46 protein-coding genes, 1 pseudogene and 1 riboswitch are annotated in these 50784 nt (G+C 65.3%); of the genes and pseudogenes, 26 read left to right on the top strand and 21 right to left on the bottom strand.

From position 1 onward, the window contains the following. Positions 1-179 precede the first annotated feature (179 nt). From btuB to CEK66_RS04395, 3 genes are all read right to left on the bottom strand, one after another. Positions 180-2051, bottom strand: coding sequence for a TonB-dependent vitamin B12 receptor (gene btuB / locus CEK66_RS04405; protein ID WP_152236068.1), 1872 nt, complete (start codon positions 2049-2051; stop codon positions 180-182). A 113-nt stretch (positions 2052-2164) separates the two neighbouring features. Next, a riboswitch (cobalamin riboswitch) is annotated at positions 2165-2383 on the bottom strand. 25 nt (positions 2384-2408) lie between these two features. After that, entirely contained in the window at positions 2409-2837 is a 429-nt protein-coding gene (locus CEK66_RS04400) for a TfoX/Sxy family protein (RefSeq protein ID WP_152236067.1), read from the bottom strand. Further along, complete coding sequence (locus tag CEK66_RS04395) at positions 2834-3316, bottom strand: GAF domain-containing protein (RefSeq protein WP_017912553.1); 483 nt, start codon at positions 3314-3316, stop codon at positions 2834-2836. Before CEK66_RS04395 ends, CEK66_RS04400 begins: the two co-directional genes overlap by 4 nt. Before the next feature lie 116 nt (positions 3317-3432). Between CEK66_RS04395 and bioD the strand changes: the two genes are divergently transcribed. Then, positions 3433-4122 carry a dethiobiotin synthase gene (gene bioD, locus CEK66_RS04390; RefSeq protein WP_152236066.1) on the top strand — a complete coding sequence of 230 codons (690 nt, stop codon included), beginning with the start codon at positions 3433-3435 and terminating at the stop codon, positions 4120-4122. Positions 4123-4543: 421 nt separating this feature from the next. Here the strand turns inward: bioD and CEK66_RS04385 are convergent, their stop codons facing one another. From CEK66_RS04385 to CEK66_RS04375, 3 genes are all read right to left on the bottom strand, one after another. Continuing rightward, positions 4544-4921: a phasin family protein gene (locus CEK66_RS04385; protein WP_152236065.1), complete on the bottom strand. Its 378-nt coding sequence runs from the start codon at positions 4919-4921 to the stop codon at positions 4544-4546. A 291-nt stretch (positions 4922-5212) separates the two neighbouring features. Next, on the bottom strand, positions 5213-5572 hold the full coding sequence (queD, locus tag CEK66_RS04380; RefSeq protein ID WP_017912556.1) for a 6-carboxytetrahydropterin synthase QueD: 360 nt from the start codon (positions 5570-5572) through the stop codon (positions 5213-5215). A gap of 177 nt (positions 5573-5749) precedes the next feature. Continuing rightward, positions 5750-7123 carry a DEAD/DEAH box helicase gene (locus CEK66_RS04375; RefSeq protein WP_043093333.1) on the bottom strand — a complete coding sequence of 458 codons (1374 nt, stop codon included), beginning with the start codon at positions 7121-7123 and terminating at the stop codon, positions 5750-5752. Positions 7124-7468: 345 nt separating this feature from the next. Here CEK66_RS04375 and CEK66_RS04365 point away from each other — a divergent pair, with 345 nt between their 5' ends. Next, positions 7469-8458, top strand: coding sequence for a fumarylacetoacetate hydrolase family protein (locus CEK66_RS04365; protein ID WP_017908490.1), 990 nt, complete (start codon positions 7469-7471; stop codon positions 8456-8458). Positions 8459-8547: 89 nt separating this feature from the next. Continuing rightward, positions 8548-9204: a maleylacetoacetate isomerase gene (gene maiA, locus CEK66_RS04360; protein WP_152182542.1), complete on the top strand. Its 657-nt coding sequence runs from the start codon at positions 8548-8550 to the stop codon at positions 9202-9204. A 394-nt stretch (positions 9205-9598) separates the two neighbouring features. Here the strand turns inward: maiA and CEK66_RS04355 are convergent, their stop codons facing one another. Further along, entirely contained in the window at positions 9599-10738 is a 1140-nt protein-coding gene (locus CEK66_RS04355; RefSeq protein ID WP_017907532.1) for a PilT/PilU family type 4a pilus ATPase, read from the bottom strand. Between the two features lie 99 nt (positions 10739-10837). Between CEK66_RS04355 and CEK66_RS04350 the strand changes: the two genes are divergently transcribed. From CEK66_RS04350 to CEK66_RS04300, 11 genes and pseudogenes are all read left to right on the top strand, one after another. Then, positions 10838-11230, top strand: coding sequence for a DUF4398 domain-containing protein (locus tag CEK66_RS04350; protein ID WP_026144112.1), 393 nt, complete (start codon positions 10838-10840; stop codon positions 11228-11230). 17 nt (positions 11231-11247) lie between these two features. Continuing rightward, on the top strand, positions 11248-12120 hold the full coding sequence (locus CEK66_RS04345; RefSeq protein ID WP_152236069.1) for a hypothetical protein: 873 nt from the start codon (positions 11248-11250) through the stop codon (positions 12118-12120). Between the two features lie 335 nt (positions 12121-12455). Continuing rightward, positions 12456-12674: a YdcH family protein gene (locus CEK66_RS04340; protein WP_010340228.1), complete on the top strand. Its 219-nt coding sequence runs from the start codon at positions 12456-12458 to the stop codon at positions 12672-12674. A 190-nt stretch (positions 12675-12864) separates the two neighbouring features. Then, positions 12865-14235: a pyridoxal-phosphate dependent enzyme gene (locus CEK66_RS04335; RefSeq protein ID WP_148827338.1), complete on the top strand. Its 1371-nt coding sequence runs from the start codon at positions 12865-12867 to the stop codon at positions 14233-14235. An 84-nt stretch (positions 14236-14319) separates the two neighbouring features. Next, entirely contained in the window at positions 14320-15516 is a 1197-nt protein-coding gene (locus CEK66_RS04330; RefSeq protein ID WP_152236064.1) for a cystathionine gamma-synthase, read from the top strand. Between the two features lie 55 nt (positions 15517-15571). Further along, the gene (locus CEK66_RS04325; protein WP_152236063.1) at positions 15572-16387 is read left to right on the top strand and encodes an ABC transporter permease; all 816 of its coding nucleotides are present in this window, start codon (positions 15572-15574) and stop codon (positions 16385-16387) included. Further along, positions 16377-17810 (top strand): ABC transporter ATP-binding protein, encoded by a 1434-nt coding sequence (locus CEK66_RS04320; protein WP_152236062.1) that lies wholly within the window; start codon positions 16377-16379, stop codon positions 17808-17810. Before CEK66_RS04325 ends, CEK66_RS04320 begins: the two co-directional genes overlap by 11 nt. Then, positions 17807-20410 carry a glycosyltransferase gene (locus CEK66_RS04315; protein ID WP_152236061.1) on the top strand — a complete coding sequence of 868 codons (2604 nt, stop codon included), beginning with the start codon at positions 17807-17809 and terminating at the stop codon, positions 20408-20410. Before CEK66_RS04320 ends, CEK66_RS04315 begins: the two co-directional genes overlap by 4 nt. Beyond that, a complete protein-coding gene (locus tag CEK66_RS04310; protein WP_152236060.1) occupies positions 20407-21603 on the top strand; it encodes a glycosyltransferase in 1197 nt (398 codons plus the stop codon). The genes CEK66_RS04315 and CEK66_RS04310 overlap by 4 nt, the downstream gene beginning before the upstream one ends. A gap of 130 nt (positions 21604-21733) precedes the next feature. Continuing rightward, positions 21734-23173 carry a hypothetical protein gene (locus CEK66_RS04305; protein ID WP_152236059.1) on the top strand — a complete coding sequence of 480 codons (1440 nt, stop codon included), beginning with the start codon at positions 21734-21736 and terminating at the stop codon, positions 23171-23173. Positions 23174-23558: 385 nt separating this feature from the next. After that, positions 23559-24503: pseudogene (locus CEK66_RS04300) on the top strand (IS481 family transposase). 236 nt (positions 24504-24739) lie between these two features. Here CEK66_RS04300 and CEK66_RS04295 read toward each other — a convergent pair. The 3 genes from CEK66_RS04295 to CEK66_RS04285 all read right to left on the bottom strand — a co-directional run bounded on the left by CEK66_RS04295 (position 24740) and on the right by CEK66_RS04285 (position 27600). Beyond that, positions 24740-25781, bottom strand: a protein-coding gene (locus CEK66_RS04295) for an IS3 family transposase (RefSeq protein ID WP_255424685.1) whose coding sequence is annotated in 2 segments (ribosomal slippage) — positions 24740-25589 and positions 25588-25781 — 1044 coding nt in all. Because the reading frame shifts where the segments join, the coding sequence is not laid out codon by codon here. A gap of 131 nt (positions 25782-25912) precedes the next feature. Beyond that, on the bottom strand, positions 25913-26854 hold the full coding sequence (locus CEK66_RS04290; RefSeq protein ID WP_152236057.1) for an electron transfer flavoprotein subunit alpha/FixB family protein: 942 nt from the start codon (positions 26852-26854) through the stop codon (positions 25913-25915). Then, the gene (locus tag CEK66_RS04285; RefSeq protein ID WP_152236056.1) at positions 26854-27600 is read right to left on the bottom strand and encodes an electron transfer flavoprotein subunit beta/FixA family protein; all 747 of its coding nucleotides are present in this window, start codon (positions 27598-27600) and stop codon (positions 26854-26856) included. Before CEK66_RS04285 ends, CEK66_RS04290 begins: the two co-directional genes overlap by 1 nt. A 227-nt stretch (positions 27601-27827) precedes the next feature. On the opposite strand from CEK66_RS04285, the gene rfbB reads away from it, so the two are divergent. Genes rfbB through rfbD form a run of 4 tightly spaced genes read left to right on the top strand, consistent with a single transcriptional unit; the run spans position 27828 to position 31294 of the window. After that, positions 27828-28883 (top strand): dTDP-glucose 4,6-dehydratase, encoded by a 1056-nt coding sequence (gene rfbB / locus CEK66_RS04280; RefSeq protein WP_152236055.1) that lies wholly within the window; start codon positions 27828-27830, stop codon positions 28881-28883. Between the two features lie 58 nt (positions 28884-28941). Next, on the top strand, positions 28942-29829 hold the full coding sequence (gene rfbA / locus CEK66_RS04275; RefSeq protein ID WP_152236054.1) for a glucose-1-phosphate thymidylyltransferase RfbA: 888 nt from the start codon (positions 28942-28944) through the stop codon (positions 29827-29829). Beyond that, positions 29826-30383 (top strand): dTDP-4-dehydrorhamnose 3,5-epimerase, encoded by a 558-nt coding sequence (rfbC, locus tag CEK66_RS04270; protein WP_152236053.1) that lies wholly within the window; start codon positions 29826-29828, stop codon positions 30381-30383. The genes rfbA and rfbC overlap by 4 nt, the downstream gene beginning before the upstream one ends. Then, on the top strand, positions 30380-31294 hold the full coding sequence (gene rfbD / locus CEK66_RS04265) for a dTDP-4-dehydrorhamnose reductase (protein ID WP_152236052.1): 915 nt from the start codon (positions 30380-30382) through the stop codon (positions 31292-31294). The genes rfbC and rfbD overlap by 4 nt, the downstream gene beginning before the upstream one ends. 86 nt (positions 31295-31380) lie before the next feature. Here the strand turns inward: rfbD and CEK66_RS04260 are convergent, their stop codons facing one another. Beyond that, positions 31381-32784 carry a mannose-1-phosphate guanylyltransferase/mannose-6-phosphate isomerase gene (locus CEK66_RS04260; RefSeq protein ID WP_152236051.1) on the bottom strand — a complete coding sequence of 468 codons (1404 nt, stop codon included), beginning with the start codon at positions 32782-32784 and terminating at the stop codon, positions 31381-31383. 44 nt (positions 32785-32828) lie between these two features. Next, complete coding sequence (locus CEK66_RS04255) at positions 32829-34175, bottom strand: phosphomannomutase (RefSeq protein ID WP_152236050.1); 1347 nt, start codon at positions 34173-34175, stop codon at positions 32829-32831. 133 nt (positions 34176-34308) lie between these two features. Between CEK66_RS04255 and CEK66_RS04250 the strand changes: the two genes are divergently transcribed. After that, positions 34309-35046 (top strand): CoA transferase subunit A, encoded by a 738-nt coding sequence (locus tag CEK66_RS04250; RefSeq protein ID WP_017907508.1) that lies wholly within the window; start codon positions 34309-34311, stop codon positions 35044-35046. A 1-nt stretch (position 35047) separates the two neighbouring features. After that, positions 35048-35680, top strand: coding sequence for a CoA transferase subunit B (locus CEK66_RS04245; RefSeq protein ID WP_152236049.1), 633 nt, complete (start codon positions 35048-35050; stop codon positions 35678-35680). Positions 35681-35777: 97 nt separating this feature from the next. Here the strand turns inward: CEK66_RS04245 and CEK66_RS04240 are convergent, their stop codons facing one another. Next, positions 35778-37421 carry an electron transfer flavoprotein-ubiquinone oxidoreductase gene (locus CEK66_RS04240; protein WP_152236048.1) on the bottom strand — a complete coding sequence of 548 codons (1644 nt, stop codon included), beginning with the start codon at positions 37419-37421 and terminating at the stop codon, positions 35778-35780. A gap of 113 nt (positions 37422-37534) precedes the next feature. On the opposite strand from CEK66_RS04240, the gene CEK66_RS04235 reads away from it, so the two are divergent. Beyond that, a complete protein-coding gene (locus CEK66_RS04235) occupies positions 37535-38116 on the top strand; it encodes an alpha-ketoglutarate-dependent dioxygenase AlkB (protein ID WP_152236047.1) in 582 nt (193 codons plus the stop codon). Between the two features lie 94 nt (positions 38117-38210). Here CEK66_RS04235 and CEK66_RS04230 read toward each other — a convergent pair whose 3' ends face one another. The 5 genes from CEK66_RS04230 to CEK66_RS04210 all read right to left on the bottom strand — a co-directional run bounded on the left by CEK66_RS04230 (position 38211) and on the right by CEK66_RS04210 (position 42579). After that, positions 38211-38774, bottom strand: a complete 564-nt coding sequence (locus CEK66_RS04230; RefSeq protein WP_152236046.1) for a hypothetical protein — start codon at positions 38772-38774, stop codon at positions 38211-38213. A gap of 193 nt (positions 38775-38967) precedes the next feature. Beyond that, entirely contained in the window at positions 38968-39636 is a 669-nt protein-coding gene (locus CEK66_RS04225) for an ABC-type transport auxiliary lipoprotein family protein (protein ID WP_152236045.1), read from the bottom strand. Then, on the bottom strand, positions 39633-40559 hold the full coding sequence (locus tag CEK66_RS04220; protein WP_043093283.1) for an MlaD family protein: 927 nt from the start codon (positions 40557-40559) through the stop codon (positions 39633-39635). The genes CEK66_RS04225 and CEK66_RS04220 overlap by 4 nt, the downstream gene beginning before the upstream one ends. Before the next feature lie 4 nt (positions 40560-40563). Then, entirely contained in the window at positions 40564-41385 is an 822-nt protein-coding gene (locus CEK66_RS04215; protein ID WP_152236044.1) for an ABC transporter ATP-binding protein, read from the bottom strand. Positions 41386-41466: 81 nt separating this feature from the next. Next, positions 41467-42579 carry an ABC transporter permease gene (locus tag CEK66_RS04210; RefSeq protein WP_010340194.1) on the bottom strand — a complete coding sequence of 371 codons (1113 nt, stop codon included), beginning with the start codon at positions 42577-42579 and terminating at the stop codon, positions 41467-41469. Positions 42580-42679: 100 nt separating this feature from the next. On the opposite strand from CEK66_RS04210, the gene CEK66_RS04205 reads away from it, so the two are divergent. Continuing rightward, positions 42680-43939 carry a threonine/serine exporter family protein gene (locus tag CEK66_RS04205; protein ID WP_043093281.1) on the top strand — a complete coding sequence of 420 codons (1260 nt, stop codon included), beginning with the start codon at positions 42680-42682 and terminating at the stop codon, positions 43937-43939. A gap of 59 nt (positions 43940-43998) precedes the next feature. Here the strand turns inward: CEK66_RS04205 and CEK66_RS04200 are convergent, their stop codons facing one another. The 3 genes from CEK66_RS04200 to CEK66_RS04190 form a co-directional block, all read right to left on the bottom strand. Further along, positions 43999-44460: an H-NS histone family protein gene (locus CEK66_RS04200; protein WP_017907458.1), complete on the bottom strand. Its 462-nt coding sequence runs from the start codon at positions 44458-44460 to the stop codon at positions 43999-44001. Positions 44461-44711: 251 nt separating this feature from the next. After that, positions 44712-46406, bottom strand: coding sequence for a proline--tRNA ligase (locus CEK66_RS04195; RefSeq protein WP_043093279.1), 1695 nt, complete (start codon positions 46404-46406; stop codon positions 44712-44714). Between the two features lie 100 nt (positions 46407-46506). Beyond that, a complete protein-coding gene (locus CEK66_RS04190) occupies positions 46507-46899 on the bottom strand; it encodes a DUF4124 domain-containing protein (RefSeq protein WP_043093277.1) in 393 nt (130 codons plus the stop codon). Positions 46900-46976: 77 nt separating this feature from the next. Between CEK66_RS04190 and pssA the strand changes: the two genes are divergently transcribed. The 4 genes from pssA (at position 46977) to CEK66_RS04170 (ending at position 50495) form a co-directional block, all read left to right on the top strand. Continuing rightward, positions 46977-47753 carry a CDP-diacylglycerol--serine O-phosphatidyltransferase gene (gene pssA / locus CEK66_RS04185; RefSeq protein WP_010340188.1) on the top strand — a complete coding sequence of 259 codons (777 nt, stop codon included), beginning with the start codon at positions 46977-46979 and terminating at the stop codon, positions 47751-47753. Positions 47754-47767: 14 nt separating this feature from the next. After that, positions 47768-48232: an alanine acetyltransferase gene (locus CEK66_RS04180; RefSeq protein ID WP_193312572.1), complete on the top strand. Its 465-nt coding sequence runs from the start codon at positions 47768-47770 to the stop codon at positions 48230-48232. Beyond that, a complete protein-coding gene (gene rimI, locus CEK66_RS04175; RefSeq protein ID WP_017907927.1) occupies positions 48229-48717 on the top strand; it encodes a ribosomal protein S18-alanine N-acetyltransferase in 489 nt (162 codons plus the stop codon). Before CEK66_RS04180 ends, rimI begins: the two co-directional genes overlap by 4 nt. Positions 48718-49340: 623 nt before the next feature. Further along, entirely contained in the window at positions 49341-50495 is a 1155-nt protein-coding gene (locus CEK66_RS04170) for a pectate lyase (RefSeq protein WP_017916640.1), read from the top strand. The last annotated feature ends 289 nt before the right edge of the window (positions 50496-50784 follow it).

The following is a 50784-nucleotide window of genomic DNA, read 5'->3' as shown; positions in this document are numbered from 1 at the left end:
CGCGCTCGTCGCCTGCATGCACAAGTTCCTGCGCTGGCTCAATGCCATCGCGCGCGATCAGGCCCCGTACGCTCCTCCTGTCATCGCAGGTGCATGACAGTTGACTCCTACAAAAAAAGACGCGTGGTTTCCGCACTGTCGTCCCGCGCTACGCCATCGGCGCAGCGCGGGACGCCGGCTCAGCGCGCTGCCGGCGCGTAGCGCAGGGTCAGCGCGTACTCGCGGCCCGGCTGGTTGTACCAGTTCACCGTCTGGTAGTCGCGGTCGAACACGTTGCTGGCCTTGGCCTGCAGCGTCCAGTCCGGGGTGAACGCGTACTCCGCGCGCAGGTCGACGGTGCCGTAGCCCGCCAGGCGCACGCGGTTGGCCGCGTCGTCGAAGCGGTGGCCGCTGCCGAACACGCTGACGCCGAGCTTGACCGGGCCGATGCCGCGGTCTACGTCCAGGCGCGCGGTGTTCTGCGCGCGGCGCGCCAGCCAGTTGTCGCGGTTGCCGCCATCGCTGCGGTTGCGCGGGTCGGTATGGCTCAGCTGCGCCGACAGTTCCCAGCCGGCCAGCAGCGCATAGCCGGTCAGTTCGGCGCCGCGGATGCGCGCCTCGTCCACGTTGACCGGCAGGAAGCTGACCGCGTCGTAGGAGATCAGGTCCTTCACACGGGTCTCGTAGGCGTTGAAGGTCCAGTTCCAGCTGTCGGCGTACTGGGCAATGCCGAGGTTGCCGCTCTTGGAGCGCTCCGGCTTCAACTCCGGGTTGCCGGCGAACGGGTAGTACAGGTCGTTGAAGGTCGGCGCCTTGAAGCCGGTGCCGACGCTGGCGGTGAGCTTGAGGCCATGCGCCAACGCCAGGCCCCAGCCGAGGCTGCCGGTGGTGTGCTCGCCGAACTGTTCGTTGTCGTCGCTGCGCACGCTGGCCTGCACCTGCTGCGCGCCGAAGCGGCCCTGGTACTCGGCGAACACGCCGGTGTTGTCGCGGCTGTCGACGTCGAAGGCGGTGCTGCTGGCAACGTGCTCGCGCTGCCAGTCGCTGCCGACGCTGAGCAGGTGGCCTTCGGCCAGGCTGATGTCGCCCTGCAGCGCGGCGGTGTCGCGGCGGCTGTCGAAGGTGCTGACGAAGCTGCGGGTGCGTGCGCCAGGTGCGCGGTAGTAGCTGTCGGCGTCGTCGACGTTGCGGCCCAGTTGCGCGGCCAGGTGCAGGCGATCGGAGGGCGTCCAGTCGAGCTTGCCGCTGAACACCTGCTGGGTGTTGTCGGCCTCGTTGCCGGCGAACAGCGCGTCGCCGTCGTACTCGTTGCGGCTGTCGATGTTCAGCGCCTGTCCTTCGATGCGCAGCGTGTCGGTCAGCGCGTAGCCGCCGCGCGCGCTCAGCGAGACGTTGCGGTAGCCGTCGCGGTCGGGCTGGTCGACGAAGCAGCCGGCGAACAGCGTGGCCGAGCCGTTGCAGGCATTGATGCCGTCGGTCTTCTGGTAGCCGCCCTGCACGGCCAGCCAGCCGCGCTCGCCGCGGTTGCTGAAGCCGGCGCCGGCCTCGCGCAGGCCGTGGCTGCCGCCGCCCAGGCTCAGGTTCTGCTGGAAGCCCTGGCCGCCGCGGCGGGTGAAGATCTGGATGACGCCGCCGATCGCGTCGGAGCCGTACAGGCTCGAGCGCGGGCCGCGCACGATCTCGATGCGCTCGATCTGGCTCAGCGGCAGGTCCTGGAACGCGGCCAGGCCGGCGCTGGCCGAGCCGATGCGCACGCCGTCCACCAGCACCAGCACGTGGTCCGACTCGCTGCCGCGCAGGTTCAGCGTGGTCAGCTTGCCCAGGCCGCCCTGGTTGGAGAAGCCGATGCCGGCGCGGCCCTGCAGCAGCTGCGCCAGCGAGGTGGCCTGGCTGCGCTCGATCTCGGCACGGTCGATGACCTGCGCCGGCACCACGCTGTCCTCCACCGAAATCTGGGTGCGGGTGGCGGTGACCAGGACCTGGTCGAGGTCGGTGGCGGCATCGGCGGCGTGGGCCAGCGCGGGCAGGGACAGGGCGGACGCGATCGCGACCGAAAGCAGGCGGGACGACATGGGTGGCAACTCCGGCGCGCGGCTGCGCGCTGTGACGGCAAGGGAGTCGCGAACGGAAGGTGCAAGCGGACGGCGCCGGACACGGCGCGGCACGCCGCGACGCCCTCCGCATCGCAACCAGTGAACTGCAAGGCCGGTCTCCGGGCTCGCGATCAGGGAGGCGGACCTCCCGGCTGCGACGCCTTCCCATGCCCAGGGCACAGTGGCGCAGGTCGTCAGCGCGGATCGCTTACCGTTGCGGGGGCAGCGCCGGCCTTGTCGCAAGACGCACCGGCTTCCCGTTTCAACCCGCTGGCCGGAGCCGGTGGGTCACCTTGAAGCGGCGCGATTGTACGCGATCGCCGCTGGCTGCGCGGCTCAGTCGGCGTGAGTGCCGTGGCCGTCGTCGTCGCCGTAGTGGTCGCCCATCGGCGTGTCGTGCGTGTCGTGCGCGTAGGCGCCGTCGGCAGCGTCGTCGTCGCGCGTGTCGTCGCGGTCGAAGTGCGTGGTCGCCACCGGCCCGGCGACCGGCAGGCCGCGCTGCGCCGGCAGCGCCGCCGTCGCGATCTCCAGTTCGCCCAGCAACTGCGCGCGGCGTGCTTCGGACAGTTCCTGCCAGTGGCAGCCGCTGAGCGCGCCTTCCAGCGAATACAGCAGGTTGAGGCTGGGCTTGAAGCCGGCGCGCTTGACCTTGACGAAGGCGCCGACCGCGCCGGCCGCCTCTAGGTCCTGCTGCGTGCGCACGCCGACCTGGCGCAGCCAGGCCGCGCTCTTGGGGCCGATGTTGCGCAGCTTGGTGGTACTCATCGCAGGCTGTCGACGAAGACCTGGGCGATCGCTTCCAGGCCGCGCTGGTCGTCGGCGTCGAAGCGGGCGAGGTCGGGGCTGTCCAGGTCGAACACGCCCACAAGCGCACTGTCGCGCAGCAGCGGCACCACCAGTTCCGACCGCGAGGCCGCATCGCAGGCGATATGCCCGGGGAACGCCTCCACGTCGTCGATGCGCTGGGTCTGGCCGCTGCTGGCGGCCGCGCCGCACACGCCCTTGTGCAGCGGAATGCGCACGCAGGCGGGCAGGCCCTGGAACGGGCCGACCACCAGTTCCTTGCCGTCGTAGAAGTAGAAACCGACCCAGTTCAGCCGCGGCAGCGCGTGATACACCAGCGCGGCCAGGTTGGCGGCATTGGCGATGCGGTCGGGCTCCCCGGCGACCAGGGCACGGGCCTGGTCGAGCAACTGGGCGTACTGTTCCGGCTTGCTGCCGGTGAGCGAAGACGAGGCGAACATCGCGCGAGTCTAGCAGCGCGCTGCGTCCGCCGGCACCGCGGCGGCTGACGCCCGCGACGCACCCGGCTATCCTGCGCGCCGCCGCGCGTCCCGCCGGCCAACCGACAGGGTTTCGCATGGCTGTTCCCGCCTTCTACGTCACCGGCACCGATACCGGCATCGGCAAGACCATCGCCAGCACCGCGCTGCTGCACGCCCTGCGCGCGCGCGGCCAGCGCGCGGTGGGCATGAAGCCGGTGGCCAGCGGCTGCGCGCGCGAGGCCGACGGCTGGCGCAACGAGGACGCGCTGGCGCTGCAGGAGGCGAGCGCGCCGCGGCCGGCCTATGACGATCTCAATCCGTACGCGCTGCCGTTGCCGCTGGCGCCGGAACTGGCCGCCGCCGATGCCGGCGTGCAACTGGAGCTGGCGCCGATCGCGGCCGCGTTCGACCGCCTGCGCGCGCAGGCCGACGTGGTGGTGGTGGAAGGCGTCGGCGGCTGGGCGGCGCCGCTGTCGGCGACGCTGGACCAGGCCGATCTGGCGCGCGCGCTGCGGCTGCCGGTGGTGCTGGTGGTCGGCCTGCGCCTGGGCTGCCTCAACCACGCCCGGCTCAGCGCCGCGGCGATCGCCGCCGATGGCCTGCAGTGCATCGGCTGGATCGGCAACGAGATCGACCCGGCGATGGACCGCATCGACGACAACATGGCGATGCTGCGCGCGCGGTTGCCGATGCCGTGCTGGGGGCGCCTGCCGTACCGGCCGCAACCGCAGGCCGAGCAGTTGGCGGCGGAACTGCAGCCGTGGGCGGGCATGTCGCCCGGCTGAGCAACTGCCGGTGGCACTGCGCTGCCGGCTTTTGTGGGAGGGACTTCAGTCCCGACGCCTGACCGATGCCGCGTCGGGGCTGAAGCCCCTCCCACAAGAGCAGGGCGTCCCGGATCCGCAAGATGGGCTGATCCCGAATGCCGGGTTTCACTCCCGAAGCAAGCGCATGGAGAAGCCCGGTCGAAGAGGCGATCTACCGGCTTCTGGCAAAGCACCGGAGCTGAAGCCTCTCTCATCAGGAAAGACAGGAACGCCAAGACGCACGCGATCAACCAATCCCGAATCCCCACTCCCGAATCCCGCCCATAAAAAAGGCCCGGTAGAGGGAGGGATCTACCGGGCCTTGGGTTGCACGGGGGGAGGGACCCATGCAGACCGAGCGTGCGTCGGGCGGCGAACCGCAGCGACGTCGAAAGCGGTGTTACTTGGTGGCTGGCTTGGCCTTCGGCGCGGCCTGTTCGGTCGCCGCTTCGAACTGGTGCTTGGCGAGCTGGCCGATGGCCTCGGAGGCCTTCAGGCCCAGGCCGAACACTTCCTGGTTGGCCGTGGCCAGCCGCTCGAAGTTGTCGCGAGCGATCTGCAGGCCCTTCGGCCACAGCGCCTGCACGGTGCCCAGATCGCGCGCCTCGGTCAGCTCGCCGAGGAAGCCGGTGGTGGCCGACACGTTCTTCTCGAAGGTCTTCAACTGCACGCCGAACACGCTCTCGGCGCTCTCCAGCGCCAGGCGGTTGGCACGCGCCGCGGCGGCGGCGAACTGCTGGGTGTAGCTGCTGAACTGATCGTTGAATTGAGCGGACATCATGCAACTCCGTTGGAATGCCGACTGCTGTTGCAGTGCAACATACGCTCATTCTGCTGCGATGCAACAAAATTTTCTGAAGCTGCTCAGGATTCGTTCAAACTGCTTTTCTGATCAATTACTTGGCGCAATTCCGCCAGCCCTTGCCGGACGCCTCTGCGGGCCTGGAAAGCGCCAGATGCGCGCAACGACGCAACGTGGGCAGCACGCAAACCCTCAGCCGGCGCGGTGCCGCTCTTACGATTCCCGAATCCCCATTCCCCATTCCCCATTCCCCATTCCCGGCCTTGTTCAACCCGGCCCGCGATAGCGACAGCCGGAGGTGCAGGTTTCGTGCACCACCACTTCGCTCAGCAGCGGCAACACCGGCTTGAGCCGGTCCCAGATCCACACCGCCAGACGCTCGCTGGTGGGATTGTCCAGGCCCTCGATGTCGTTGAGGTAATGGTGGTCGAGCTGGTCGTAGAGCGGGCGGAACGCCGCCTTGATGTCGCCGAAATCCATCACCCAGCCGCTCTCGGCGCCAGGCTCGCCGCTGACGTGCAGCTCGATGCGGAACGAATGCCCGTGCAGGCGCGCGCACTTGTGGCCGGGCGGCACGTTGGGCAGGCGGTGCGCGGCTTCGAGGGTGAAGACTTTGAAGATATCCATGGGGAGCATTGTACGGTCAGGGCTTGAGCGGCATGGCGGGCTGCCGGCGCCGCGCGACGACGACGGCGCCGTCGTGCGGCAGGGTGTCGCGACATGCGCGATGCCGGGTGGAGCGGACAAAAAAGGCCGCCCCGAAGGGCGGCCCGAGTGCGTGCGCAGCGCGTGGCCGCGGACGGATCAGCGCGGCGCGGCGGGGCGGTTGCCGCCGCCGTTGCCGTGGCGGCGGCCCTGGCCCTGGCGGCGGGCGCCGTCGGCGTGGCTGCCGCCGGGCTTCTTGCTGCCTGCGTGCGCATGCGCGTGCGCCGGCGCATCGCCATGGCCGCGACGGGCGTGGCTGCCGCGACGCGGCGGACGCTGGCCGCCCGGACGCTCGTCCGGCGGGTTGTTGTTGCCCCAGCGGATCGGCGTGACCGGCTCGAAGCCCGGCACGTCGCGGATGTCCATCTCGCGCTTGAGCATGCGTGCGATCGCGCGCAGCAGCTTGGCCTCGTCCTGCGCCACCAGCGAAATTGCTTCACCGGTCGAACCGTTGCGGCCGGTGCGGCCGATGCGGTGCACGTAGTCCTCGGCGACCATCGGCAGGTCGTAGTTGATGACCTTGGGCAGCTGGTCGATGTCGATGCCGCGCGCGGCGATGTCGGTCGCCACCAGCACGGTGATGCGGCCGGCCTTGAAGTCGCTCAATGCGCGCAGGCGCTGGCCCTGGCTCTTGTTGCCGTGGATCGCCGCGGTCTTCAACCCGGACTTGTCCAGGAACATGGTCAGCTTGTCGGCGCCGTGCTTGGTGCGGGCGAACACCAGGGTCTGCTTGCGCGAGTCGGCGGCCAGCAGGTGCAGCAGCAGTTCGCGCTTGCGCGCGCCGTCCACCGGATGCACGCGGTGGGTGATGGTGTCGGCCACGGTGTTGCTCGGGGTGGCCTGGATTTCCTGCGGGTCGTGCATGAACTCGCGGGCCAGCTGCTTGATGCCTTCCTCGAAGGTGGCCGAGAACAGCAGGGTCTGCCGGTTCTGCTTGGGCAGCTTGGCGAGGATGCGCTTGATCGACGGCAGGAAGCCCATGTCGAGCATGCGGTCGGCTTCGTCCAGCACCAGGATCTCGATGCCCGACAGGTCCACGCTGCGGCGCTCGAGGTGGTCGAGCAGGCGGCCCGGGCAGGCGATCAGCAGGTCCACGCCGCGGCGCAGCGCGTCGAGCTGGTTGCCCATGCCCACGCCGCCGTAGATGGTGGTACTGGGGATGCGCAGGTACTTGCTGTAGCCGCGCAGGCTGTCGTGGACCTGGGTGGCCAGTTCGCGGGTCGGGGTCAGGATCAGCGCGCGCGGCTTGCGCGGGCCGGGGCCCACCGACTGCGGCGAAGTGCCCAGGTGCTGCAGCAGCGGCAGGCCGAACGCGGCGGTCTTGCCGGTGCCGGTCTGCGCGCCGGCCATCAGGTCATGGCCTTCCAGGGCGACGGGAATGGCCTGCGCCTGGATCGGGGTGGGGGTTTCGTAGCCCTGCTCGGCCAACGCGCGCAGCAGGAAGGGCGCAAGGCCCAGGGATTCGAACGACATGAGAATGCTCCGGATAACGCGCCGACGCCGGGACGGACCCGGCGCGCAGGCGCAAGTAGGTGAGGCTCGGAGCGTTCCCGTGAACCGCGCTGCGAGAGGGTGGATCAACCCGCAGCGCGAGGCTGGGGTTCGTCGGCACCACGAAAGGCGTCGGGCGGGGCGGGCGAGTCGGATCGTTGCGATCCTGGCCTCGCCGGCGATCCCTGAGGGAAACGGACGGCCGCATGCAGACCGGCGCAGTGTACCTGAATTGGCGCGCCGCACAAAATCCGGGTCCGTTTCAGTTGAAACCAAGCCGGCGTCTGGCCGTACAATCGCCGGCTCAGCCCCCAGCACTGGACGGACATGAAGCTAGGTTCCCTGAAGGAAGGCGGTCGCGACGGCACCCTGATCGTCGTGTCCCGCGATCTGACCCGCGCCGTGCGCGCCACCGGCATCGCGCCGACCCTGCAGCGCGCGCTGGAGGACTGGAGCAACCTCGCCCCGCGCCTGAACGCGCTGTCCGAGTCGCTCAACGACGGCAGCGCCGACGGCCAGTTCGACCTGGACATGGCCGCGCTGGCGGCACCGCTGCCGCGCGCCTACGAGTTCCTCGACGGCAGCGCCTACCTGCCGCACGTCGAGCGCGTGCGCCGCGCGCGCGGCGCCGAGGTGCCGGAGAGCTTCTACACCGACCCGCTGATGTACCAGGCGGTCAGCGCCGGCTTCTACGGCCCGCGCGATGCGGTCAAGGTGGTCAGCGAGGACTACGGCATCGACCTGGAAGCCGAGATCGTGGTGGTCACCGACGACGTGCCGATGGCGGTCAGCCCGGCGCAGGCCGCCGCGCACATCCAGCTGATCGGCCTGGTCAACGACGTGTCGTTGCGCAACCTGATTCCGCCGGAACTGGCCAAGGGCTTCGGCTTCGTGCAGTCCAAGCCGCGTTCGGCGCTGTCGCCGGTGTTCGTCACTCCCGACGAACTGGGCGAGGCCTGGCAGGGCAACAAGGTGCACCTGCCGCTGCTGACCCACATCAACGGCGCCTGGTTCGGCGCGCCCGAGGCGGGCGAGGACATGCAGTTCGATTTCGCGCAACTGGTCGCGCACGCGGCCAAGACCCGGCCGCTGGCGGCGGGCGCGGTGGTCGGCTCGGGCACCATCGCCAACCAGGACACCACGCGTGGTGCCTCCTGCTTCGCCGAACAGCGCACCGTGGAAACCCTGCGCGACGGCAAGCCGAGCACGCCGTACATGTCCTTCGGCGACGTGGTGCGGATCGAGATGCTGGACCGTGACGGAGTGAGCATCTTCGGTGCGATCGAGCAGCGCATCGAGCAGGCGCCGCTGCCCTGACCCGGCCGGCGGCGGTGCCGGGGCGACCGGCGGCGCCGCAGCCCGGGTGTCCACCGGTATCGTTGTCGATTGCGCAGACGGAGGCGGGCATGGACGAGGCACTGCAGCTCTACACCTACTGGCGCTCCAGCGCCGCGTACCGGGTGCGCATCGGGCTGGAGCTCAAGCGTCTGGCCTACCAGTCGCTGCCGGTGCACCTGGTGCGCGACGGTGGACAGCAGCACTCGCCGGAATATGCGCGGTTGAACCCGCAGGAACTGGTGCCGACCCTGTGCCACGAGGGCCAGCCGATCCGCCAATCGCTGGCGATCCTGGAGTACCTGGACGAGCGCTGGCCGGAGCCGCCGCTGCTGCCGGACGCGCCGATCGATCGCGCCCGCGTGCGCGGCCTGGCGCAACTGATCGCCTGCGACATCCACCCGCTCAACAACCTGCGCGTGACGCAGTTCTTCGAGAGCGCCTGGAACGTGCCGCAACCCGAGCGCGAAGAGTGGATGCGGCACTGGATGCAGACCGGCTTCGATGCGCTGGAGCAGTTGCTGGCCGAGTCGCCCGACACCGGACGCTTCTGCCACGGCGAGCAGCCGGGCCTGGCCGACTGCTGCCTGGTGCCGCAGCTCTACAACGCGCGCCGCTTCGGCGTGGATCTGCAGGCCTACCCGACCCTGGAGCGGATCGAGCGCGCCTGCCTGGCGCTGCCGGCATTCGACGCGGCGCGCCCGGAACACCAGCCCGACGCGCAGTAAGCTGGGACTATCGTCGCAGGAGCGGCTTCAGCCGCGACCGGGCATCCGCTGCTGCCAGTCGGCCACCGGCCCCTGCCGCGCCGGTGAGCATGAGGATGTGGGAGGGACTTCAGTCCCGACTGCAGTTTTCCGGACACTTCGGCCTTCACGCGTCGCAACGGAAGTCGCTTCCACACGCGCTTGCGGCGCACTCGCTGGGCGCACTGTGGGAGGGACTTCGGTCCCGACGCGCAGTTGCGTGGAAGTGGCGTTTGCCCGCGCAAGGGCGACCCGCGGCGACCGCCGCTGGGCCTACGGTCGGTCGTTGCCGCCGTCGCTGCGGGGCCAGTTCGACCAGGCGGCTGCGAACGCCCGGTCGCGGCTGAAACCGCGCCTACGACAACACGGCGACGCCTCAGACGAAGCCGTGGGTGATCCGCGGCGCGGCGCTGGGGCCGCTGTCGTAGTCGGCGTAGGGATCGTGCTCGCCGCTGCCGCCTTCGGACAGGCGGAACTTCAGGGCCAGGCCGTCGCGCGAGTCGGCCGCGCGCAGCGCTTCCTCCTGCTCGATCTGGCCCTGCTTGACCATGCGGAACAGGCACTGGTCGAAGGTCTCCATGCCTTCCTCCAGCGACTCCTCCATCGCCTGCTTGATCTCGTGGACCTGGCCGCGGCGCAGCAGGTCGCGGATCATCGGCGTGTTGAGCAGCACTTCCGAGGCCGGCCGGCGGCGGCCGCTGCTGTCCTTGACCAGGCGCTGCGAGATCACCGCGCGCAGGTTCAGTGACAGGTTCATCAGCACGTTCTTGTGCGCGCTCTCGGGGAAGAAGTTGAGGATGCGCTCGATGGTCTGGTCGGCGTTGTTGGAGTGCAGGGTGGCCAGGCACAGATGTCCGGTCTCGGCGAAGGCGATGGCCGCCTCCATGGTTTCCGCGTCCAGGATCTCGCCGATCAGGATCACGTCCGGCGCCTCGCGCATCGCGTTCTTCAGTGCGTTGTGGAAGGCGTGGGTGTCCAGGCCGACCTCGCGCTGGTTGACGATGGACATCTTGTGCTTGTGCAGGTACTCGATCGGGTCCTCGATGGTTAGGATGTGCCCGGTGGTGGTGCTGTTGCGGTAGTCGATCATCGACGCCAGCGAGGTGGACTTGCCCGAGCCGGTGGAGCCGACCACCAGGACCAGCCCGCGCGGGGTCATGATCACATCCTTGAGCACCTGCGGCAGGTGCAGCTCCTCGATGCTGGGGATCTTGCTGCGGATCGCGCGGATCACCATGCCGACCTCGCCGCGCTGCTTGAACACGTTGACGCGGAAGCGCCCGGCGTCCTGCAGGGCGATGGCCATGTTCAATTCCAGCTCCCGCTCGAACTGCGGCACCTGGCCCTCGTCCATCAACGAGTAGGCGATCTTCTTGACCATGCCCGGCGGCAGGCCGGTGGCGCCGAGCGGGTACAGCTTGCCTTCGATCTTGATATAGACCGGTGCTCCCGTGGTCAGGAACATGTCCGAGGCGTTCTTTTCGGTCATCAGCTTCAGGAAATAGCCGATATCCATGCGCAATGGTTCCCCAACGATCCGCAATCGCCCGTTGCAAGCGCGCCACAGGCTTCCGACAATGGCCGTGACCGACGTCTCCGTCCACGGCCCCCCTAGATGAAAACTAGCTTCGCACACTTCCGTTGTCAGCAGTATGTGATGGCCTGCGCATTGGCGTTGTTCGCCGCGCCGGCCGCGTTCGCCCAGGTGGCTTCGCCGGAGCTGCTGTCCGCGCAGCAGGCGGTGCAGCGTGCGGTCCAGGCCGATGCCGACCAGTACGCGCCGGACCTGCTGGCCAGCGCCCGACAGGGCCTGGAACAGGCGCAACAGGCCGCGCTCGACCGCCGCCAGCGCAAGACCGCGCCGCAACTGGCCCTGCGTGTGGCCGCCGATGCCGACCTTGCGCGCGCGCGCAGCGAGGAGGCGGTGGCCAATGCGCAACTGAAGCAACGCCAGGCCGAGGTGGCTCAGTTGCAACAGACGCTGGGCACCGGGGAGGGTCGTCCATGAGCCGCGCCCTGCACGGAATGCGCCGCCTGGCCCTGCTGGCGTTGCTGCTGGCGCCGCTGGGCGCGATGGCCGCGGACGACCCGGAACTGGCCGTGCTCAACCAGCGCCTGGTGGCGCTGCAGGCCGATCCGCTGAACGCCGATGTCGCCGCCTACGAGCGCCTGCAGGCGCAGCAGGCGGTGGCCAACTTCGCCAACGCCAAGCGCAAGGAGCGCGACGAAGCGCGCTACCTGGCCGAGCGCCGGGTCGAGATCGCCGAAACCATGGCCCGTGCCGAGATCGCCCGTCGTCAGGTCGACCAGTTGGAGAAGACCCGCAGCGACCTGCTGATCGAGGCCAGCCGCCGCGAGGCCGCGCGGGCCCGGCAGGAGGCCGAGCGACTGCGCGTGCAGGCGCAGATCCAGGCCGAGGAGGCCGAGAGCCTGCGTCAGGCGGCCGAGGCCGAGCAGGCCGCACGGGCAGATGCGGATGCGGCGCTGGCCAGCGTCGCCGGTCAGCAGACCGCCAAGCTCAGCGCCGCCCAGCAGAAGTCGGCCAAGCTGGCGCGCGAGGAGGCCGAACTGGTCGCCGGCACCAAGCTGCCGGCCTCGCGCTTCGAGGGCCGTGGGGAGGTCTTCACCTTCTCCGGCGCGGCCTTCGGCGCCGGCAAGGCGGCGCTGTCGGGCGATGCCGCGAATCAGGCCAAGGCCCTGTCGCAGTACCTGCAGATCAGCAAGGGCAAGGTGCGGGTCGAGGCCTACGACACCGACGCCGGGGTGGCGCAGAAGCGCGCCGATGCCCTGCGCGCGGCCCTGGTCGGCGGCGGCGTCGCCGCCAACCGGGTGCAGGCGGTCGGCAAGAAGGGGCCCTCGACCAAGGCCCGTTCGGCCGAAGTGGTGATCGCGCCCTGAGCCGTGTCGTGCCCCTGCGCGGCGGCGTTTAACGGGGTTTTTCCCTGGGCCTGAGCGCCGAGCAACTGAATGCGACAAAGCGGGCCTGCTTCTCTTGTCCGCGGCGGTGGGGAGGCGTAGGGTCGGTAGTCCAGGCGGCACTCCCGCCGCCTGGTGCCAACGGAGGAGTTCGAGCCGATGACGCAGTGGCACGTACCGCAGTCCGACGCCGCAGGAACCGCGGTTCCAGGCGTTGTGGCGGTGCAGCCGGCGGCTCGCGCGCTTCCGCTCCCAGGCAACGCCCCGTGCCGCAGCGGCCGGGGCGTTCTTGTTTCTAGCTGAAGGAGGCTATTCCTATGTTCGAAGGGCAACCGCAGACCGAAATCGACGCGTTGATCAAGTCCGATCCGGAGTTCAAGCAGCTCTACCAGCGCCACAAGACCTTGGACAAGAAGTGCATGGACGCCGAGCTCGGCGTGCTGCCGATCGACGATGTCACCCTGGCGCAGATGAAGCGCGAAAAGCTCGCCGCCAAGGAAAAGCTGCTGCGCCTTTACGAGCAGAAGCCGCACTGACCGTACTATTCCCTCTTGTCGCGGGCGGTGGCTGGCCTCCTCGTCGGCTTGCCACCGTCCGCGTCATCCCCTCCGAAAGCCGCGACCGCGGCTTTTTTCGTCTCTGCCGCGCGCATTCTCTGACTTTCCCTCCCCGAGCGCGGATAATGCCCGGTCCAGCCGCTGCCGCGGCGCGACGCATTCGGACCCGATGGCCATTCACTCCTCCGTACTCGACCTGATCGGCGACACCCCCATCGTCAAGGCCAGCAAGCTCGACACCGGGGTGTGCGAGCTGTACCTGAAGCTGGAGAGCGCCAATCCCGGCGGCTCGATCAAGGATCGGATCGGCCTGTCGATGATCGAGGCGGCCGAGCGCCGCGGCGATCTCAAGCCCGGCGCGGTGCTGGTCGAGGGCACGGCCGGCAACACCGGCATCGGCCTGGCCCTGGTCGCCCAGCAGAAGGGCTACAAGCTGATCCTGGTGGTGCCGGACAAGATGAGCCGGGAAAAGATCTTCAACCTCAAGGCGATGGGCGCAGAGGTGGTGCTGACCCGCTCGGACGTGGCCAAGGGCCACCCCGAGTACTACCAGGACCTGGCCGCGCGCATCGCCGCCGAGACCCCGGGCGCCTACTTCATCAACCAGTTCGGCAACCCCGACAACCCGGCCGCGCACGAGTTCGGCACCGGCCCGGAGATCCTGCGGCAGATGGACGGCCGGCTGGACGCGATCGTGTTCGGCTGCGGCAGCTCCGGCACCATGACCGGCCTGTCGCGCGCCTTCGCCGCCGCCTCGCCGCACACCGAACTGGTCCTGGCCGACCCGGTCGGCTCGATCCTGACCGAGTACATCGAGCAGGGCACGGTCAGCGAGAAGTCCGGCAGCTGGCTGGTGGAAGGCATCGGCGAGGATTTCCTGCCGGCGATCTCCGATTTCACCCGGGTCAAGAAGGCCTATTCGATCAGCGACGCCGAGAGCTTCCACACCGCGCGGGAACTGCTGGCCAAGGAGGGCATCCTTGGCGGCTCCTCCACCGGCACCCTGCTGGCGGCGGCGCTGAAGTACTGCCGCGCACAGACCGAGCCCAAGCGCGTGCTGGTGTTCGTCTGCGACACCGGCAACAAGTACCTGTCGAAGATGTACAACGACTACTGGATGCTGGACAACGGCTTCCTGGAGCGCCCGCAGCACGGCGACCTGCGCGACCTGATCCTGCGCCCCTACAGCCAGCGCGACACGGTGGTGGTCGGCCCCAAGGATCTGCTGACCACCGCCTATCAGCGCATGAAGCTGTACGACGTGTCGCAGCTGCCGGTGATGGAAGGCGACCAACTGGTCGGCATCGTCGACGAAAGCGATGTCTTGTTGCATGTATACGGCGATGAGGCGCGGTTCCGCGACCCCGTGGCCACGGCCATGGTCAGCAAGCTCGACCGGCTGGACGTCAAATCGCCGATCGAGGCCCTGCTGCCGGTGTTCGACCGTGGCCAGGTCGCCATCGTGATGAACGAGGGCGCCTTCCTCGGCCTGATCACCCGGATCGACCTGCTCAACTATCTGCGCCGCCGGGTGCAGTAATCCCTGCGGCCGGCACGGCCCCGTGCTGCATGGGGCCGTTCAGACCGCACTGCTAGAATCACGCCCCTTTTCCGGTAACCCCACATGACGGACAACACGTCGAATCCCCATGGCGACGGCCCCGCGCTGGCGCTGGCGACCCTGGCCATCCATGGCGGACAGCACCCGGACCCGACCACCGGCGCGGTGATGCCGCCGATCTACGCGACCTCCACCTACGCCCAGTCCAGTCCCGGCGAGCACCAGGGCTTCGAGTACTCGCGCACCCACAACCCGACCCGCTTCGCCTACGAGCGCTGCGTGGCGGCCCTGGAAGGCGGCAGCCGCGGCTTCGCCTTCGCCTCCGGCATGGCCGCCACCGCCACGGTGATCGAGCTGCTGGACAGCGGCAGCCACGTGATCGCGATGGACGACCTGTACGGCGGCAGCTACCGGCTATTCGAGCGGGTGCGCAAGCGCACTGCCGCGCTGGAGTTCGGTTTCGTCGACCTGACCGACCCGGCCGCGTTCGAGGCGGCGATCCGCCCGACCACCAAGATGGTGTGGATCGAGACCCCGACCAATCCGATGCTGAAGATCGTCGATATCGCGGCGATCGCCGCGATCGCGCGCAAGCACGGCCTGCTGGTGGTGGTCGACAACACCTTCGCCTCGCCGCTGCTGCAGCGGCCACTGGCGCTGGGTGCGGACATCGTGGTGCATTCGGCGACCAAGTACCTCAACGGCCACTCGGACATGGTCGGCGGCATGGCCGTGGTCGGCGACAACGCCGAACTGGCCGAGCAACTGGCCTTCCTGCAGAACTCGGTGGGCGGCGTGCAGGGCCCGTTCGACAGCTTCCTGGCCCTGCGCGGGCTGAAGACCCTGCCGCTGCGCATGCGCGCGCACTGCGACAACGCCCTGGCGCTGGCGCAGTGGCTGGAGACGCACCCGGCGGTGGAGAAGGTGATCTACCCGGGCCTGCCCTCGCACCCGCAGCACGCCCTGGCCGGCCGGCAGATGAGCGGCTACGGCGGCATCGTCTCGATCGTGCTCAAGGGCGGCTTCGACGCGGCCAAGCGCTTCTGCGAGCGCACCAAGCTGTTCACCCTGGCCGAATCGCTGGGCGGCGTGGAGAGCCTGGTCAACCATCCTGCGGTGATGACCCATGCTTCGGTGCCGGTCGCACGCCGCGAGCAGCTCGGCATCAGCGATGCGCTGGTGCGGTTGAGCGTGGGGGTGGAGGATGTGGGGGATTTGCGTGGGGATCTGGAGCGGGCTCTGGGTGAGGGAGTTAGTTAATGGGGCCGCAGAGAATCATGGGCTTCAATGTTTACGTCATTCGGAAATATTAAATATGAATTCTTTCTCTCCCGTGGCGATGTTATGCTCGCTATGGAATAATCGCGGGATTATTTGGCTTCTGGGTGCGCGTGACGTTCAGAGCAAGTACAAAGGGTCTTTTGCCGGCCTTTTGTGGGCGTTCATTAATCCGCTGTTGATGCTGCTTATCTACACTTTCGTTTTTGCCGTCATCTTTAAGGCGCGCTGGCAGGGGCAAACTGGGGATAGTCGAACGGAATTTGCGCTGGTAATGTTCGTTGGCGTGATTATTCACGGCTTGTTTGCCGAAGTCATCAATCGGGCACCTGGCATCGTTCTTGAAAATACAAACTACGTCACCAAGGTGGTTTTCCCTTTGGAGACGCTGCCAGTCATTAGCCTTGGTTCTGCGCTTTTTCACGGTTTGGCCAGTACATGTGTACTTCTCGCGAGCATCCTCATCTACAGCGGTGGTGTGCATTGGCAGGCCGTTTTTTTTCCATTGGTGTTGATCCCCTTCTTAGTCATGGTAATTGGCATCGCTTGGATACTGGCGGCGTTGGGTGTGTTCGTGCGTGACCTGAAGCAGACCACAAGTTTCATAACAACGGCAATGCTGTTCCTCTCCCCGGTGTTCTACCCTCAATCTTCTTGGCCTCCCCAATATCAACACCTTTTTGCGCTCAATCCGCTGACGTTCATCATGGAGCAGTCGCGAAAGGCGCTGATTTGGGGGCAGGTCCCGGACTTCACCGGTTTGCTGATCTATCTTGCTATCGCCTTAGTGGTTGCATCGATAGGCTTCGCAGCTTTTCAAAAAATGCGCAGGGGTTTTGCTGATGTCCTCTGAGTTCATGAAAGATTCCTCGGCAGGCGATGCGGTTATTAGCGTATCTAGTCTTGGGAAATATTACGAGATATATGCTGATCCAAAAGATCGGCTGAAACAGTTTGTTCTGCCGGCATTGGATCGAGCTCTTGGTGGAGAGCCTAAAAAATACTACCGCGAATTCTGGGCCCTGCGTGATGTTTCATTTCAGGTCCGGCGCGGCGAGACAGTGGGCATCATAGGCCGTAACGGTTCTGGTAAATCCACACTCCTGCAGTTAGTCTGCGGCACTCTTACGCCATCAACCGGTCAGGTGCGGACGCAGGGGCGCGTCGCGGCTTTGCTTGAATTGGGTTCTGGCTTCAATCCGGAATTTACAGGGCGGGAAAACATAATGCTCAGTGGTGCCCTGTTCGGGCTCACTGTTGCTCAAATGGAGGAGCGATACGAAAGGATTGTTGCGTTTTCGGGTATCCCGGAATTTATCGATCAGCCTGTCAAGACCTACTCTAGCGGCATGGTGGTCCGTCTCGCGTTTTCGGTGATCGCGCATGTCGATGCGGATATCCTTGTAGTGGATGAGGCTCTTTCAGTCGGTGACGCCTACTTTACCCAGAAATGCATGCGCTTCCTTCGTTCATTTATGAAGCGTGGAACACTATTGTTCTGCAGCCATGACATGGGCGCGATCATTAATCTTTGTGAGCGCGCTATCTGGCTGGACAAGGGGGCATTGCGGATGAGTGGCTCTCCGAAAGATTTATCGCAAGCATATCTTGCATCTTTGTTTGAGCCAGATGCGGGTGTTGAGGGCCAAGTCGACGAAATTTATGAGGCGGAATCAGCAAAGAGTGGGGACGGCGTCAAATTGGAAAAGGTCGATAATTTTCTACCGGCCTTACCTGTTGACTACGTTGACATGAGGCAGGGCATGATCGATCGATCGCACTTGCGGAACGATATAGAAATATTTCAATTCGACGAAGATCGCGCATCGTTTGGTACAGGGGCGGCCTCCATCACAAGTGTCCACTTGTTGGACAGCAGCGGGCGCGCGCTTAACTGGGCGATAGGTGGGCAGCAAGTGGCTCTGCGAATCGCCGTCCTTGCCGCAGCCGAGATTCATCGGCCAATAGTCGGATTTGTAGTTAAGGATAAGCTTGGGCAAATCATATTTGCTGACAACACTTACATTTCTCATCGCGACAAGTCTATAACTATTGCGAAAGGGACTACTTTTTCGGCAACTTTTTATTTTACCTTCCCGGTCCTTCCTGGCGGTGAATACAGCATTTCCCCGGCTGTTGCTGAAGGTACGCAAGCTGATCATGTGCAGCATCAATGGATACATGATGCATTGATACTTCATGTTCAATCTAGCGCGGTTTGTCTTGGACTATTCGGCGTGCCAATGCGGAAAATTGATTTGGAGGTTATGTCGTGAGTCACGATGATATGCGCGACAGGGACGAGCAACTGGATTTCACCGGCGAGAGATTCATTCCTGGTGTCGCTGGCGAAATCGAAATGGAACATTACCATCGATACCAGTTGGCGTGCCAAATCGTTCCCAGAAGGCGCGTGCTAGACATCGCATGTGGTGAAGGCTATGGATCGGCTTTGATGGCAAGGTATGCTACTAACGTCATCGGTGTTGATATTGATGGTGATACGGTAGCCCACGCTAGAAAAACGTATATCAACCAACGTCTTGAGTTTCTTCAGGGTTCTTGTGCGGCAATTCCTGTGGCGGATTCGAGTATCGATGTGGTGGTTAGTTTCGAGACCATCGAGCACCATGATCAGCATCAGGAAATGATGGCGGAAATTGTACGCGTGCTGTCCCCAGGCGGAGTACTGTTGTTGTCCAGCCCAGATCGTTACGAGTATTCAGAGAGAACTGCATTTAGAAACAATTTTCACGTCAAGGAGTTGTATAAGAGCGAGTTGCAAGACTTGCTCGCCGGCTATTTTCGGAACATACGCTTTTATGGCCAGAGAGCCACGATGGTGTCAATGATTGGCGACCTGGAGTACGCAGTAGCGACCAGTAACGATGACTCCTTGCCTGTCATCCACTACTGGACCGAAGGAGGTGGGGGGCTTCTCGAAGGGGTGCGCAGTGCGCCTATGCCGCGCGAGCCCGTTTATCTAATCGCTATAGCGTCTGATGGGGATTTGCCTCAGTTGCCTAGTTCCGTGTTTGAGGTTCCTGGGTATGTTGAATCAAGAGTTAAGCAGGTGGCTGCAGATTACCAGCGTGAGATCTCCAGGATTGGGGAAGAGCGCGATTGCATGCTTAAGGATAAAGATGATGCCTGGCAGGCGCGTGTCGATCAGGTTGCGCTTGACTATCAGGCGGAAATAAAGCGCATCTCACTTGAGCGTGATCAGTTCCTCGCTCAGAAGGATCTCGATTGGCGGAGCGAACTCGAGAATGTTGCTACTGAGTATTGCTCAAAGCTCTCTGATGTCCAACGAGAGCATGAAGAGGCTCTGTCCGCGAAAGATGCAAACTTTCTGAAAGAGATTGAGGAAGTCGTCCACACCAATGCCGCTCACTTTGATAATGAGTTTTCATCCTTGCGTGCGGAACTAACTGAGCGTGCGAGCAAGGATCTAGAGATGCTCGCGGCCGAACATAGGGACGCAGTGGCATTGGTGGCCAATCGCTTTGCTGAGCTTCAGCGCTCGTTGCCTTTAGTTAGCTTGATCGTAGTTAATTACAATGGTATGCGTTACTTGAAGACGCTGCTATCGAGTCTTGCAGCACAAGATTATCCAAAGTATGAAGTGATTCTTGTAGATAACGCCTCGGCCGATGGGTCTGTGGCATATGTCGCAGAAAACTTTCCTTGGGTGCGTATTGTGGAGTCAGGTAGAAACCTTGGCTTTGCTGGTGGAAACAATGTTGGTATCCAGGCTGCGTCTGGCGAATTGATCGGTTTGATCAACAATGATACGGAAGTCTCTCCTTCTTGGCTCACTGCGCTAGTGGAGGCCATGATGGAGGCGCCTTCTGTATCGGCAGTTGGTTCCAAGATCGTTTTCTTTCGCCGTTACGTGGAGCTGACTATTCGTAGCGCGCCATTCCGACCAAGTCGTGATGGCGCTTCTACTGACACGCGCGAATTGGGCCTGCTCATTGACGATGAAAGCGAATTTTTGGCTGCAGATTACCGGAAATCATTCTATGTTGATGGGTTCTGGGGAACGGAGGGTATCGCGAATCGTAAGGCGCGTTGGACTAATGGTGTGGGCGTTCTGCGCTTGCCTGTGCCGCCTCAGGCGGTCGATGGTCGGTATCAGTTGGTGCTCAAGCTTTCGGGTACGGAAGCTGCCGCTGGCCGCCAATTTTTCGTTAGCATCGGTGATAACGAGATTGGGGATGGCGTATTGACCGCTCATTTTAAAGATTACGTCTTCAGCTGCGATGCCGCATCGGTGGATGCCGAGTCCTTCGATGTAATTAATAACGCGGGGACGTTGCTTGATTCTGATGGCGAGGCTGGTGATCGTGGAATATACGAGGTCGACAGGGGGCAGTACGATCATGTAGAGGATGTCCAGGCGTTGTGCGGGGCTTCCATGCTCATTAAGCGGTCAGCACTAGTAGAAGTTGGACTGTTCGATTCTGATTTCTTCATGTATTACGAAGATACGGATTTGAGTTGGAGGCTTAGAAGGGCGGGAGGCTTGCTTCGTTACATACCTTCGAGCGTGGTCCGGCATGTACATACGGGGTCTAGCGTCGAGTGGTCGCCGATGTTCGTTTTTCATGTGTCTAGAAATCACGTATTTATGAAAATTAAGCATGCTCCTGCTTGGGTTGCCGCAAAAAGCTATGCAAGGGAAGTGTCTCGATGTGTACGCGCAACTGGATTGGCTTTGAGCCAAGGATTCAAGAATGCCGAGCGCAATGCGGAGTTCTTCTTGCGTTTGCGAGTTCAGTATGATTTGGTTCGCTTGCTGCCTAGGCTGCTCAAGCAGAGGTGGGGGGGCAGAATGAAATCTAATGATCGGTTGGGGGCCGTACGTTCATGAGAGTTGGTATTTACAACCGCTACTGGGGAACCATGGGGGGGGGGGAGAAGCATGTCGGAACTATCGCGGAGGTGTTGCTTGCCGAAGGTTACGATGTCGATCTGATTCGTGTTGAACCGATTGACGAAGTCGAGTTTGCTTCTAGGATGAATTTGGATATTGCCCGCGCTCGTTGGGTTGATTGGCCTGGTTTGTCTTGTGCTGATTTGGCCCCTCGAAGTGCGATTTACGACGTTTTCATAAATTCCACTTATTGCTCCTCAATGGTCACTCAGGCGGAAAGATCAATGTACTTGGTCTTTTTTCCGCATGATTTGATAGAAAGGGCGCCCATACCTCGCTTTCTACAGCGTGCTGCTGGCAGATTGAATCGCACAGGGCATCCGAATCTCGCTCGATTGTCTAACTTTGCCCGGCGAATGTTTCGGGTAAGCGGTCCGGCTGATGGTCGAGCCTTTATTGATAGCTATCAGTTGGCTATGACAAACTCCGAGTTCACCGCTTCTTGGGTGCATCGGCGATGGGCGCGTGACACCGCGGTGGTACCTCCACCAATTGATACGAAACGCTTTTCTAGTAGGAGTGTTAAAAAGAAGAAGGTAATATTGAGTGTTGGTCGTTTTTTTTCTGGCGGGCATAATAAAAAGCATATTGAGTTGATTACAGCTTTTAGGTCTATGTGTGACGATGGAGTGATCCCGGATGGTTGGGAGTATCATTTGGCGGGCAGTGTTCATACCGAATCTAAGGAGCATCGCAATTACTTCGACCGAGTCAACGAGCTTGCACAGGGTTATCCAATCAAGATTATGGGTAACTTGGCTTCGCAGGATTTGCTCGAAGAGTACGAGCAAGCGTCGATTTTCTGGCATGGAGCTGGATGGGGCGAGCATGAAGAAATAGAGCCAGAGAAGCTGGAGCACTTTGGCATGACGGCGTGTGAGTCAATGGCGGCCGGTGTAATACCAATTGTCGTTCCTAAGGGTGGGCCAAAGGAAATCGTTACCGACGGCGTGGATGGGTTTTATTTTCGGGATGAACAGGAACTACGAGCCAGGACGGTTGTGTTGATGCAGATGTATGGTACTTCGGAGCAAGAGGCTTGGTCGAAGCGCGCTCAGGCTAGCGTGGATAAGTACTCTAGAGTCAATTTTCACGCAAAGTTCATGAGTGCTTTTCGCCGCCTTGTTTGATAGTATTTTATTAGCTAATGGATTCTGCTCGGCGATAGATCTTCTGTTTGGGGGAAAGCGTTTTGGCTGCCCAGAAGCAAGATTGCTGTAAGTTAACTAGTCTCCTGGGTTATAAGGTGGATATTGGAATATGAATGCCAATGATCGCGTGCGGGGCAGTGGGCGTGATGTACTTGCAGTTCTCCTATTTGTTGGTGTAGGAGTGCTGCTTTATCAGATGAAGGCAAGCGCGTACCTAACATCTGTACCCGGTGATCTAATAGATGCACGTTTTAATTCTGTCATTTTGGAGCATCTTCACCAATGGGTCTTAGGTCAGACGCCTTCGCTGTGGAGTCCTGGGTTTTTCTACCCTGCAAAGGACGTGCTCGCATTAGGTCCCAACCATCTTGGGTCTTTTTTACCTTATTCTGCTATGCGTCTGATTGGTCTTGATCGCGAGCAAGCATTTACGCTTTGGTTCATTTTGGGTGGAGTGCTTAACTTTCTCTGTGCGTATATCGCCTTTCGAAAACTTGGCCTCCGCGCTTCAGGGGCTGGTGCGGCTGCATTCGTTTTTGCCTTCTCTCTCCCCGTTTTGGCGCAACAAGCACATGCGCAATTTGCGTATCGTATGTTTGTTCCTTTCGCATTCGCCTGCTTTTACGATTGGCTTAGAACAGCTCGCCCGTATGCATTAGCATGGAGCGCACTTTGCTTGATGGCGCAATTTTATTGCTCTATCGACGTTGGTGTATTTACAGTTTACTTGCTTATTGCGATGCTGTTGGCATGGTTGATAGCTGGACGTGGAGGGGAGCTTTATGCACAAGTTCGAAGCTTTCTGACGTTTTCTAAGCTTCGTGAGTCTCTAATTGCAGTCGCTGTAATTTCATCTAGTTGTGCTTTAGTTTTAGTATTGCTTCTTAAGTGTCGCGAGGCCAGTCGTGAGAACGGCGTGGTGTATTCGCATGAAGACGTTATTGGCATGCTGCCGCAGGTCTGGAGCTACTTGATCGCCGATTACTCCGGTTTGACGCGTGACATTGGCGCTTGGATACAGGGCGTCTCTGTGCGTCAAGAACAGCAATTGTTTATTGGCGTTGGTGTGTTGTTATTCTGTCTGATTGGAAGTCTGGTTGTGCTGAGGAAGATAGAGAATGCCGATTTGGGTAAAGTCTCGTTGCTAGCTACTTTAGTACTGATAGTCGGTACTCTGAATATTGGGGCTTTTTCTTTATACCCGATTTTGCTAAATCTTCCAGGGATCGCCGCGGTAAAGGTCGTTACCCGCGTCTTGCTGGTGATGGTGGTCCCGATAGGCATCTTGTGTGGCATTGGATTTCAGCGGATGTTAATGCTGCATTGTAACGGGGGGGCGTTGCGCCAATTGGTGTCTGCGGCATTTCTTTTTGTACTACTTGTTCTTGAGTCGGTCATGTTTCAACCGAATAGTACTCCATTCATGGATTGGCGCGCTCGTTTGGATGCCTTCGCGTCGCGAGTACCGGAGGAGGTGCGGGGGGGGGGGGCGTGCTCTTTGCAGAGCGTTCGATGCAGGCGCCTTATATGGAAGACTTGGACGCGATGATGTACGCGCAGGACCATGGCATGGTCACCGTAAATGGCTACTCATTTTATGTTCCAAAGGGGGCTGGAGTCGCCGGCTCCTGCGATTCGCCAGACAGGTTCGTTGCTTCTTATGGAAACAACGCTGGACTCTCTTTGATTGGGCAACTGGACATCAGGCAGAAAATTGTGGTGGTCCCCTTCGGCACCTGCCGGCCTTGACGAGGATGGCATTCACGCGCGCTCCATGGCGGGATGCAGATTGAAGCATTTGGGAAATTCTTCATCGGAAAGGGAGGGCGGGCTGCTTGCCCGCTCTCTAGCTGTGATCTCTCAGTAGGTTGTTCATCCGGGGCATCTCTGGAAGATGGGGGTTACCAAGCCAACCCAGCCCCCAGGAGCCCCGGATGAACCTGCATCAACATGCCCGTTCGAGCCCTCGCGGTCGAGCCCTGCTGGTGGATCGCATCCTTGTTCATGGGCTGCGCGTGGAGGAGGCGGCGCATGCCGCCGGGGTCAGCGTGCGCACTGCCTACAAGTGGCTCAGGCGGTTCAAGGAAGAAGGCACGGCGGGGCTGATGGATCGCTCCTCGCGGCCACGTCATTGCCCGCACGCTATTGCGCAGTCCATCGTGGATCAGGTCCTTGAGCAGCGCCGCTGCCGGCAAACCTACCGCCAGATTGCCGGGCAGCTTCCTGTGGCGCCGAGCACCATTGCGCGATTGCTGCGCCGCGCCGGCCTGCATCGGCTGGCGGATCTGGAGCCGGCCCTGCCGCACAATCGCTATGAGTACGCCCAACCCGGCCAACTGCTGCATCTGGACATCAAGAAGCTGGCCCGTTTCCGCCAACCCGGCCACCGCGTGACCGATGATCGGACGGTCACCTCCCGTGGCATTGGCTGGGAGTACGTCCACCTGGCCATCGACGATCACTCCCGCGTGGCCTTCGGCACCATCGAGCCCGATGAGCGCGGTCTCAGTGCCTGCAGGGCCCTGATGCAGGCGGTTCGCTACTCCCGCAGCCTGGGCGTGCGCTTGGAGCGCGTGTTGACCGACAACGGCGCCTGCTACACATCACGCCGCTTTCGACGCCTTGTCCGACGGCTCGGCCTGCGCCACCTGCGAACCCGACCTTACACGCCACGCACCAATGGCAAGGCCGAGCGGCTGGTGCAGACCAGCCTGCGAGAATGGGCTTATGCGCGCTCCTATATCGACTCCACGTAACGCGCCAACGCCTTCTCGGGCTGGCTGCATCATTACAACTGGCATCGACCACACGCCAGCCTCGGCTACAAGCCGCCCATCTCCCGAATTCCACTGAAAAACGTGGTGGGTTTACACATCTAGCGCCCAAGATCAAACCGCGACAAGAACTGAGCTATGCTTGAGTTTTTATCTACTTTTTTGCCACATGCAGAGAGGGGCGAGACTCATGAGATCCAGAATCTGTTTGGCTGGGATCAAGGTAAGTAGCAAGCTGCGCAACTGAGTAAGCTTGGTAAAGCAATGTCCAATACGATTGCTATCATCGATAGCATGCCTGTTGTAATGCGACGTCCCCCCGCCTTGAGTAGCGGTCGGCTTTAGAGTCCAGAGTTGATGATATCGATTTTGGACAGATGTTTGGCGTAGGCGGCGGGGGTCAGGCCACAGAGCACTTTCTTGTGTCGCTCCTCGTTGTATTCCCTGCGCCATGTTTCGATGACAGTTCTGGCGTGCAGCAGGCTGGTGAACCAGTGCTCGTTGAGGCATTCGTCGCGCAAGCGGCCGTTGAAGGACTCGATGTAGGCGTTCTGGTTGGGCTTGCCTGGCTGGATCAGGCGTAACTGCACACCGCGCTCGTACGCACAGGTCACCATCGCCTTCCCGCAGAACTCCTTGCCGTTGTCGGTGCGAATGACCTTCGGCAGACCCCGGTTCAGCGCCAATCGATCCAGCACCCGGCTCACGCCGTGGCCTGAGATGGCACGTTCGACTTCGATGGCCACTGATTCGCTGCTGGCATCATCGACGATGGTCAGGCACTTCAGGACTCGGCCTTCGGCGGTGCGGTCGAAGACAAAGTCCATGGACCACACCTCATTGGCGGCCTTGGGCCTGATCAGAGGCTGGCGCTCCCCCATGGCCACCTTCTTGCGCCTGCGACGGCGCACCTGCAGTCCAGCCTGCTGATACAGCCGCTCCACACGCTTGTAGTTCACTTTCCAGCCCTCCTGACGCAGCGTCAGGTAGATCATCCCCACGCCATAGCGCTTGTGCCGATGGGCCAGTTCCACGATCCACGCCCTCAGCTCGATATTGCGATCCGGCTGGGACTGGTAGCGCAACGCGCTTGCGCTCATCCGCACCACCGCCAGCGCCCGACGTTGGCTCAGCCCTTTACCATGCAGTTCGTGCACCAGCGCTCGCCGCGCCGGCGCACTCACCACTTTTTCGCAGCGCATCCTTGATCAGGTCATTCTCAAACACCTGCTCGGCCAGCAGCTTCTTCAGGCGCGTGTTCTCCGACTCCAGTTCCTTGAGCCGCTTAGCGTCGGGCACGCTCATGCCGCCGAACTTGGCCCGCCACAGGTAGTACGAGGCCTCGCTGAAGCCGTGCCGCCGGCAGAGATCCTTCACCGCCATGCCCGCTTCAGCGTCCCGCAGGAAGCCGATGATCTGTTCTTCGCTGAAACGCTTCTTCACGTCCAATCTCCTTGGGTTGGGGAATTGGACTCCAAACCAACGTGCTACTCAAAACCGGGGGGACGTCGGTATCAAGACAACGCCTTTTCTAGCTCCGGCAGCACCGTGAACAGGTCGCCGACCAGGCCGATGTCGGCGATCTCGAAGATCGGCGATTCCGCGTCCTTGTTGATCGCGACGATGGTGCCGGCGTCTTTGATGCCGGTCAGGTGCTGGATGGCGCCGGAGATGCCGATCGCCACGTACAGTTCCGGCGCGATGATCTTGCCGGTCTGGCCGACCTGCAGCTCATTGGGCACGTAGCCGGCGTCGACCGCCGCGCGCGAGGCGCCGACCGCTGCGCCGAGCTTGTCGGCGAGCTGGTAGACGATCTGGAAGTTCTCCGCCGAGCCGACGCCGCGGCCGCCGGAGACCACGCGCTTGGCGCTCTGCAGGTCGGGGCGGTTGGACTTGCCCGCAGCCAGGCCGACGAAGCGGGTGTGGCTGGGCAGCGTCGCGTCGACGCTGGCCGCTTCGACCGCCGCGCTACCGCCTTGCGCCGCTTCCGGCCACGAGGCGCTGCGCACGGTGGCGACCACGATCTGGTCGGCCGGGGCCTGCACGCTGATGATGGCGTTGCCGGCGTAGATCGGTCGCTTGAACGCGTAGTCGCCGTCCACCGCCATCAGGTCGGAGATTTGGTTGACGCCGAGCAGGGCGGCCACCACCGGCATCAGGTCCTTGCCGAAGGTGGTGGAGGGGCCGAACACGTGGGTGTAGCCCTTCGCCAAGGCGGCGATCTGCGGGCCCAGCACCTGCGCGATGGCGTGTTCGTTGGCGGGATTGGCGACGGTGAGGACGCGGGCGACGCCGGCGATCTGCGCGGCCTGGGCAGCCACCGCGGCCGGATCGGACGCCAGCACCACGATGTCGATGGCCTCGGCCGACAGCGCCTGCGCGGCGCTGACGCACTTGGCGGTGGCGGCGTTGAGCTGCCCGTTGAGATGTTCGGCGACGACGAGGATCTTGGCCATTACAGCAACCCCTTGTTCTTCAGTGCGGCCACCAGTTCGGCGGCATCCTTGACCATCACGCCGCGGCTGCGCTTGGCCGGCGGGGCGTAGTGGGTGGTGGTGAGGCTGTCGTTGGCCTCCACGCCCAGGTCGGCGAAGGCCAGCGTCTGCAGCGGCTTGCTCTTGGCCTTCATGATGTCCGGCAGCTTGATGAAGCGCGGCTCGTTCAGGCGCAGGTCGGTGGTGACCACCGCCGGTAGGTCCACTTCTAGGGTCTCCAGGCCGGCGTCGACCTCGCGGGTCACCGTGGCCTTGCCGTCGGCCACCACCAGCTTGCCGGCGAAGGTCGCCTGCGGCCGGCCCCACAGCGTAGCCAGCATCTGCCCGGTCTGGTTGGCGTCGTCGTCGATGGCCTGCTTGCCGAGGATCACCAGGTCCGGCTGCTCCTGCTCGACCAGCTTGAGCAGGGTGCGCGCGGCGGTCAGCGGCTGGATCGCCGCGTCGGCGACCACGTGGATGGCACGGTTGGCGCCCATCGCCAGGCCGTTGCGCAGGTGCGCGGCGGCATCTGCCGGGGCGATGGTGGCGACCACCACCTCGCTGGCGATGCCGGCGTCGCGCAGGCGCAGCGCCTCTTCCAGGGCGATTTCGTCGAATGGGTTGGCGGAGAGCTTGACGCCCTCGGTGACCACGCCGGAGCCGTCCGGCTTGACCTGGATGCGGACGTTGTAGTCCACCACGCGCTTGTAGGCGACGAGGATTTTCATCGTGTACGAGATCCTTCAGCAGTGCGGGAAGGCCCGGCCGCGGCGGCTGGCACGGGGCAGTCGGAGGATTCTAACCGGGCGCGGTGGACCATGCGAGGGCGTATGGTGGGGGCTTCCGGCAGGTCGTGGTCGCCGCATGCGGCGACCACGACCGGTTCATACAAAGCGTATATCCTGTGTGGTTTGAATATCAGGCGCCAACGGCGCCGAATCAGGAGAGACACACAGTGGCGACTTGGCTCGTAACCGGCGGCGCCGGTTTCATCGGCGGTAACTTCGTGCTCGAGGCGGTGGCGCGCGGCATCCGTGTAATCAACCTGGATGCGTTGACCTATGCCGGAAACCTGAACACGCTGGCGTCGCTGGACGGCAACCCGGACCATGTGTTCGTGCACGGGGATATCGGCGACCGCGATCTGGTGGGCCGCCTGCTCGCCGAGCACCAGCCCGACGCGGTGGTCAATTTCGCCGCCGAAAGCCACGTGGACCGCTCGATCGACGGCCCCGGCGCCTTCATCCAGACCAATGTGGTCGGCACCCTCGGCTTGCTGGAGTCGGTGCGCGATCACTGGAAGGCGCTGCCGGAGGACCGCCGCGACGCGTTCCGCTTCCTGCACGTGTCCACCGATGAGGTCTACGGCACGCTCGGCGAGACCGGCAAATTCAGCGAAACCACGCCGTATGCGCCGAACTCGCCGTATTCGGCGTCCAAGGCCGCGTCCGACCATCTGGTGCGCGCGTTCCACCACACCTACGGCCTGCCGGTGCTGACCACCAACTGCTCCAACAACTACGGCCCGTACCACTTCCCCGAGAAGCTCATCCCGCTGGTGATCGCCAAGGCGCTGGCCGGCGAGCCGCTGCCGGTGTACGGCGACGGCAAGCAGGTACGCGATTGGCTGTTCGTCGGCGACCACTGCGAGGCGATCCGCACCGTGCTGGTCAAGGGCAAGGTCGGCGAGACCTACAACGTCGGCGGCAATTCCGAGAAACAGAACATCGAGGTGGTGCAGGCGATCTGCGCGCTGCTGGACGCGCGGCGTCCGCGCGAGGACGGCAAGCCGCGCGCAAGCCAGATCACCTACGTCGCCGATCGGCCCGGCCACGACCGCCGCTACGCCATCGATGCGTCCAAGCTGAAGAACGAACTGGGCTGGGAGCCGCAGTACACCTTCGAACAGGGCATCGCGCTCACCGTGGACTGGTACCTGAGCCACCAGGACTGGGTGCAGGGCGTGCTCGACGGCAGCTATCGGCTGGAACGCATCGGCACCGCGGCATAACGCCAGTCCCTCGCAAGAATCCGCCCATGCGCGTGCGGACTTCACCAGGAAATACCTCATGACACAACGCAAGGGCATCATCCTCGCTGGTGGCTCCGGCACGCGGCTGTACCCGATCACCAAGGGCGTCAGCAAGCAGCTGCTGCCGGTGTACGACAAGCCGATGATCTACTACCCGCTCAGCGTGCTGATGCTGGCCGGCATCAGCGAGGTGCTGATCATCAACACCCCGCACGAGCAGGCGCTGTTCCAGGCGCTGCTGGGCGATGGCGCGCAGTGGGGCATGGACATCCAGTACGCGGTGCAGCCGAGCCCGGACGGGCTGGCCCAGGCCTACCTGATCGGCCGCGACTTCGTCGCAGGCAAACCGAGTTGCCTGGTGCTGGGCGACAACATCTTCCACGGCCACGGCCTGACCGAGACCCTGCGCCGCGCCGATGCGCGCCAGCATGGCGCGACCGTGTTCGGCTACTGGGTCAACGACCCCGAGCGCTACGGCGTGGCGGAGTTCGACGCCTCCGGCAAGGTCATCGACATCGAGGAAAAGCCGGCCAAGCCGCGTTCCAACTACGCGGTCACCGGCCTGTATTTCTACGATGGTCAGGCCAGCGACCATGCCGCGGAGCTGACGCCATCGCCGCGCGGCGAACTGGAGATCACCGATCTCAACCGCCGTTACCTGGAAGCGGGCCAGTTGCACCTGGAAGCGCTGGGCCGCGGCTACGCGTGGCTGGATACCGGCACCCACCAGTCGCTGCACGAGGCCTCCAATTTCATCGAGACCATCCAGTCGCGGCAGGGCCTGCAGGTGTGCTGCCCGGAAGAGATCGCCTTCGGGCAGGGATGGATCGACGCGGCGCAGCTGGAGAAACTTGCCGCTCCGCTGCGCAAGAACGCTTATGGCACCTACCTGCATGAACTGGCTGTACGAGGATCCGTTCCGTGAAAGTGATTGAAACCAATCTGCCTGGCTGCGTGGTGATCGAGCCGGCGGTGTTCGGTGACGCGCGTGGCTATTTCTTCGAGACCTGGAACGCCGAGCGTTTCGGCGAGCATGGGTTGCCCACCAAGTTCGTGCAGAGCAATGTCTCCACCTCGGCCAAGGACGTGCTGCGCGGCCTGCACTATCAGTGGCCGCGGCCGCAGGGCAAGCTGGTCAGCGTGCTGGAGGGCGAGGTGTACGACGTCGCCGTCGACATCCGCCACGGCTCGCCGCACTTCGGTCGCTGGGCCGCGGTGGTGCTGAGCGCGGAGAACAAGAAGCAGTTCTGGATTCCGGAAGGCTTCGCCCACGGGTTTGCCGTGCTGTCGGAGCGGGCGGTGTTCAGCTATCTGTGCACCGACGTGTACGTCAAGGAAGCCGACGCCGGCGTGCGCTGGGACGATGCCGCGATCGGCGTGGACTGGCCGATCTCCGAGCCGGTGCTGTCGGGCAAGGACGCGGTTGCGCCGTTCCTGGCCGACATCCCGGTCGAGCGCCTGCCGGTCTACCAGCCATGAGCGTGCTGGTCTTCGGCGGCAACGGCCAGGTCGGGCAGGAACTGCTGCGGGCGTTGGCCGGGCAGGGGCCGGTGGTCGCGACCACGCGCAGCGGCCAGTTGCCCGACGGCAGCGCCTGCGAGCGCGCCGATTTCGACCAGCCGCAGACCTTGGGCGAACTGCTGGACCGGCTGCGGCCGACGGCGGTGGTCAATGCCGCGGCCTACACCGCGGTCGATCGCGCCGAGCAGGACGCTGAGGCCGCGCACCGCGCCAATGTCGAGTCGCCGGCGGCGATCGCCGCCTGGTGCGCGGCGCATGGAGTGCCGCTGGTGCATTACTCCACCGATTACGTGTTCGATGGCCAGGGCACGCAGCCCTATCCCGAAGATGCGCCCACCGCGCCGCTGGGTGTGTACGGCGCCACCAAGCTAGCCGGCGAAGAGGCGATCCGCGCCTCCGGTGCACAGCACCTGATCTTCCGCACCGCCTGGGTGTACGCCGCGCACGGCCACAATTTCCTGCGCACCATGTTGCGGGTCGGCGCCGACCGCGACGAACTCAAGGTAGTCGCCGACCAAGTCGGCACGCCGACGCCGGCCGCACTGATCGCCGATGTCACCGCGCGGGTGCTGGCGCAGCGCGCGACGTTGCCGTCCGGCACCTGGCATCTGACCGCGGCCGGCGAGACCACCTGGCACGGGTTCGCCGAGGCGATCTTCGCCGAGGCGGTGGCCGCGGGCCTGTTGCTGCGCGCGCCACGCGTGCTGCCGATCACCACTGCGGAGTATCCGACCCCGGCCAAGCGTCCGGCATATTCGCGCCTGGACGTGTCGCGCCTGCAGCGCGATTTCGCGCTGGAACTGCCACAGTGGCGCGATGGTCTGCGCCAGGTCATCGGCGAACTCGCCGCGGCAGCGCCGGCCGCCTGAGACGGCGCGCACTACAAAACAGCATCGATGAAAAAATAAAGAGCCGGGCACTGCCCGGCTCTTTGCGTTTGCGGCGTGCGCCGAACTCAGGTGCGACCGTAGGTGTCCTCGAAGCGCACGATGTCGTCCTCGCCGAGGTAGCTGCCCGACTGCACTTCGATCAGCTCCAACGGCAGCTTGCCGGGGTTCTTCAAACGATGCGTCACCCCGAGCGGGATGTAGGTGCTCTGGTTCTCGGTGAGCAGCAGCACTTCCTCGCCGCGGGTGACCTCGGCCGTGCCGCTGACCACGATCCAGTGTTCGGCGCGGTGGTGATGCATCTGCAGGCTCAGCGTGGCGCCGGGCTTGACCGTGATGCGCTTGACCTGGAACCGCTGGCCGTTGTCGATCGAATCGTAGGCGCCCCACGGGCGGTACACCTTGCGGTGCCAGGTGGCCTCGGAACGCCCATCGGCCTTGATCCTGCCGACGATGTCCTTCACTTCCTGGATGCGCTCGCGATGGCCGACCAGCACCGCGTCGTCGGTCTCCACCACCACCACGTCCTGCAGGCCCACCATTGCGATCAGGCGCGAGCCATAGGCGTAGGTGTTGCGGCAATCGATCTCGATCACGTCGCCGTGGTGGGCGTTGCCGTTGGCGTCCTGCGGCGACACGTCCAGCAGCGCCGACCACGAACCGACGTCGCTCCACTTCGCGTCCAGCGGCACCACCACCGCGTCGGCGGTCTTTTCCATCACCGCGTAGTCGATGGAGTCGGAGGGGCTGGCGGCGAAGGCGTCCTTGTCCAGGCGGGTGAAGTCGGCATCGCGCTTGGCCGCCTGCCACGCCTTGGTGCAGGCGTCGGCGATGGCGGGCTGGAACTTGCGCAGTTCTTCCAGGTAGCGCGAAGCGCGGAACAGGAACATGCCGCTGTTCCAGTAGTACTCGCCGGAGGCCAGGTAGCTTTTCGCGGTGGCCAGGTCGGGTTTTTCGACGAAGCGCTCGACCGCGTGCGCGCCGTCGCCGGCGGCGGCCTTGATGTAGCCGTAGCCGGTTTCCGGTGCGGTCGGCTTGATGCCGAACGTCACCAGCTTGCCTTGCTCGGCCGCAACGGCGGCCACGCGCACCGCGGCCTGGAAGGCGGCTTCGTCGCCGATCACGTGGTCGGAGGGCAGGACCAGCAACAGCGGATCGGCGCCATCGCGCGCGGCCTCCAGCGCCGCCACGGCGATCGCCGGCGCGGTGTTGCGGCCCTTGGGTTCGAGCAGGATCGCATGCGGCTTCACGCCGATCTGCTGCAATTGCTCGGCCGCGACGAAGCGGTGCTCCTCATTGGCGACCACGATGGGCGCGTGCGCGGCGACCGGGGCCGCGCGCTGCCAGGTGGCCTGCAGCATGCTCTGTTCGCCGACCAGCGGCAGGAACTGCTTCGGATACGACTCGCGCGACAACGGCCATAGGCGCGTGCCGGAGCCGCCGGACAGGATGATGGGAAGGACGTCGCTCATGGGCGAGGGAACTCCATAGTGCGTCTGGGGGGAGGGTGGTGGGATCAGCCGCGCAGCAGATCGGAAATTTCCTGCGTACGCTGTTCCAGCAGCGCTGCGTCGCCGCGGGTTTCCACGTTCAGGCGCAGCAGCGGTTCGGTGTTGGAACTGCGCAGGTTGAAACGCCAGTCGGCGAATTCGGCGCTGACGCCGTCGGTGTAGTCCAGCGTCGGCGCATGCGAGGCGAAGTGCTCCATCACCCGCGCCACGGCGGCCTTGGCGTCGGCGACCTTGAAGTTGATCTCGCCGCTGCACGGGAACTTCTGCATGCGCGCCTCGACCAGATCGGCCAGCGAGCGGCCGGATTGCGACACCAGTTCGGCGATCAGCAGCCACGGGATCATCCCCGAGTCGGCGTAGGCGAATTCGCGGAAGTAATGGTGGGCGCTCATTTCGCCGCCATATACGGCGTTTTCGCTGCGCATCTTCTCCTTGATGAAGGCATGGCCGCTCTTGCACAGCACCGGGATGCCGCCGGCTTCCTGGACCTGTTCGATGGTGTTCCAGGTCAGGCGCGGGTCGTGCACGACCTTGCCGCCCGGCTGCTTGGCCAGGATCGCCTGCGCCAGCAGGCCCACCAGGTAGTAGCCCTCGATGAAGCGGCCGTCGGCATCGAAGAAGAAGCAACGGTCGAAGTCGCCGTCCCAGGCGATGCCGAAGTCGGCGCCGTGCTGCTTGACCGCGTTGGCGGTGGCGGCGCGGTTCTCCGGCAGCAGCGGGTTGGGAATGCCGTTGGGGAAGTGCCCGTCCGGCTCGTGGAAGACGCGCACGAACTCGAACGGCAGATGCGGCGCGAGCAGGTCGACGATGGCGCCGGCGCCGCCGTTGCCGGCGTTGACCACCAGTTTCAGCGGCTTGAGCGTGGCGCGGTCGACATAGCTCAGCAGGTGCTCGATGTAGGCGCTCTTGTCCGGACGGTGATGCTCGGCGGCGGTCGGCTCGGCGGCTGCCGCGGTATCGGCGGCGACGGTGTCGCGGATCGCGAACAGGCCGGTGTCGGAGCTGATCGGGCGCGCGTTCTCGCGCACCAGCTTCATGCCGTTGTAGTCCATCGGGTTGTGGCTGGCGGTGACCATCACGCCGCCGGCGGCCTGCAGGTGGTCGGTCTGGAAATACACTTCCTCGGTGCCGCACAGGCCGATGTCGATGACCTCGCGGCCGCTGGCGCGCAGGCCGGCCGACAGCGCGTCCTGCAGCCCCTGGCTGGCCAGGCGCACGTCATGGCCGACCACCACCGGACCGCTGTCCAATTGCCCCGCCAGCGCCACGCCGATGCGGCGCGCCAAGTCCTCGTTCAGTTCGTCGGGTACGCGGCCGCGGATGTCGTAGGCCTTGAATGCGGGAAGCGACATGGAAGAGGGTCCTAGTTGGGGGAAACCGGAGTGTAACGTTACGGCGCTTAATCGGTCGTTGCGGCGGTGCGGCGGGGGTCGCAGTCCCCGAGCGACTAAACTAGCTGTCTACATTCCAATGCGGAGCTGGCGAATGGGCGACACCTCTACCCCTGCGGGCGGGCGGCGCGGCAAGCTTTTCCCCGATGCGGCCACGGCGCTGGCCGATGTGGTGGCGGACGGACAGACCCTGGCGGTTGGCGGGTTCGGCCTGTGCGGTATTCCCGAGGCCTTGATCGCGGCCTTGCGCGATAGCGGCGTCGGCGGCCTCACGGTGATCTCCAACAACGCCGGCGTCGATGGCTTCGGCCTGGGCCAGCTGCTGGCGACGCGGCAGATCCGCAAGATGATTTCGTCCTACGTCGGCGAGAACAAGGAGTTCGAGCGCCAGTACCTGGCCGGCGAACTGGAACTGGAGTTCAACCCGCAGGGCACCCTGGCCGAGCGCCTGCGCGCCGGCGGTGCCGGCATCCCCGCGTTCTTCACCGCCACCGGCTACGGCACGGTGGTGGCCGAGGGCAAGGAGACCCGCGAATTCGACGGCAAGCACTATGTACTGGAGACCGCGCTGCGCGCCGACGTGGCCCTGGTCAAGGCGTGGAAGGCCGATGCCGCTGGCAACCTGGTGTTCCGCAAGACCGCGCGCAACTTCAACCCGGCCTGCGCGATGGCCGGCAAGCTTTGCATCGCCGAGGTCGAGGACGTCGTGGAGACCGGCAGCCTGGATCCGGACCAGGTGCACCTGCCCGGCATCTACGTCGACCGCATCGTGCACAACCCGCATCCCGAAAAACGCATCGAACAGCGCACCCTGCGCCAGAAGGACGCCTGACATGGCCTGGACCCGCGACGACATGGCGCAGCGCGCCGCCCGCGAACTCACCGACGGCGCCTACGTGAACCTGGGCATCGGCCTGCCGACCCTGGTCGCCAACCACATTCCCGAGGGCGTGGACGTGTGGCTGCAATCGGAGAATGGCCTGCTCGGCATCGGCCCGTTCCCGACCGAGGACGAGGTCGACGCCGACCTGATCAACGCCGGCAAGCAGACCGTCACCGCCCGCGCCGGCGCCAGCTACTTCGGCAGCCACGATTCCTTCGCGATGATCCGCGGCGGCCATATCGACCTGGCCATCCTCGGCGCGATGCAGGTCAGCGAGAAGGGCGACCTGGCCAACTGGATGGTGCCAGGCAAGATGGTCAAGGGCATGGGCGGCGCGATGGACCTGGTGGCCGGGGTCAAGCGCGTGGTCGTGCTGATGGAACACGTGGCCAAGGACGGCAGTCACAAGATCCTGCCGGCTTGCGACCTGCCGCTGACCGGTGTCGGCGTGGTCGACCGCATCATCACCGACCTGGCCGTGTTCGACGTCACCGACAGCGGCCTGGTGCTGGTCGAGACCGCCGAGGGCGTGGACGAGGCCGAACTGCTCGCCAAGACCGGCGTGCCGTTTCGCCTTGCCTAAATGGGAGGCGAAATTACTGCCCCTTTCTCAATGAGCGCATAAGCGCAGCACGTGAGTAAATGCCGCTCTGCGACATCGCGTCGCAGACGACATGCGCTCACAGGTTCTGGTAGTTCGGCCCGGAGCCGCCTTCCGGCGTCACCCAGTCGATGATCGCGTAGGGATCCTTGATATCGCAGGTCTTGCAGTGCACGCAGTTGGCGGCGTTGATCTGCAGGCGCTTGCCGGCCGCGTCGTCGACGATCTCGTACACCGCCGCCGGGCAGAAGCGCGTGCAGGGGTTGCCGTATTCCTCGGTGCAGCGGGTCACGCAGATCTGCGGGTCGAGCACGTGCAGGTGCACCGGCTGGTCCTCGTCGTGCTCGGTGGCGGCGAAGTACACGCCCTGCAGGCGGTCGCGCGGGGCCAGCTCGCGCTGCACGTAGTCGCGCTTGGGTTGCTCGTGCTCGCCCAGCCGGTCCAGGCTCTTCCAGTCGGCACCGACCTTCAGCGTCCACGGCGAGGCGCCCTTGACCAGGGTTTCCCAGGCGCCGTTGAGCAGGCCGAACCACAGGCCCTTCTTGAAGCCGGGCTTGATGTTGCGTACCTGACGGAGCTCGGCCATCACTTCGGAGTTGCGCAGGCGCGCGTCGAAGCCGGCCGGGTCCAGCGCGGCACCGGTGGCGAGGTGTTCGGCGGCGAGCATGCCGCTGCGGATCGCCTGGTGGGTGCCCTTGATCTTGGGCACGTTGAGCAGGCCGGCGGTGTCGCCGATGAGCAGCGCGCCGGGCATCTCCACCTTCGGCAGCGACTGCCAGCCGCCGCTGGCGATGGCGCGCGCGCCGGCCGAGAGGATGGTGCCGCCGTCCAGCAGCGACTTCATCATCGGGTGGTTCTTCCACTGCTGGAAGGCTTCCCACGGCCGGTACTCGGGGTCGCGGTAGTCCAGGCCGCTGACGTAGCCCAGCGCCACCTGGTTGTTCTCCAGGTGGTACAGGAAGCTGCCGCCATAGGTCTTGCTGTCGGCCGGCCAGCCCAGGGTGTGCACGATCTTGCCGGGGCTGAGGCGGCCCGCGGGCAACTGCCACAGCTCCTTGATGCCGATCGAGAACGCTTGCGGATCGTGGCCGGCGTCGAGCGCGAAGCGCGCGATCAGGCGCTTGGTCAGGTGTCCGCGCGCGCCTTCGGCCAGCACCGTGACCTTGGCGCGGATGTCGATGCCGGCGGTGTAGCCCGGCTTGTGCGCTCCATCCTTGGCCACGCCCATGTCGCCGATGCGCACGCCCAGCACCGTGCCGTCCTCGGCGTGCAGGGTCTCGGCGGCGGCGAAGCCGGGGTAGATCTCCACGCCCAGCGCTTCGGCCTGCGGCGCCAGCCAGGCGCACAGGGCGCCGAGGCTGACGATGAAGTTGCCGTGGTTGCGCATGCCCGGCGGGACCATCGGAAACTTGTGCCCGCCGTCCTTGCTCAGGTACCAGAACTCGTCCTCGGCCGCCGGCACGCAGATCGGCGGCGGGTTGTCGCGCCAGCCCGGCAACAGCGCGTCCAGCGGCGCCGGTTCGATGACCGCGCCGGACAGGATGTGCGCGCCGATGGTGCTGGCCTTCTCGATCACGCAGACCGAGAGGTCGGGATTGAGCTGCTTGAGCCGGATCGCGAACGCCAACCCGGCCGGGCCCGCGCCGACGGTGACGACGTCGTATTCCATGACGTCGCGCTCCACTGGCTGCGGCGCGTTGGCGCCGCCCTCGGTTCCCGTCATCTGCTGCGCTCCCGTTGGCTCGTTCTGGCTGCCCGCATTTTCAGGGTTTGTGCGTGAAGGGGCAAATTCCGCACGCCAGCGTATGGTGGCGGCCGGCATGCTAGCGTGGCGCGATGGAACTGGACCTGCCCGGCGCCGATCTGCGCTGGTATCCCGAGTGGCTGGACCCGGCCGCGGCGGCGGCGTTGTACGCGCAGTTGCTGCGCGAGGTGCCGTGGGAGGTGCACCGGATCCGCCTGTTCGGCAAGCTGGTCGATTCGCCGCGGCTGAGCTGCTGGATCGGCGATGCCGACGCCAGCTACCGCTATTCCGGCACCCGCTTCGCGCCGCACCCGTGGCCCGCGGCGCTGCTGCCGCTGCGGGCGCGGCTGGCGGCCGAGACCGGGGTGGCGTTCAACAGCGTGCTCGCCAACCGCTACCGCGACGGCCGTGACGCCATGGGCTGGCACAGCGACGACGAGCGCGAGCTCGGTCCGGCCCCGGTGATCGCCTCGCTCAGCCTGGGCGCGACGCGCCGCTTCGTGCTGCGCCACCGCCAGCAGCCGGCGCTGCGCCAGGCGCTGGAGCTGACCGTCGGAGGACTGCTGTTGATGGCGGGCGACACCCAGCGCCTGTATCGGCATGCCCTGCCGCGCACCGCCAAGCCGGTCGGCGAGCGGATCAACCTGACGTTCCGCCGGATCGCTAGTTACTGAGGACTAGTGTCTAGATCGGAAGCTACTTCTTAAACGCGCGACGTAAAGAACAGCAATCTTGACCGTCCGCAAGGACGGTCAAGATTTAAACAGGTCAGAGGAAGACGTATCCGATCACGCCATCCATCGCTTTGTTTGGTACGTTCTCACAAACCGAGCTCAGGGTGTCGAAATGATCTGCGCGCGTGGGGGTATAACCCCGCATGCAGCGATAGAGGGGGACGGTGCCTGGAATTTGGGTGTCGGCAACATATCCCAGGATGGGCATGAATGTGGACAGATTCTTTCCCTCGCAATTCGGGTCGGGGGATGTGAAGAAATCATGGCCGCCGGCAATAAAGCAGTTGTAAAGTGCATGGCCGCCAGAGAATGGCGTATAGGAAATAAAGCCTAGGCTGCCTTCATATCGCCAGCCCAGTTTTTCCCAATTTTCGGGCATGCTCCTGCCCGACCAGTGATTTCGATCTTTCGAGTTGTAATAACGATAGAGTTCAACAAGTTGGACTCCATCGGGGATGGCCATCGTACTCGCGTTCGTTCCGAGCTTTGCTGTTGCCGGGATATCGGGCATCTGCACCAAACTCTGCGCTATGGCAGGCGAAGCGAATGAGCCTGCAGCACTCAAGAAGAGGCAGCTCATCAACATCTTAATTTTCATTAAAGATCCTTTTATACTCCTTGCGAACTCATGTCCGCGGCGGGATTTTATCACCCCTTCGTCACTTCGATAAGTCGACTAGTTTGCGTTCCATTCAATGGCTGCGTCTAACTTTCTGCTACGGCACACTCGTCGCCGGCGCTTACCTCGAGACGTAACTGGTAAGACAGCTTGCGTTCATCCGGTGCGCTCGCTATTTTCGTGGTGGGGAACGCACAGCCGGGGTAGCAGGAGCGAGCGCGGTGGCGGCGTCGGCCTGGCCCTGCTGCAGGGTCCAGCCGACCACGTCGTGGCCCAGGTGCGACATGGCCTGGCCGAAGGCGTCGACCACCTGCGATTCGGCTGTGCCGGCGGCAGGCTGGGTCACCAGGAAGGTGCGCGAGGCGACCACGCGCTGGTCGGCGCTGTACAGCAGCTTGGCATTGAGCTCGATGGTCGCCGACGGCACCGCGCGCCCGGCGTAGTCCGATTCGAAACGGCGCAGGTCCAGCAGCAGCTTGTAGTCGGCGCGGATGCCGGTGCCGAGCCGGGCCACGCCGGGAATGCGCCCGGAATCCTCGAATGCGCGCAGCAGCATGTCCTCGAGCATGTCGGTGGCCGGTTGCGCCCAGCTGACGCCGCCATATACCTGCAGTTCGTCGGGCGTCGGCCGCACCGCGATGCGCGAACTGTCGACCACGCGCGCGGCGCTGGGCTTGGTCAGCGCCAGTTGCCAGCTCACCTGCGGCCAGGCCGGGTCGGCGGTGACCCGCACGTCCGGCGCGTAGATCGTCACCGGCTCCTTGTTGCCGCCGGGCAGCGAACAGCCGGTCAGCAGCAGGGCCGGCACGGCGAGCAGGAGGAAGGCGCGCATCGGCTTCATTTGGGTTTGAACTCCTTCGGGGCGTCGCGGCCGAGCAGGTAGCGCGCGGGGTTGTTGTCCAGGCGGTCGCTGACCCGGCGCAGGTCGCGGATCAGGCCGCGCAGTTCAGTCAGGGTCGGGCCGAGCTGGCCGAGGCCGTCGTTGGCGAAGCTGTTGATCGCCGAGCGGTTCTCGCCAAGGATCTTGTCGGCATTGCCGGCGGCCGAATCCAGCTTGCTCAGCGTGTCCTCCAGCTTGTCCAGGATCGGCGGCAACTGCTGCACCAGGTTCTGGTCCAGGCGCTGGATGGTGCCGTTGGTGGTCTTGAGCGTGGTGTCCAGGTTGCGCGCCGCATCGCGCGCGCTGACGATCAGCGACTGCATGCCCTGGTCGCGGTCGGCCAGGCCGCCGCTGATGGTTTCCAGGTTGTGCAGGGTGGCGGTGATGCTGGCGACGTTGCGGTCGCTGAGCACCTCGTCCAGGCGCTCGACGATGCGGTTGGCGGTGTCGGTGATGTTCTGCAGCGCCGAGGGCGTGGTCTGGATGATCGGCGCGTCGCTGTTGTCGATCGAGGTCAGCGACGGCGCTTCCGGGGTGCCGCCGGAGAGCTGGATGATCGACGGGCCGGTCAGGCTGGTGATGCCCAGCTTGGCGCGGGTGTCGCTCTTGATCGGCGTGGTCGAGTTGACCCGGATCCGCGCCACCACCTGGCGCGGATCGTTCGGCGCCAGGGTCAGCTCGGTGATCGAGCCCACCGCGATGCCGTTGTACTGCACCGGGCTGCCGACCGACAGGCCGGTCACCGCCTCGCGGAACACCACGCGGTACTCCTGCCAGGTGCGGTCGGAGGAGTACTTGGCGGCCCAGAGTCCGAACAGCAGCAGCGCGATCCCCACCACGATGGTGAAGGCGCCGATCAGCACGTAATTGGCTTTGGTTTCCATGGGCTCAGGGGGTCTCGGTCCAGGCGGTCTTGGCATCGCGCGCGGCGCGGGCGCGCGGGCCGTGGAAATATTCTTGGATCCACGGATGATCCACGTGCTCGATCTCGGCCAGCGGCGCGTTGGCGATGACCTTGCGGTCGGCCAGCACCGCCACGCGGTCGCAGATAGCGTACAAGGTGTCCAGATCGTGGGTGATGAGGAACACGGTCAGGCCCAGCGCTTCCTGCAGGGTGCGGATCAGCCGGTCGAAGGCGGCCGCGCCGATCGGGTCCAGCCCGGCGGTGGGTTCGTCCAGAAACAACAGGGGCGGGTCCAGCGCCAGCGCACGCGCCAGCCCGGCGCGCTTGCGCATGCCGCCGGACAGCTGCGAGGGCAGCTTGTTCAATGCATCGGCGGGCAGGCCGGCCAGCTTCACCTTCAGCAGCGCCAGCTCGTAGTGCCAGCTGTCGGGCAGTTCGCCGAAATGCTCCTTCAGCGGCACCTGCACGTTCTCGCCGACGGTCAGCGAGGAGAACAGCGCGCCGTCCTGGAACAGCACGCCGGTGTTGCGCTCCACGTGCAGGCGATCGGCGCGGCGGCCGGAATCGGTATCCACGCCGAGCACCTGGATCTTGCCGGCATCGGGCTCGCGCAGGCCGAGGATGGTGCGCATCAGCACCGACTTGCCGGTCCCCGATCCGCCGACCACGCCGAGGATCTCGCCGCGGCGCACGTCCAGGTCCAGCTCCTCGTGCACGGTCTGGCTGCCGAAGCGATTGACCAGGCCGCGCACGGAGATGGCGAGGTCTTGCTCGGGGTTCGGGAGTGGGGAATCGGGAATGGTCAAAGCGTGCACTCCTGGCCAGCGTCGCGGACGCCGCCAGCTTTTCCCATTCCCGATTTCCCACTCCCGATTCCCGGCTTCACGTCACCACCCCATGTTCATGAACCACAGCGCGGCGATCGCGTCGATGATGATCACCAGCGAGATCGTCTGCACCACGCTGGAGGTGGTGCGCTCGCCGACGGACTGCGCGGTGCCTTCCACGCGCAGTCCCTCCAGGCAGCCGATCAGGCCGATCACGATGGCGAAGATCGGCGCCTTGGACAGACCCACCAGCATGTGCCGGATCTGGATGGTGTCGTGCATGCGCGCCAGGTACATCTGCGGCGGGATGCCCAGGTCGAAGGCGCCGACGGTGACGCCGCCGGCCAGGCCGGCGATCATCGCCACGAAGGTCAGCAGCGGCAGCATCAGCAGCAGCGCCACCAGCCGCGGGATCACCAGCAGATCCATCGGGTCCAGGCCCAGGGTCTGGATCGCGTCGACCTCCTCGCGCGCCTTCATCGCGCCGATCTGCGCGGTGAACGCGCTGGCGGTGCGCCCGGCCAGCACGATCGCGGTCAGCAGCACCGCGAACTCGCGCAGGAAGGCGATGCTGACCAGTTCCACCACGTAGATCTCGGCGCCGAAGTCGCGCAGGATCGTGGAGCCGAGGAAGGCGATCACCGCGCCGACCAGATACGACAGCAGCGCCACTAGCGGCACCGCGTCCAGGCCGACCTGTTCCATGTGGTGCACGGTGGCGGTCAGGCGGAACCGGCGCGGCGCGTGCAGCAGCCGCAGCAGCTTGACCAGGGTCTCGCCGAGGAAGCCGACCAGGGCGACGATTTCCTTGCCGTTGCGGTGCACCGCGTAGCCCAGGCGTTCCAGCGCCGCGGCGAAGCCGTAGTCGCGCTTGCGCTTGGGGCGGTCGTCGGCCACGTCCTCGATGGTCGAGACCAGCGCGCGGTGATCCTGGCGGAAATCCAGCGCCTCGTGGGCGATGCCGTTGCGGGTGGCGTAGCGCATCAGTTGCAGCACCCCGGCCGAATCCAGCTGGCCGATGCCGCTGGCGTCGATGCCGGTGGTGCCGGCCGGCATCCCGCGCAGCACTTCCGAGGACGCCAGGGCCGTGGCCAGGGTCCAACTGCCGGTCAGCCGCACCCGCGAGGGGTCTCGGTCGTCCTGGCTGAGTTTGGGCGGTTGCGGTTCGATCATGGGGGCGTCCGGTGCGCGAGCATACCTGTTTCGCCCGTGTTGCAGATGTGGTGATCGCGACGGGGTGGCCGGGCGCGGCGTTCGCGCCATACTAGCCGACATGCCCGCCGCTCCCACCGTCAGTCCCTCCGCCAACGCGACCTACGCGCAGCGCATCGCCTTCGTCTCCGACATCGCCGGGCGACTGCACACCTATGGCACCACCGCGCAGCGGCTGGAGGCGGCAGTGGTGGCGCTGGCGCAGCAGTTGGACCTGGACTGCGAACCGTGGTCCAACCCGACCGGGCTGATCCTCAGCTTCAGCGACCCGACCAAGGCGATCGGCTCCAGCGACATCACCCGCGTGGTGCGGCTGGCGCCGGGCGACAACGACCTGCACAAGCTCAGCGTCGCCGACCGCATCGCCGACGACGTGGCCAGCGGGCGCATGAGCGTGGCCCAGGGCCACACCGCGCTGCGCCAGCTGGACCAGCCGCCGGGGCGGCGCTGGATGGCGATGCAGGTGCTCGGCTTCGGCCTGGCCGCGGCCGGCGTGGCCGGGTTGTGGCGCCTGCCGTGGCTGGACATCGCCACCGCCACCGCCATCGGCCTGCTGATCGGCGTGCTCACCCAGCTCACCGACAAACGCCCGGCCACCAAAGAAGCCAACGACGCGCTGGCGGCGTTGCTGGCCGGTTTCGTCGCGACCCTGGTGGCCAGTTTCGTGGCGCCGCTGAATCTCAATACGGTGATCATCGCCTCGCTGGTGGTGCTGCTGCCGGGTATGGCGCTGACCAATGCGGTCAACGAACTCACCAGCCAGCACTGGGTCTCGGGCACGGCGCGCTTCGCCGGCGCGGTCACCACCATCGTCAAGCTGACCGTCGGCGCGGTGATCGCGGTGACCCTGGCGCAACTGCTCGGCCTGGAGCCGATGGTGCGGGCGTCGCGGCCGCAGCACGGCTGGGTGGAATGGGCCTCGCTGCTGGTGGCCGCCTACGCGTTCGCACTGCTGTTCAAGGCCAGCCTGCGCGATTATCCGTTCGTGATGGCGGCATCGGTGGCCGGCTACGCGATCGCGCGTTTCGCCGGCGACGCCTGGGGCAGCCCGGTCGGCATCTTCCTGTCGGCGATGGTATTGACCGCGGCCGGCAATCTGTTCGGACGCATCGTGCACCGGCCGGGTGCGCTGGTCCGGTTGCCGGGCATCATCATGCTGGTGCCCGGGAGTGCCAGCTTGCGCGGGCTGTTGACCCTAGTCCAGCAGCAGGACGTGCTCGGCGGGCAATCGGCGCTGCTGACGGTGACCAATATCGTGATGGCGCTGGTCGCCGGCCTGCTGTTCGGCAATCTGTTGGTGCCGGCGCGCAAGAATCTTTGAATGCGGCAATAAAAAACGCCGGCATGCGCCGGCGTTTCGACTGCGGTTGCGGTGGCGGATCAGGCCTTCGGCGCAGCGCTCTTGCTGGCCTTCTTGGCGACGCGCTTGACCGCCTTCTTGGCGGTCTTCTTGGCCGGCGCGGCGGATTTGGCGGCGCCGCCGGCGATCAGGAAATCGTCGACCTTCTTGCCCTTGGCGACCAGATCGGCCAGCCAGCGCGGCTGCTTGCCGCGGCCGGTCCAGGTTTCGGCGGCATTGGCGGGGTTGCGGTATTTCGGCGGAACCTTGCCCAGTTTGCGGCCCGGCTTCGGACCCGGCTTGCCGGCCTTGCGGCCGCGCGCGGCGGGGGCGCCGCCGAAGACTTCCTCGATGCTGTAGCCGTGGCTCTTGGCCAGGCGCGCCAGCTGGGTGCGGACCTTGGCGATGGGGGTGCGCTTGGCGACGATGGACTGCTGCTTCTTGGCGGTCTTGATGAGGGCGCCCAACTGCTTGGCCGACAGGCCACTGAGATCGATGGTCATCTTTACTCCGGAAAATGGGTGGTGGCTTCCGCCATTCCCTGGCTAGCGCAGGATCATAATGATGCTTTATCGGATTGACAAATACCCTGCTTAATTCGCGGCGGGTATTTTCGGTCGCAATGCCGTGGGAATATGTCCTTATGGATCCCTGGCGGCCGTAATCAATTGAAAACAGACCGCTCTGGTTTCCCTCATAAGGCGTGACGGCGGCGTAAAGAAAAAGGGCCGGGATATCCTCCCGGCCCCTTTCGTCACGCCTGCAGGCGTGCCAGCAAGGCGGTTCGATCCAGGTGTTCGGCATCGCCGCCGCTGCGCGCGCGATATTCGAAGGTGCCGGCGGCCAGGCCCCGCTCCGAGACCACCACCCGGTGCGGAACGCCGATCAATTCGATATCGGCGAACATCGCGCCGGGGCGCAGGCCGCGGTCGTCCAGCACCGCATCCAGCCCGGTTTGCTGCAGCTCCGACAGCAATGCCTCGCCGGCGGCGTCGACCGCCGGGTCGCGCTTGGGATTGATCACGCACACCGCCACCGTCCACGGCGCCATCGGCTGCGGCCAGCGGATGCCGGCGTCGTCGTGGTTCTGCTCGATCGCCGCAGCGACGATGCGGGAAATGCCGATGCCGTAGCAGCCCATCGCCAGCGTCACGGTCTTGCCGTTCTCGTCCACCACGGTGGCGTCCAGCGCCTGCGCGTACTGGCGGCCGAGCTGGAACACATGGCCGACCTCGATACCGCGGGCCAGGCGGATCTCGCCGCCGTCGTGGGCGCGCTCGCCCTCGACCACGTTGCGCAGGTCGGCGACGGCGTCCGGTTCCGGCAGGTCGCGGCCCCAGTTGACCCCGGCCAGGTGGAAGCCGCGTTCGTTGGCGCCGACGACGAAGTCGGCCAGCGCCGCCACGTCGCGGTCGGCGACCACGCGGATCGGCTGGCGCGGACCCAGCGGGCCGAGGAAGCCCGGCTCGCTGCCCAGGTGCGCGAGGATCTCGGCCTCGCTGGCCATGCGGTAGCCGGCCAGGCCGGCGACCTTGCCCAGCTTGATCTCGTTGACCGTGTGATCGCCGCGCACCAGCGCCAGCACGAAGGTCTCGCCGGCCATCACCGCCACCGACTTGACCGTGCGCTGCAGCGGCAGGCCGAGCAGCTCGGCCACCGCCTCGCAGGTCTTCTGGGTGGGCGTGGCGACCTTGCGCAGCTCCTCGCCGGCAGCCGGGCGCGGGGCCGGGGCCGCGGCGACGGCGGCTTCGACGTTGGCCGCGTAGTCCGAGCCGGTGGAGAACGCCAGCGAATCCTCGCCGGAGGCGGCCAGCACGTGGAATTCCTGCGAGGCGTCGCCGCCGATGTCGCCGGAATCGGCCTGCACCGCGCGGAACTGCAGTCCCAGGCGGGTGAAGATGCGGGTGTAGGCCGCCTTCATGTTCTCGTACTCGCGCGCCAGGTCCTCGTCGCTGATGTGGAACGAGTAGGCGTCCTTCATCAGGAACTCGCGCGCGCGCATCACCCCGAAGCGCGGGCGGATCTCGTCGCGGAACTTGGTCTGGATCTGGTAGAAGTTGACCGGCAACTGCTTGTAGCTGCTCAGCTCCTGCCGCGCGAAGTCGGCGGCGGCCTCTTCGGCGGTCGGGCTGTAGCAATAGTCCTGTTCCTTGCGGTCCTGCATGCGCAGCATCAGCCCGCCGAACTTGCTCCAGCGCCCGGTGGCATCCCACAGCTCGCGCGGCTGGATGGTCGGGAACAGCACTTCCACCGCGCCGGCGCGGTTCATTTCCTCGCGCACCACCGCTTCCACCTTGCGCAGCACGCGCAGGCCCAGCGGCGACCAGGTATACAGGCCGGAGGCGAGCTTGCGGATCATGCCCGCGCGCAGCATCAACTGGTGGCTGACCAGTTCGGCGTCGGCCGGGGTTTCCTTGGTGGTGTGCAGGTGGAACTGGGAAAGGCGCATCGAGGGGCTTCGCAGACGGCGGGTCGCCCATTTTGCCAGTCATTGCCGGCGCTGCGGGCATCGCCCGCGGCCGGCCGCGTGCGTTCGGGGCGCGTTCGGCTTACTTGGCGGGTACGGCGGCCGGGGTGCAGTAGGCCTTGATCGCGGCCTCGGCCAGGGCCTTCTGCGCGCCGCGCTGGGATTCGTCCAGTTCCCCGTCCGGCTTGCCGTCGCCATCGCTGTCGGTGGTGATCTTGCCGGGCTTGTCGAGGATGTCCAGGTTCTTGCGCGCGGTCAGGCACCTGGCGTTCTCGGCCGGGGCCGCCTCGGGCGTCTCGGTCGGGGCATCGCCACGGGTGTCCACCTTGCGCACCTGGTACTTGCCGCCGGGGGGCGGGGTCTCGGCATAGTGGGTGACGCCCTGCGCGTCCTTCCATTGGTACAGGGTGGTGGCGCCGAGCATGCCGCTGACGGCGAGCAGGGGCAGGCAGCAAAACCGGGGCAGGGCGCGCATCTCGGTCTCCAGGGCGCGGCGGGAGCGCCGATTGCAGCACCCGCCGACGGGCCTGGCAAGTCGATTAGACTGGCGGGATGGACCCATCCCGACCGCCCCCCCGTTCGCGCACCATCTACCTGCTGCCGAACCTGTTCACCACCGCCGGCCTGTTCTCCGGTTTCTACGCCATCATCGCCGCCGCCAACGGCCAGTTCGTGCACGCCAGCGTGGCGGTGTTCGTGGCCGCGGTGATGGACGGGCTGGACGGGCGCGTGGCGCGGCTGACCGGCACCAGCAGCGAATTCGGCGTGCAGTACGACTCGCTGGCCGACCTGGTCAGCTTCGGCATGGCGCCGGCGCTGGTGATGTACCACTGGTCGTTGTCGGCGCTGAAGTTCGATGGCGGCATGCTCGGCCGGGTCGGCTGGTCGGCGGCGTTCCTGTACGCGGCCTGCGCCGCGCTGCGCCTGGCCCGCTTCAACACCCAGGTCGGCACGGTCGACAAGCGCTGGTTCGTGGGCCTGGCCAGCCCGGCCGCGGCCGGGCTGATGATGGCCTTCGTGTGGTCCTTCGCCGACGGCTCGCTGGGCTGGGACGGCGAACAGCTGCGCTACGTGGCGCTGGGTCTGACCGTGACCGCGGCGCTGCTGATGGTCAGCCGCATCCGCTTCTGGAGCTTCAAGGGCAGTGGCGAGAAGGGCCCGCGCACCGACCGGGTGCCGTTCCTGATGCTGGTGCTGGCGCCGATCGTGCTGGCGGTGCTGGTCATCGACCTGGCGCGGGCGCTGCTGGCGATCGGCGTGCTGTACGCGCTGTCCGGCCCCTGCCTGTGGCTGTGGCGGCGCTGGCGCAAGGTGCCGGACGCGGCATGAGCGAGCCCGCGTCCATGCATGTGCCGTTGTGGTCGGCCGAACAGGTCGGCTGGCTGCAGGCGTTGGGCTACACCGTGTATGTGGATGCCGCGGCCGTGGTCGAGCCCGAGCCCGTCCCGTCGCCGGCGACGCCGGTGCAGCGCGCGCCATCGGCATCGGCGCCGCCGCGTGGCGGCCATGCCGCCGACATGCCGGCCGGCGACGCACCGGAGCGGCGTCGCGCACCTGCGCCCCCGGCACCGGCGGTGCAGCCGGACGCGCCGCGTGCGGCGCCCGCGGCAGGTACGCGCCGGGTCGGGCTGCGCCTGCCCGACCGTCTGCAGATCGCCCTGCTGCGCGCCTCCGGACTCAACCCCAACGATCCGGCCACGCAGGCGCTGATGGCGACCTGGCCGCTGGACGAACTGCGCGGCAATGCGGCGGCCAAACGCGCGCTGTGGCCGCAGTTGCGCGCGCTGCGCAAGCGGGCGCCGCGATGAGCGCGCTGGGCTCGGCATCGGCGCCCACGGCCACGCTGCGCGCCTTGCGCGAGGCCGATCTGGACGCGGTGATGGAGATCGAGCGCCGCGCCTATCCGTTCCCCTGGACCCGCGGCATCTTCCGCGACTGCCTGCAGGCCGGTTATCCGGGCTGGGTGCTGGTGGAGGAGGGCACGATCGTCGGCTACGGCGTGATCAGCGTCGCCGCCGACGAGGCGCACATCCTCAACGTCTGCGTGGCGCCCGAGCGGCAGTCGCGCGGCTACGGCCGGCTGCTGCTGCGCGCGCTGATCAAGTACGGCGTCGACCTCGGCGCGCGCCGGGTGTTCCTGGAAGTGCGGCCGTCCAATCCCAATGCGATCGCCCTGTACCACAGCGAAGGCTTCAACGAGATCGGCCGCCGCCCGCGCTACTACCCGGCCGCGAACGGCCGCGAGGACGCGCTGGTGATGGCGATCGAGCTGTTCTTCGACGGCATGTCCTGAGCTCCTGCGCGTCCGCCGCGGGCGGCGTGCGGTTTCGTTCGAGTGCCGCCGCCTGGATGCGGAAGGCGGTGGCGCAAGCGCCGGGGTAGGTGATACCGGCCTACTCCCGCCCGGCGCGGCGGCACTGCGCCGCATGCGTTCCCCAACCTGATCCTGGCGATGCCGCTGCAGGCGGTCGGCGGTGGCGCCGGCAGTGTTCGTTGTGGCAAGCGCACCTGCGTGCTGCGTGCTGCGTGTCGATGGGTGAGGCCCGGCGGCTGCCACCTGCCGTTTGCGGCTTTCGGTGTTTTTGCGCTGTCGCAGGCGGCTTCCGCAATGTCGCCTTCTGTCGGTGGGACAGCGTTGTTGTCCCGCAGCGATGGTGCCGCGGCGCCCTGGCGCGCGCAGGCGATTCGTGCGACGTGGTTCACACATTGTGCGGTTGGATCGCGCGTTTCTCCAACGCCTCTTTACACGTGCCACGCGCTGCCTACAGTGCGCGCCTCTTCGGCGCCTGCCTCCCACGAAGGCATGACCCGCAGTTGTCCGAGGGGACAGCGATCGCGCAGGCGTCGCCGTGCATTCCGCTGCTGCGGAGCGCGCGCGCCTGCGTCCAAACCACGCACGCTCACGAGGTTTCCAGGATGACCACGCAGTCCCTCATCGCTTCATCGCCACGCTCGCCGCTGCGCACGTTCGGCCTGGCCCTGTGCCTGGCCGGCCTGGCCGGCGCCGCCCATGCCGACGCCAGCCTGGAGGTCGCCAGCACCGGCTGGGCCACGCAGAACGGCGGCACCAAGGGCGGTTCCAAGGCCGCTGCGGCCGACGTCTACAGCGTCAGCACCGCGGCGCAGCTGAAGGCCGCGCTGAAGGCCAGTGCCGGCAGCAACGGCCGCATCATCAAGGTCAACGGCATCATCGACATCAGCGAAGGCACGCCGTACAGCACCACCGCGGACATGAAGAGCCGCGCGCGCCTGGATGTGCCCACCAAGACCACGCTGATCGGCGTCGGCAGCAACGCCGAGATCCGCGAGGGCTACTTCTACGTCAAGGCCAACGACGTGATCGTGCGCAACCTGACCATCGAGAATCCATGGGATCCGCAACCGGTGTGGGATCCGAACGACGGCAGCGCCGGCAACTGGAACTCCGAATACGACGGCATGACCATCGAGGGCGCCAGCAACGTGTGGGTGGACCACGTGACCTTCACCGACGGCCGCCGCACCGACGACCAGAACGGCACCGCCAACGGCCGCCCCAAGCAGCACCACGACGGCGCGCTGGACATCAAGAAAGGCGCCAACTACGTCACCGTGTCGTACTCGGTGTTCAAGTCGCACGAGAAGAACAACCTGATCGGCTCCAGCGACAGCGCCTCCAGCACCGACAGCGGCAAGCTCAAGGTGACCATCCACAACACCCTGTTCGAGAACATCTCCGCGCGCGCGCCGCGGGTGCGCTTCGGCCAGGTGCACCTGTACAACAACTACCACGTGGGCAGCACCAGCAATTCGGTGTATCCGTTCTCCTACGCGCACGGCGTCGGCAAGGAATCGAAGATCTTCTCCGAGAACAACGTCTTCGACATCAGCGGCGTGAGCAGCTGCGACAAGATCGCGGCCGACTACGGCGGCAGCGTCTACCGCGATTTCGGCTCGCTGCTCAACGGCCAGGCGCTGACCTGCTCGTGGAACAACAACATCGGCTGGACCCCGCCGTACACCTATTCGCTGCTGCCGGCGAACAAGGTGGCGGCGGACGTCAAGGCCAAGGCCGGCGCCGGGAAGCTCTGAGGGATCGCTACGCCGCCGCCTGGAAGGCCGGGCGGCGGTGTGCGTGTTGCGTGGAATGCCAGTGGTCGGGCGCAGAGCCGCTTTTAACGTTGGCCGCGCTCGTCGCAGGTGCGTTGTGGGAGCCAACTGTGGGAGCGACTTCAGGGCACCTCGAACAACCTGCCACGACCTGGAGCCAGGGGGTAGCATCTGTCGCAACGGCACCAGAGCGGCGCCTGATCGTGGTGGTTGGGAGGCTGAGGTGGCCGCTGGGCTACCTCAGCCGATCACGCTGGCACCATGGCCCGCC

The organism is Xanthomonas sp. LMG 12460, from assembly GCF_009192895.1.
Lineage (GTDB): Bacteria > Pseudomonadota > Gammaproteobacteria > Xanthomonadales > Xanthomonadaceae > Xanthomonas_A > Xanthomonas_A sontii.
This window is presented reverse-complemented; position numbering and strand designations above follow the sequence as displayed.

What these genes read in the sequence shown, in the direction of transcription:
- CEK66_RS04385 (WP_152236065.1), bottom strand. Translation starts at nt 4,921, where the DNA reads ATGTCCGCTCAATTCAACGATCAGTTCAGCAGCTACACCCAGCAGTTC.
- CEK66_RS04205 (WP_043093281.1), top strand. Translation starts at nt 42,680, where the DNA reads ATGCCCGCCGCTCCCACCGTCAGTCCCTCCGCCAACGCGACCTACGCG.
- CEK66_RS04375 (WP_043093333.1), bottom strand. Translation starts at nt 7,123, where the DNA reads ATGTCGTTCGAATCCCTGGGCCTTGCGCCCTTCCTGCTGCGCGCGTTG.
- CEK66_RS04335 (WP_148827338.1), top strand. Translation starts at nt 12,865, where the DNA reads ATGGCCATTCACTCCTCCGTACTCGACCTGATCGGCGACACCCCCATC.
- CEK66_RS04365 (WP_017908490.1), top strand. Translation starts at nt 7,469, where the DNA reads ATGAAGCTAGGTTCCCTGAAGGAAGGCGGTCGCGACGGCACCCTGATC.
- CEK66_RS04310 (WP_152236060.1), top strand. Translation starts at nt 20,407, where the DNA reads ATGAGAGTTGGTATTTACAACCGCTACTGGGGAACCATGGGGGGGGGG.
- CEK66_RS04330 (WP_152236064.1), top strand. Translation starts at nt 14,320, where the DNA reads ATGACGGACAACACGTCGAATCCCCATGGCGACGGCCCCGCGCTGGCG.
- CEK66_RS04250 (WP_017907508.1), top strand. Translation starts at nt 34,309, where the DNA reads ATGGGCGACACCTCTACCCCTGCGGGCGGGCGGCGCGGCAAGCTTTTC.
- CEK66_RS04305 (WP_152236059.1), top strand. Translation starts at nt 21,734, where the DNA reads ATGAATGCCAATGATCGCGTGCGGGGCAGTGGGCGTGATGTACTTGCA.
- CEK66_RS04290 (WP_152236057.1), bottom strand. Translation starts at nt 26,854, where the DNA reads ATGGCCAAGATCCTCGTCGTCGCCGAACATCTCAACGGGCAGCTCAAC.
- CEK66_RS04195 (WP_043093279.1), bottom strand. Translation starts at nt 46,406, where the DNA reads ATGCGCCTTTCCCAGTTCCACCTGCACACCACCAAGGAAACCCCGGCC.
- CEK66_RS04220 (WP_043093283.1), bottom strand. Translation starts at nt 40,559, where the DNA reads ATGGAAACCAAAGCCAATTACGTGCTGATCGGCGCCTTCACCATCGTG.
- bioD (WP_152236066.1), top strand. Translation starts at nt 3,433, where the DNA reads ATGGCTGTTCCCGCCTTCTACGTCACCGGCACCGATACCGGCATCGGC.
- maiA (WP_152182542.1), top strand. Translation starts at nt 8,548, where the DNA reads ATGGACGAGGCACTGCAGCTCTACACCTACTGGCGCTCCAGCGCCGCG.
- CEK66_RS04180 (WP_193312572.1), top strand. Translation starts at nt 47,768, where the DNA reads ATGCATGTGCCGTTGTGGTCGGCCGAACAGGTCGGCTGGCTGCAGGCG.
- rfbD (WP_152236052.1), top strand. Translation starts at nt 30,380, where the DNA reads ATGAGCGTGCTGGTCTTCGGCGGCAACGGCCAGGTCGGGCAGGAACTG.
- CEK66_RS04325 (WP_152236063.1), top strand. Translation starts at nt 15,572, where the DNA reads ATGAATTCTTTCTCTCCCGTGGCGATGTTATGCTCGCTATGGAATAAT.
- CEK66_RS04345 (WP_152236069.1), top strand. Translation starts at nt 11,248, where the DNA reads ATGCGCCGCCTGGCCCTGCTGGCGTTGCTGCTGGCGCCGCTGGGCGCG.
- CEK66_RS04200 (WP_017907458.1), bottom strand. Translation starts at nt 44,460, where the DNA reads ATGACCATCGATCTCAGTGGCCTGTCGGCCAAGCAGTTGGGCGCCCTC.
- CEK66_RS04240 (WP_152236048.1), bottom strand. Translation starts at nt 37,421, where the DNA reads ATGACGGGAACCGAGGGCGGCGCCAACGCGCCGCAGCCAGTGGAGCGC.
- CEK66_RS04230 (WP_152236046.1), bottom strand. Translation starts at nt 38,774, where the DNA reads ATGAAAATTAAGATGTTGATGAGCTGCCTCTTCTTGAGTGCTGCAGGC.
- CEK66_RS04235 (WP_152236047.1), top strand. Translation starts at nt 37,535, where the DNA reads ATGGAACTGGACCTGCCCGGCGCCGATCTGCGCTGGTATCCCGAGTGG.
- queD (WP_017912556.1), bottom strand. Translation starts at nt 5,572, where the DNA reads ATGGATATCTTCAAAGTCTTCACCCTCGAAGCCGCGCACCGCCTGCCC.
- CEK66_RS04320 (WP_152236062.1), top strand. Translation starts at nt 16,377, where the DNA reads ATGTCCTCTGAGTTCATGAAAGATTCCTCGGCAGGCGATGCGGTTATT.
- rimI (WP_017907927.1), top strand. Translation starts at nt 48,229, where the DNA reads ATGAGCGCGCTGGGCTCGGCATCGGCGCCCACGGCCACGCTGCGCGCC.
- CEK66_RS04355 (WP_017907532.1), bottom strand. Translation starts at nt 10,738, where the DNA reads ATGGATATCGGCTATTTCCTGAAGCTGATGACCGAAAAGAACGCCTCG.
- CEK66_RS04400 (WP_152236067.1), bottom strand. Translation starts at nt 2,837, where the DNA reads ATGAGTACCACCAAGCTGCGCAACATCGGCCCCAAGAGCGCGGCCTGG.
- CEK66_RS04285 (WP_152236056.1), bottom strand. Translation starts at nt 27,600, where the DNA reads ATGAAAATCCTCGTCGCCTACAAGCGCGTGGTGGACTACAACGTCCGC.
- CEK66_RS04340 (WP_010340228.1), top strand. Translation starts at nt 12,456, where the DNA reads ATGTTCGAAGGGCAACCGCAGACCGAAATCGACGCGTTGATCAAGTCC.
- pssA (WP_010340188.1), top strand. Translation starts at nt 46,977, where the DNA reads ATGGACCCATCCCGACCGCCCCCCCGTTCGCGCACCATCTACCTGCTG.
- CEK66_RS04190 (WP_043093277.1), bottom strand. Translation starts at nt 46,899, where the DNA reads ATGCGCGCCCTGCCCCGGTTTTGCTGCCTGCCCCTGCTCGCCGTCAGC.
- CEK66_RS04260 (WP_152236051.1), bottom strand. Translation starts at nt 32,784, where the DNA reads ATGAGCGACGTCCTTCCCATCATCCTGTCCGGCGGCTCCGGCACGCGC.
- btuB (WP_152236068.1), bottom strand. Translation starts at nt 2,051, where the DNA reads ATGTCGTCCCGCCTGCTTTCGGTCGCGATCGCGTCCGCCCTGTCCCTG.
- CEK66_RS04255 (WP_152236050.1), bottom strand. Translation starts at nt 34,175, where the DNA reads ATGTCGCTTCCCGCATTCAAGGCCTACGACATCCGCGGCCGCGTACCC.
- CEK66_RS04395 (WP_017912553.1), bottom strand. Translation starts at nt 3,316, where the DNA reads ATGTTCGCCTCGTCTTCGCTCACCGGCAGCAAGCCGGAACAGTACGCC.
- rfbA (WP_152236054.1), top strand. Translation starts at nt 28,942, where the DNA reads ATGACACAACGCAAGGGCATCATCCTCGCTGGTGGCTCCGGCACGCGG.
- CEK66_RS04350 (WP_026144112.1), top strand. Translation starts at nt 10,838, where the DNA reads ATGAAAACTAGCTTCGCACACTTCCGTTGTCAGCAGTATGTGATGGCC.
- CEK66_RS04225 (WP_152236045.1), bottom strand. Translation starts at nt 39,636, where the DNA reads ATGAAGCCGATGCGCGCCTTCCTCCTGCTCGCCGTGCCGGCCCTGCTG.
- CEK66_RS04210 (WP_010340194.1), bottom strand. Translation starts at nt 42,579, where the DNA reads ATGATCGAACCGCAACCGCCCAAACTCAGCCAGGACGACCGAGACCCC.
- CEK66_RS04245 (WP_152236049.1), top strand. Translation starts at nt 35,048, where the DNA reads ATGGCCTGGACCCGCGACGACATGGCGCAGCGCGCCGCCCGCGAACTC.
- CEK66_RS04170 (WP_017916640.1), top strand. Translation starts at nt 49,341, where the DNA reads ATGACCACGCAGTCCCTCATCGCTTCATCGCCACGCTCGCCGCTGCGC.